Below are 57,671 nucleotides of genomic sequence, written 5' to 3' on the forward strand. Positions count from 1 at the left end.
TGCTGCGCCCGGAGCGGGTGGCCGAGGTGATCGCCGTGGTCGAGGCCCAGTACCCGGCCAGGTTTGGCCTCAAGGCGGACTGCTATGTCTGCCGCGCCAGCGCAGGGGCGGGCAAGCTGTGAGAACGTTCGAGCAAAGACACGAGATGCAGTTGATCACGGAGGCGGGTAACCCATGATGACATTCGAGCTGGAAAACGAGGAGGGGCTGCGCCTGCGCGGCCTCGAATTTGGCGCCACCCTCACCTCCCTCAGCCTGCCGGTAGCTGGCCAGCGCCGTGAAGTGCTGCTGGGCTGCGCCGACGAGGATTATTCCGCCCAGCAGGTGTGGCTGGGGGCAGTAGCGGGTCGCTTTGCCAACCGCATCGGCGGCGCCGAGCTGGTGCGAGGGGACGAACGCTGGTCTCTCGACGCCAATCAGCCCCCCCACTGCCTGCACGGCGGGCGCGACGGATTCCATCGCCAGCCCTGGCAGATCAAGGAGCAGGAGGCGGACAGGGTCAGGCTGGCGCTGCTATCAAGAGCGGGAGATCAGGGCTTCCCCGGCAACTTGCGGGTGACCCTGGAGTACCGGCTGGAGCAACACGATCTGGTGGTCGACTTCAAGGCCAGCACGGACGCGCCGACCCCGGTCAGCCTCACCAGCCACGCCTACTTCAACCTCGATGGCCACCAGGGCGGCAGCGATGTACGCTCCGATATTCGTCACCATGTCATCAGCATCAATGCCGATCGCTATCTGCCCACCGACCAGAGTGGGTTGCCGCTCGCCATCGCGCCGGTGGAGGGTCCCTTCGATCTGCGCACCCCGCGCCCCATCGGCCAGGATTGGCTGAGCCACCCCCAGCAGCAACAGGCCAAGGGCTTTGACCACGCCTTTGTGCTGAACGGCCCCGAACAGGCGTGGGCGGCACGGGTGGTGTCCGGGGATGAACAACTGGTGATGGAGGTCCACACCAACCAGCCCTCCTTGCAGTTCTACACCGGCAACTGGCTGGCCAGCACGCCGGACCGCAGCGGCCGGCCATACCGGGATTACGACGGTTTCTGCCTGGAGGCCCAGCAACTGCCGGACAGCCCGAACCGGCCCGAGCTCGGCAACCCCTGGCTGCTGCCGGGCCAGCTGTATCACCATCAGACCCGTTACCGTCTGATCCCCGCAGACTAAGACCCCCTCCCGTCCCCCCTTCAAAAAGGGAGGTGCGATGATGCTCCTCCCCTTATGAAGGGGAGGAGTGGGGCTCTTCACCTCCGCTTGCTAACGACAGTCCACCGAGCCAACTCAGGAGCCTTGATAAACATGGATGATCACTACCTCGCCGCGCCGGATCGCTACCAGCGCCAAGCTTACAGAGCCGCCGGTCGCCACGGCCTGCGCCTGCCCGGCATCGGCCTCGGGCTCTGGCACAACTTTGGTGCCGGGAGCGATCCCGCCAGGGTGAAGGCCATGGTGCATCAGGCGTTCGATCTGGGGATCACCCACTTCGATCTCGCCAACAACTACGGGCCACCGCCAGGCTCCGCCGAAACCACCTTCGGCGGCGTGCTCAAGGGCAGTCTGGCCCCCTACAGAGATGAGCTGATCATCGCCAGCAAGGCGGGCTACGTGATGTGGGACGGCCCCTACGGCGACGGCGGCAGCGCCAAATACCTGTTTGCCAGCCTGCACCAGAGCCTGCGCCGGCTCGGGCTCGACTATGTGGACATCTTCTATCACCACAGACCGGATCCCCGCACCCCGCTGGAGGAGACCTGTCAGGCGCTGGCGCTCATGGTACGCCAGGGCAAGGCGCTCTATGTCGGCCTCTCCAACTACCCGGCCGAGCTTGCCGCCAGGGCGGCGACCCGGCTGGCCGAACTCGGCACCCCCTGCCTGGTCAATCAGCTCAAGTACTCCCTGTTTCAGCGCGACATCGAGGCCGAGACGCTGCCGGTCTGCCGAGAACAGGGGATGGGGGTGGTCGCCTTCTCGCCCCTGGCGGGGGGGTTGCTCAGCGATCGCTATCTGGAAGGGATCCCGGCGGATTCCCGCGCCGCCAGCGCCAGCCCCTTCCTCCAGCCCGACCAGATCACCGCAGACAAGCTGGCCCGCATTCGCGCCCTGCACGCCCTGGCGCAGCAGAGGGGGCAGCCCCTGTCACAGCTGGCATTGCAGTGGGTGCTGCGAGATCCCGTGGTGAGCTGCGCCCTGATCGGCGCCAGCAGCCCGCAGCAGATAGTGAGCGCGGTCGAGGCACTGGCCCTGCCGCCACTGGACGAGGCGCTGCAGCAGCAGATCCTAGCGGTGCTGGCATGACGAATTGACCCGCCACGGGCGGCTGACTGGCCGTGGCGGTCATGTCAGAAGGTGACGGGGCGGCGACGGAGCCCGGGACTGTTTCGGGAAACCGGCAGGGGCCAGATCCTGCACCATGCGGAAAGTACCGACCTCCAGACAAGGGCCGGAAACCGCACAGGAGTCCCCAATATTCTCTGGTTGCCCGCGTGATTTTCCGCCATCATTGGCCGCCCCGACCCTGATCGGGGCTGATTTTATCCGGACCCATCAACCAAGAGATCTGTACCATGACCGAATCCTACGCCCTGTTTGTGGCCTTCGTGCTGGGCATAGTGGAAGGCCTGACCGAGTTTCTGCCCGTTTCCTCCACCGGCCACATGATCATCGTCGGCCACCTGCTTGGCTTCGAAGGCCCCAAGGCCGCCACCTTCGAGGTGGTGATCCAGCTGGGATCCATCCTGGCGGTGGTCGTCATGTTCTGGCGCCGCCTGTTCGGCCTCATCGGCATCCATTTTGGCCAGAAACCGGTACAGGGGCATGCCACCCTCTCCCTGATACACATCATCCTCGGCATGTTGCCCGCCGTGCTCATCGGCCTCGCCATTCACAGCTGGATCAAGGCCCATCTGTTTGGCCCGGAAACCGTGATGTATGCCCTGGTTGCCGGCGGTGTCCTGCTGATCATCGCCGAGAAGTTCCGCCCCGCCGTCACCGCCGAGACCCTGGACGACATCAGCTACAAGCAGGCGTTCGGCGTCGGTCTGTTCCAGTGCCTGGCGCTCTGGCCCGGCTTCTCCCGCTCCGGCGCCACCATCAGCGGTGGCATGCTGATGGGCATCAGTCGCCATGCGGCGGCAGAGTTCTCCTTCATCATGGCTGTGCCCATGATGATCGCAGCCAGCGGGCTGGACCTCTACAAGAGCCGCGACTTCCTCTCCATGGCCGACTTCCCCATGTTTGCGGTGGGCTTCGTCACCGCCTTCGCGGTCGCCATGGTCGCCATCAAGACCTTCCTGGCGCTGATCCGTCGCCTCGACTTCATCCCGTTCGCCATCTACCGTTTCGTGGTGGCCTTCGCCGTCTACCTGGTGTTCGTGGCCTGATCCCGAGGGATTGCCTCATGAAAAAAGGGACCTTTATGGTCCTTTTTTGTTGTCCGACATGGCTCAGTAGAGGCGATGGCTGATGCCGTTTAGCAGTCGCGACAGGCCCTTGGTGAACTGCACCGGCGCATCCTGCACCGTGTAGCAGAGGCAGCCGTCCGGGGTGTGCGGGCTGTGGGCATGGCTGGCATCGCGCCAGATGAAATCTCCCGCCTGATAGCGGGTGTCGCCGTCCTCTATGGTGCCTCCCAGCAACAGCGTCAGTTCATAACCCTTGTGGGTATGCTCAGGGATGTACCCGCCTGCCTCGATATGGAGCAGGCTGGCGCGGGCTCCCATCTCGTCCAGAGGCAAACTGTGCTGGCGAATGGCCCCGATATGGCGCCACTTGGGCGCATGGTGGCGGGCCAGCACCCGTGGCAGGTGGTAGCTCTGGCCTGCCACCCGCAGCTCGGGCGCCGGCCGTACCGGTTGGCCGAGTTCGGCCTGGCTGGCCACGGGTTGTTGCAGTATGCCTGCCAGCATGGTGTCGAGTTCCAGCGGCATGGTCTCGCTTATCGCCGCAGGCTGATCTGCCGGCTCCAGATACTGGCGAGCCAGCTCCTCTTCACAGCCCTTGAGTCGGGCGGCACAATCGGGGCAGAGCTCGCAATGGGCAGAGACACCGACGGCCAGCGGCAGGGGCAACTCGTCGGCGGCAAAGGCCCGCAACATGAGTTCGGTCGGATGGGTCTTAATCATGGCCTTGCTCCACTTGCTCTTTCAGTTTCTGTAATGCCAGCCGGAGGCGGGACTTGATGGTCCCGAGCGGCACGCCTAGCCTGTCGGCCAGCTCCTGCTGGGAAAACTCCTGCAGATAGATGCCGCGCACCACCTGCTGTTGCGGCTCCGGCAGGGTGGTGAGGTAATCTGCCATCTGGCGGGTCAGCACCGCATCTTCACCACCGCTCAGGTGCTCCTCTTCCGCCCTGAACTCCAGCAGCGGCCACAGCTCCTCGGCGCAGAGATCCTCCTTGCTGGCGCGACGGCGCCGCAGCATGTCGAAACTCTGGTTGCGCATGACGGTATAGATCCAGGTCGTCGGCGCCCCCTTCTCGGGGTGATAGAGCCGCGCCTTCTGCCATACCAGCAGCATGGTCTCCTGCACCAGCTCGAGGGCGTTGGCCTCGCTGCCGAGATGGCGCATCCCATAACTACGGATGCGCGGTGCAAAGTGCTGGAACAGGGTGGCGAAGGCGACCTTGTCGCCGTGCTCGGCCACCCGGATGAGAAGAGACGTCAGATCGCCATCTGGGTTGTCCATGGGGGGCGATGTCCTGCGTAGAGCCGATTGTGGTTGGCCAGTATATGCCATTGCGCCATCCCTTGAATGTTGCTGTCATCACCATTACGACGGGCGGAGCAAAAGGATCACCGGGGACGGGAATTCAATGGCTCGCGACCAGCAGGCCGCTCAGCAGGGAGAGGGCAGGCTGGTTGTCCTTGGCCGCGACCAGCCATTGCTTCTGCTCCACCGGGATGGGCAGCACCTCCAGCCAGCGTTGTGCAACCCAGCTGGCATCGTTCCAGTCGGGTTCCGGGTAGAGGGCCGCGTACTCCGGATAGTCGTTGAACACATCCTGCAACGCCTTGGCCAGGGAGTGCTGGTCGGCCTTGAGCCGACCTCTCTGCCAGGGGGGCAGCGGCTCCACCTCGCCGACCCGCAGGCCGTCCGGCTCCTGCCACAGGTCGACTATTTTGACCCGCTCCACCCCGAGCACTGTGATGCCGAGCAGGCCGTCCGGCAGCAGATCGAAATCGATGATCCGCACCCGGGTGGCGATGGGATACATGTTGCGCAGCGCATCGGGCTGGCGGGGGTCCAGCATGCAGAGCGCAAACTCCCGCTCCTGCGCCTCGGCTATCATGCGCTGATACCTGGGCTCGAAGATGCGCAGCGGCATGATGCCGCCGGGCAGCAGGTGGGCGGAGAGTGGAAACAGCACCAGTGTCATGGGAATCGTCCTCTAGCGACTTCCTCTAAGCATACGACCGCCGGACGACGCGGGATCATTCAGACCAAATTGGAATAAATAATCCCTTAACAAACAGGGGAAAATAGCCTGGACAAGCCGCTTCGATATGCAGTAGAAATGGATAACCACCACTTATTCAAATCAATATTCTGCAATGTGGTGAAAAACGCAGTGAAATATCCGCCACCCCAAGGGGGTCGGGCCATTCCTATAGTTTTCTCGGCCCGATGCGGGTAAAATTCACGCCCTTATCCAGTCAGTCATTTTTCGACGCGCAACCTCGGTGGTCAGTTATGAAAGAGCATATTCATCATCTACTTGAACAAACGGTAGCCAATCTCAAGTCCGCGGGCGTCCTGCCGGCCGACCTGGAAGCCCGGGTGCAAGTAGACCGATGCAAGGAGAAGGCTCACGGCGACCTGGCCACCAACCTGGCCATGCTGCTGGCCAAACCGGCCCGCAAGAACCCCCGTGAGCTGGCCGCTGCCATCATCGAGCACCTGCCTGCTTCCGATCTGATCGCCAAGGTCGAGATCGCCGGCCCCGGCTTCATCAACTTCTTCTTCGACCCGAGCTGGCTGGCCGGTCAGGTGGAAGCCATGGTGACCTCCGCCAACGCCAACGTGAAGCTGCCCGCGCCACAGACCGTGGTAGTGGACTACTCGGCGCCGAACGTCGCCAAGGAGATGGCGGTGCACCACATCCGCTCCACAGTCCTCGGTGACGTGGCCGCCCGTGCCCTGGAGTTCCTCGGCCACAAGGTGGTGCGTGCCAACCACATCGGCGACTGGGGCACCCAGTTCGGCATGCTGATCGCCTATCTGGAGAAGATGGCCAACGAGCACGCCTCCGACATGGAGCTCAAGGACCTGGAAGCCTTCTACACCCAGGCCAAGCGTCACTACGACGAGGACGAAGCCTTCGCCGAGCGCGCGCGCAACTACGTGGTCAAGCTGCAGGGGGGCGATGAGTACTGCCGCACCATGTGGAAGAAGCTGGTCGACATGACCATGGAGCAGAACCAGCGCAACTACGATCGCCTGAACATCTCCCTGTCCAACAAGGACATCATGGGCGAGTCCATGTACAACGACATGCTGCCCCAGATCGTGGCCGACCTGAAAGCCAAGGGGCTGGCGGTCGAGAGCGAAGGGGCGACCGTGGTCTTCCTTGACGAGTTCAAGAACAAGGATGGCGAGCCCATGGGCGTCATCATCCAGAAGAGCGATGGCGGCTTCCTCTACACCACCACCGACATCGCCTGTGCCAAATACCGTTACGAAACCCTGGGCGCCGACCGCGTCATGTACTTCATCGACTCCCGTCAACACCAGCACCTGATGCAGGCCTGGACCATCACCCGCAAGGCGGGCTATGTGCCGGAGTCCGTGCCCCTCGAGCACCACGCCTTCGGCATGATGCTGGGCAAGGACGGCCGTCCCTACAAGACCCGCTCCGGCGGCACCGTCAAGCTGGTCGACCTGCTGAACGAAGCGGAAGAGCGCGCCGCCGCCCTGCTGGAGAGCCGCAACAGCGACCTCTCTGCCGAAGAGAAGGCCAAGGTGGTGCACGCCATCGCCATGGGCGCGGTCAAGTATGCGGATCTCTCCAAGAACCGCACCACCGACTACATCTTCGACTGGGACATGATGCTGTCGTTTGAAGGCAACACTGCCCCTTACCTTCAGTACGCCTACACCCGCATCCAGTCCATCTTCCGCAAGGCGAACATAGATGCCGAGGCCCTGACCGGCCACGTGACCCTGAACGAAGAGGCCGAAGAGGTGCTGGCCCAGAAGCTGATCCAGTTCTCCGACGCGGTCAACAGCGTGGCGGACAAGGGCATGCCTCACCTGCTGTGCACCTATCTGTACGAGTTGTCCGGCAACTTCATGACCTTCTACGAAGCCTGCCCGATCAACAAGGATGGCGTGGACGAAGCGACCCGCAACAGCCGCCTGCTGCTGTGCGTCGCCACCGCCAAAGTGCTCAAGCTGGGCCTGGGCGTGCTGGGCATATACACCCTGGAGCGCATGTAATAGATGGCGACCCGGGATTACGTCGGCAACAGCCCGAGACGACGGGCCGGTGGTCGTAACATCAAGAAAGCGGCACCTCGCCGCTTTCCTGTTATCCCGGCACTGCTGGCCGGGGCCCTGGTCGTCGGCTTTGGCGCCTTCCTTTACCTGATCAACGGCAAGGGGGCGGATGCCCCCACCATCGAAGAGCAGGTGAAGGCCAACAAACCCAAGGCTCAGGGCAATACCCTGCCTCAGGAGAAGTGGAGCTACATCGAACGGCTGGAGAACAAGCAGGTGGACATCATAGAGCCGCCGCCCCAGCCGGGCGTGCTGCCACCGCCGCCTGCCGAGACTCTGACCCTGCAACCTGAGAAGCTGCCGCAGCCGGTTCCGACCGAGATCCCCCAACCGGGGACCCCCATCGGTCAGGTGAAGCCCTTCCAGCCGCAACCGGTACAACCGGCCAAGCCGGCCACCGGTGCCCCTGTCGCCAGCGCGCAAGAGCAGGTGATCAACCAGAAGGCCGAGCGTGAGCGGATGGAGCGGGAGATCCGTGCCGAACTGGAGCGGGAGCGGGCCGAGGCCGCCAGGGCCAAGGCGGCGACCCAGACGGCGGCAGCCGACGGCGGTCGTTACATGATGCAGTGCGCGGCCCTGCGCTCGCAGGATTCCGCAGAGTCGCTCAAGGCGCGCATCGCCTTCGGTGCCGGTCTCTCCTCCAGCCTGCAGGTGGTCAATGGCGCCAATGGCACCGTCTACAAGGTGATGGTGGGCCCCTTCAGCGGCAAGGCGGCCGTCGATGCAGCCAACCGCAAGCTGCAGGGCTCCGGCATCAGCGGCTGCATCCCCAAGAAAGGCTAGCCGCAGAGCCAATCAGGAAGGGCCGGGCGACAACCCCGGCCCTTCTCCTTTCGACTCCCCTCTCCCTCGCCGACATGGCCTCCCCCTTTTTCCCGACAACAGGCAGGCTTGAAAAGCCGGTTTGCCATCCCCATCTTTCTTGCCATGCACAGTCCGGCCGTCATTCGGCTCAAGCGAGGTAAGTAAAGTGACTACCATAGTTTCCGTCCGCCGCAACGGCCAGGTCGTGATCGGCGGTGATGGCCAGGTCTCCCTCGGCAACACCGTCATGAAGGGCAACGCCCGCAAGGTTCATCGTCTCTACAACGGCAAGGTGCTGGCAGGTTTTGCCGGCGGCACCGCCGACGCCTTCACGCTGCTCGAGCGCTTCGAAGCCAAACTGCAGGCCCATCAGGGCAACCTGGAACGCGCCGCCGTGGCGCTGGCCAAGGACTGGCGCACCGATCGCGCCCTGCGCCGCCTCGAGGCCCTGCTGGCCGTGGCCGATGAGCACAAATCCTTCATCATCACCGGCAACGGTGACGTGGTGCAGCCGGAGCATGATCTGATCGCCATCGGCAGCGGCGGCAACTTCGCCCAGTCCGCCGCCATCGCCCTGCTGGAAAACACCGAGCTGGATGCCAGGACCATAGTCGAGAAGTCCCTCAAGATTGCGGGCGACATCTGCGTCTTCACCAACGGCAACCACACCATCGAAGTGCTGGACTACAGCGCCAAGTAAGGGCGCCGTCAGCCAACTCATTCTCCAAGGGGTGGGCCCTGCCCGCCCCGGATACAGGAACTCCATCATGTCCGAGATGACCCCGAGAGAAATCGTCCACGAGCTGGACCGTCACATCATCGGTCAGGCCGATGCCAAGCGCGCGGTGGCCGTGGCCCTGCGCAACCGCTGGCGCCGGATGCAGCTCAGCGAAGAGATGCGCCATGAAGTGACCCCGAAAAACATCCTGATGATAGGCCCGACCGGGGTCGGCAAGACCGAGATCGCCCGTCGTCTGGCCAAGCTCGCCAATGCCCCCTTCATCAAGGTGGAAGCGACCAAGTTCACCGAAGTGGGCTATGTGGGCAAGGAAGTGGACAGCATCATCCGCGATCTCACCGATGTCGCCATCAAGCTGGTGCGCGAGACCGAGATGGAGAAGATGAAATACCGCGCCGAGGAAGCCGCCGAGGAGCGCATCCTCGACGCCCTGCTGCCGAACCCGCGCAACAGCTGGGGCGAGGAGGAGAAGGCCGACAACTCCAACACCCGCCAGATCTTCCGCAAGAAACTGCGGGAAGGTCAGCTGGATGACAAGGAGATCGAGCTGGATCTGGCCGCCACCCCCATGGGCGTCGACATCATGACCCCGCCGGGCATGGAAGAGATGGCCAACCAGTTGCAGGGGCTGTTCCAGAACCTGGGCCAGCAGCAGAAGAAGAAGCGCAAGATCAAGGTCAAGGAGGCCATGAAGGCGCTGATCGAAGAGGAAGCGGCCCGCCTGGTCAACCCGGAAGAGCTGAAGCAGAAGGCCATCGCTGCGGTCGAGAACAACGGCATCGTCTTCCTCGACGAGATCGACAAGATCTGCAAGCGCGGCGAGAGCTCGGGCCCCGATGTCTCCCGCGAAGGGGTGCAGCGCGATCTGCTGCCCCTGGTCGAGGGTTGCACCGTCAACACCAAGCACGGCATGGTCAAGACGGACCACATCCTGTTCGTCGCCTCCGGCGCCTTCCAGGTGGCCCGTCCGTCTGACCTCATCCCCGAGCTGCAGGGTCGTTTGCCGATCCGGGTCGAGCTGACCGCCCTCACCACCCATGACTTCGAGCGGATCCTGACCGAGCCGAACGCCTCCCTGACCGATCAGTACCAGGCCCTGATGGCCACCGAAGGGGTCAAGATCGAGTTCACCCAGGACGGCATTCGCCGTCTGGCCGAGGCGGCCTGGCAGGTCAACGAGCGCACCGAGAACATAGGTGCCCGCCGTCTGCACACCGTGATGGAGCGGCTGATGGAAGACATCTCCTACGATGCCTCCGAGAAGTCCGGCGAGACCTTCGTCATCGACACCGACTACGTCAACGCCCACCTGGGTGCTCTCATTGAGGACGAGGATCTGAGCCGCTATATTCTGTAAGCGCGCCCCTCCCGATAAAAAAACGCCTCCCTTCGCGGAGGCGTTTTTTATCCGTCACGCTCAGGCCCTGACCGGCACCCCCTCCCGGCGGCGCCCCACCAGCCAGAACGCCAGGCCAATCAGCAGCGTGCTCAGGGCGAAGAGAGCCCGGGTGCCGAACACCAGCTCGCTGGCCAGGGTCAGGCCCTGCTCTCCCACCAGGGCGGCGAACAGGCCGCCGAGCCCGGCCACCCCGGTCAGCTGACCCAGATTGCGCGACAGGGTCAGCAGACCGGCCACGGCGCCCCGGGTCTGCTCACTCGCCTCCCCCACCACGGCACTGTTGTTGGCGGTCTGGAACAGGGCATAACCGGCGGTCAGCAGCAGTATGGGCAGCAGATAGCCGAGCGGGCCGAACTGCCCCGTCGCCCCGGCCAGACCGAAGGCCGCAGCCCCCATGACTGCCAGCCCCAGCCGGACCACCTGCCGTGCCCCCAGCCTGTCCACCAGCCAGCCGGCGGGCATACCCGTCAGGGCCGCCAGCAGGGGCCCGCCCGATATCATCAGGCCGACAGTCCCGAGACCGAGGCCGAAGACTCCCCTCAGATAGAAGGGGCCTATGAGCAGGGTCAGCACCATGACGCTGGCTACCAGGGCGCTGGCGACAAGACCATTGCGCAGCCCCGGAGCCCCCAGCAACGCCAGCGGCAGCAGGGGCACAGGGACGCGGCGCTCGCGGCGAACGAACGAACCTGTGACCAGCAGGGCCCCCGCCCCCCACCAGAGGGCCAGGGCGCCCCCCTGGGTCAGCGCCAGGCCGTAGCAGAGCAGGGTCACCACCAGCTGTGACAGGCTCGTGAGGCTTATCCTCTCTTCCTGTGGCGAGCAGTCGTCCCGGGGCAGACCGAGCCGGGCACAGCCCAGTGCCAGCAGGCTGAGGGGCACCAGCAACAGGAAGGGGGCCTGCCAACCAAAGCTGGCCGTCAGCAGGCCGCCAAAGGAGGGGCCGAGCGCCGTGCCGCAGGCCGACAGGGTACCGAGCAGCCCCATGCCCCAGCCCCGCCGCGCCGGCGGCACCAGCTGGCCCACCATGGCCAGCGCCAGGGAGAGCATGCAGGCCGCAGCGATCCCCTGCAGGGCACGGGCCGCGATCAGCCAGCCTATGGTCGGCGCCAGGGCGCACAGCAATGAGGCCAGCGCAAAGAGCCCAAGCCCCAGGAGCAGCAGGCGACGCCGACCGAACCTGTCCCCCAGTCGACCGGCCACCACAGTCAGGCAGGTGATCCCCAGCAAATAGGCCACCAGCACCCACTGCAGGCTGGCAAAAGGCACCGCAAAAGCCTGCCCCAGGGCAGGCAGTACCATGTTGGCCAGGCTCCCCCCCAGCATGGGCAGCAGGGTGGCGAGGCCGAGCGCCAGCAGGCCGAGGCGGCGGGTGGCAGAGGTCGGGAGGGGGCTGAGTGACGACATGATCTGATCTCCGGCAGAGGATGATGTCCACAAGGCTAGCGGGGGGCATGATCAGGCGGAAGACGCACGACTTGCAGCTTATAGCTGCATGAGACGCCATATAAAGAGAGGAATTCTTGCGTATGATGAAACCAACCGACCGTCATGGGTCCATTACCCGGGATCCCGGCTCGGCGAGGGCTATGCCATGAACACTCCCGACTTCAATCTACTGCTGACCCTGGATGCCCTGCTGGATGAGGGCAGCGTGGCCGGTGCCGCCAGACGACTCTCCCTGAGCCCCTCCGCCATGAGCCGGGCCCTGGCCAGGCTGCGGGAGACCACGGGGGATCCGCTGCTGGTGCGGGCGGGGCGGGGCCTGGTGCCCACCCCACGGGCACAGATCCTGCGGGATCAGGTCGCCCGCCTGGTACAGGAAGCCCAGGCCGTGCTGCGTCCTCAGCAGGAGGTGGATCCTGCGAGCCTGGAACGCACCTTTCGTTTGAGGTCCAGCGACGGCTTCGTGGAGGCAGTCGGTCCTGCCCTGCTGGCCCGGCTCGCCACCGAGGCCCCCGGGGTCAGGCTGCACTTTCTGGCCAAACCCGACAAGGAGAGCGGCCCCCTGCGCCGCGGCGAACTGGATTTCGAAACCGGCGTCATAGGTGCTGAGACTGCGCCCGAGCTACGTACCCAGGCGTTGTTTCAGGACCACTTCGTCGCCATGGTGCGGCCGGGCCACCCCCTGTGCGTGGGCACTCTGACGGCCGCCCGCTATGCCGCCGCCCGCCACATTCTGGTGTCACGGCGCGGGCTGGAGCAGGGCCCTATCGACGAGGCCCTGGCGCACCTCGGGCTGGTACGCACGGCGGCGACCCTGGTCCCCGGCTTTGCCACGGCCCTGGCCCTGGTGCGGGGCAGCGACCTGGTGGCGACCGTGCCCGAGCGACACTGCGCCGCCCTGCACGCCGATCTGGTTGCCCTGCCCCTGCCCTTTCCCCTGCCGGGGATCCGGGTCGCCCTGATCTGGCACCCCAGCCAGGACGCCGATCCGGCTCACCGCTGGCTGCGCACCCTCATTCGCGAGACCTGCGCCCAGGCCCCCTATGGAGGGGAGACCCGGGCCACCTGATCCCGACTCCCCGGCGAGAGAACCCGGCTTCCTGCCGCCCCTTGTTCAAAAAAAGATCGGCCAGCCCCTTCCCCCGAATTTATACGATCGTATAATTCAGATCAAAATCTGTTCAGAAGGAGTCTTGCCAGATGCACCCCACTCGCCAAAAACTGCTCGATACCGGCCTTGCCATCGCGACCGACAAAGGGTTGCGCGGCCTCACGGTACGGGAGCTGGCAGCGGCGGCCGAGGTCAATCTCGGCACCTTCGTCTATCACTTCGGCAACCGTGACGCCTTTATCGACGAGCTGGTGGAGCTCTGGTACGCCCCCCTCTATGACGAGCTCAAGACGGTGGCGGCCAAAGGCACCTATCCCTGTGCCCTCGCGACCTTCGAGGCGACCATGGAGGCGTTGATCGGACTGGTGGCGCGCCAGCGCGGCTTTATCAACCACCTGTTTGGCGATGCGCTGGCGGGCGAAGGGGCAGCCCAGCGCTTTCTGCTCAGTCTGCCGCGCCGCCATCCCCTGCTGCTGATCGAACAGGTGCGCACAGCGCAGGCGGAAGGGTCGCTGGTGGCGGGCCACCCGCTCCAGCTGATGATCTTCATCATGGGGTCGGTCGGCCTGCCGCTGGTGATCGCCGGCAGCGGTCGCCAGCTCGGTTGGCTGCCCCCGGAGGCGGCCCCCTTTCTGTCCCAGATAGACAACCCCGAGGCTGCCCGGCAACGCCTGGCATGGGCCCTGCGCGGCCTGCGCCGCACCGAAGGAGATCCCGCATGAAACAACGCATCGCACTCCTGGCCGTGCTGCTGACCCTGTTCAGTGGCTACCTTTGGTGGCAGGGCCGCCCCGAAGGAGACCCGGTATGAAACAACGCATCGCCATCTTGGCCGTGATGCTGGCGCTGATCGGCGGCTACCTCTGGTGGCAGGGCCGCCCGGCCGACGGCACCATCCTCTACGGCAACGTCGACATCCGCGATGTGAACCTGGCGTTCAGGGTCGGCGGCAGAGTCAGCGAGGTGCTGGTCGATGAGGGGGACGTCATCGAGGCGGGTCAGCTGCTGGCCCGTCTCGATCCCGTGCCCCTCGCCCACGAGCGCGACAGCGCCCGTGCCAACCTGGCCGCAATCGCAGCGGCCAACACCTTGATCCACAAGGGGTATCGCAGCGAAGAGCGCGATCGGGCACGGGCCGAGCTGGCCGCCGCCGAGGCGGCGGCGCTCGAGGCAGAGCAGCAGTGGCGTCGCCAGAGTGCGCTGGCGGCGACCGGTGCCATCTCTCGCGGTCAGCTCGATAGCGCTCGTTCCCAGCGGGATCAGACTCAGGCCCAGGTGCGCGCCACCCGCGAGCAGCTCGGTCAGCTCGAGACCGGCTACCGCCCGGAAGAGATAGCCCAGTCCGATGCCCAGCTACAGGGGGCCAAAGCGGCGTTGGCCAGTGCCGAGCTCGCACTCGCCGATGCTGTGCTGACAGCCCCGAGCGACGGCATACTCCTCACCCGCGCCATCGAGATCGGCAGCATGGTGCAGCCGGGGGCCACCGCCTTCAACCTCTCCCTGACCGCACCGGTCTGGGTGCGCGCCTATGTGGAGGAGCCCTGGCTCGGCCACTTCCCAAGCGGCGCCCGCGTGACCCTGACCACGGACTCGCGGCCGGACAAGCCCTATCAGGGCGTGGTGGGCTTTGTATCCCCCACCGCCGAGTTCACCCCCAAATCCGTGGAGACGCCGGATCTTCGCACTCACTTGGTCTACCGGCTGCGCATAGTGGTGCAGGATCCTGACTCTGCCCTGCTCCAGGGGATGCCGGTCACCGTCAGGCTGCAGCCATGAATGCCGCCATCCAGCTCACCGGGCTCACCAAGCGCTTCGGCGAGCGGGTCGCCCTCAACGCCATCTCGGCCACCATTCCGACCGGCTGCATCACCGGCCTGGTAGGGCCAGACGGGGCTGGCAAGAGCACACTGTTGCGCCTGCTGGCCGGCCTGCTGGTGCCGGAGGCCGGGGAAATCCGGGTGCTCGGGCTGGATCCGGTGCGCGAGGGAGATGCCCTGCGTCAGCGCCTCGGCTACATGCCCCAGCAGTTCGGGCTCTACGAGGATCTCAGCGTGCAGGAGAACCTCAGCCTCTATGCTGACTTGCGCGGTGTGCTGGAGCCCGAACGCACTCCCACCCTGGCGCGACTGCTCGCCTTCACCGATCTCGCCCGCTTCACCGCGCGGCCAGCGGGCAAGCTGTCGGGGGGGATGAAGCAGAAGCTGGGGCTGGCCTGCGCCCTGCTCGGCACCCCGGATGTGTTGCTGCTCGACGAGCCCGGGGTCGGGGTCGATCCCATCTCCCGCCGCGCCCTCTGGCAGATGGTGCGCGAGCTGGCCGAGGGAGGCATGACGGTGCTCTGGAGCACCGCCTACCTCGATGAGGCCGAGCTGTGCGATCACGTGCTGCTGATGGCGGACGGCGAGGTCCGCACCAGCGGCACGCCGGCCGACCTGATGGGCGCCATGGCGAGTCGCTGCTGGCTGCTGGAGGCAGGAGAGCTGGACGGCCGGGAGCGGCGGGCCCTGTTGCGCCGCGCCCTGGCCCACCCGGCCGTGATGGATGGCGCCGTGGCGGGGGAGCGGGTGCGCCTGCTGCTGCGCCCGGGCCAGATGCCGCCGCCCCTGGCGGAGCTGGGCCTCTTGGAAGGCGGCTTAGTGCCGACCCCTGCCCGGCTGGAAGATGCCTTTATCGATCTGCTCGGCGGCGGCCCAGGTGGGGAGTCCAGCCTGGCGCAGCTGATGCGCGAGGCCAGCCTGCCCGAGGGGGTCTCCCCGGAGGCGGTGATCGAGGCGCGCCGCCTCACCAAACGCTTCGGGGATTTCACCGCCACCGACGACGTCAGCTTCGCGGTGCGCCGGGGGGAGATCTTCGGCCTGCTCGGCCCCAACGGCGCGGGCAAGTCCACCACCTTCAAGATGGAGTGCGGCCTGCTGCGCCCGAGCAGCGGACAGGCGCTGGTGACCGGCATCGATCTGGCCCGCAGCCCCTCGGCGGCGCGTCAGCACCTCGGCTACATGGCCCAGAAGTTCTCCCTCTACAAGCAGCTCACCGTGGCCCAGAACCTGTCGTTCTTCGCCGGCATCTACGGCCTGTTCGGTCGCCAGCAGCAGACGCGCATCGACGCCATGGTGGAGGCGTTCGCCCTCGGCCCCTGGCTCGGCCAGCAGACGGAATCCCTGCCCCTTGGCCTGCGCCAGCGCCTATCGCTGGCCTGCGCCCTGCTCCACGAGCCGCCGCTGCTGTTTCTCGACGAGCCCACCTCAGGGGTCGATCCCGTCACCCGGCGGGAGTTCTGGTCCCACATCAATGCCCTGGCCGATCACGGGGTGACCGTGCTGGTCACCACCCACTTCATGGACGAGGCGGAGTATTGCGATCGCATCGCCCTCATCTACCGCGGTCGCCTGCTGGCCCTGGGCACCCCTGACGAGCTCAAGGGGTTGGCCGCCAAGGACACAAGCACCGCCTTGCCAACCATGGAAGAGGCCTTTATCACGCTAGTCGAGCAGGCCAGCGAGGAGGACGCATGAGCATCAACCGCCGCCGACTGCTGGCCCTGTGCCGCAAGGAGTCCCTGCAAATCGTGCGCGACCCCAGCAGCATCCTCATCGCCTTCATCATGCCCGTGGTGCTGCTGGTGGTGATGGGCTACGCCATCAACCTGGACGTGGACCACCTGCGGCTCGGCATCTGGCGCACCGATAGCGGCGCCCCGGCGGTGCGGCTGGAGCAGGCCCTTCGCGGCTCCACGGCGCTGGAAATCCACGGCGGCCCGAGCAAGGCGGCACTGCTCGCCAGCCTGGAGCGCGGCGAGATCCGCGGCCTGCTGGTGATCGATGACGGCTTCTCCGCCGCCCTGGCCAGTCAGGGGGATGGCACGCCGAAAGCCCTGCTGCTCACCGACGGCTCCGAACCCAACACGGCGAACTTCGTCACCCACTACGTGCAGGGGATCTGGCAGGGGTGGCTCGCCAGAGAGGGATTCTCCCTGCCGGTGGCGGTGGAGAGCCGCGCCTGGTTCAACCCGGCGCTGGTGAGCCGCAACTTCCTGGTGCCCGGGTCCATCGCCGTGGTGATGACCATCATAGGTGCCCTGCTCACCTCCCTGGTGGTGGCCCGGGAGTGGGAGCGCGGCACCATGGAGGCGCTGCTCGCCACCCCGGTGACCAAGGCAGAGCTGCTGCTCTCCAAGCTGCTGCCCTACTACGGGCTCGGCATCGCCGCCATGCTCATCTGCCTGCTCTTCTCGGTGGCCGTGATGGGGGTGCCCTGGCGCGGCTCGCTGATCTCCCTGTTCGTGCTCACCACCCTGTTTCTCGGCAGCGCCCTCGGGCTCGGGCTCTTTCTCTCCACCGTGATGCGCAGCCAGTTCAACGCCGCCCAGGCCGCCCTGACGGCGGCGTTTCTACCGGCCATGATGCTCTCGGGCTTCGTGTTCGAAATCGCCAGCATGCCGCCCCTGCTGCGCGCCATCACCCACCTGATCCCGGCCCGCTACTTCGCGAGCTCTCTGCAGACCCTCTATCAGGCGGGCAACGTGCTCTCCATCCTGCTGGTCAACACTGTCTGCCTGCTGCTGCTGGCCGCCTTCTGGCTGACCCTCACCGCCCGCAAGACGCGGCGCACTCTGGAGTAAACATGCTGATCCGACTCTGGTGGCTGATCCGAAAAGAGTTACAGGCCCTGATGGGCAATACCCAGGGGCGCTTCCTGCTCATCATGCCGGTGCTGCTGCAAACGGCCCTCTTCCCCTTCGCCGCCACCCTGGAGGTGACCGGCAACACGCTCGCCATCTACGACCAGGATGGAGGGGCGCAGAGCCGGGAGCTCATCGAGCGCCTCACCCACCTGCCCGCCTTCACCACAGTGATGACGGTGGCGGGCGAGACCGGGATGACAGATGCCATCACCGGGCAACAGGCGCTGATCGGCCTCATCATCCCGCAGGATTTCTCCCGCCGGCTGGCCAGGGGCGAACAGGCCAGGCTGCAACTCATCATCGACGGACGCCGCTCCAACGGGGGTCAGGTGGCGGCGGGCTACATCAATGAGGTCATCGCCCGCTGGCAGAGCGAGGGCAAGGCGCAGCCCGAACTGGCGGTGCGCCACCTCTACAACCCCAACATCGAGTTCAGCTGGCACATATTGCCCTCCCTGGTGGCCATCATCACCACGGTCGGCTGCCTCATCGTCACAGCCCTGTCGGTGGCACGAGAGCGAGAAGAGGGCACCTTCGATCAACTGCTGGTCTCCCCCCTCACCGCGGGCTGGATCATGGCGGGCAAGGCGGTACCCGGCATCCTAGTGGCGGTGGGCCAGGGCACCATAGTCGCGCTGGCGGCCCGCTTCCTCTATCAGGTGCCGTTTGGCGGCAGCACCACCTTGCTGATGGCGGGCATGGTTTGCTACGGCCTGGCGCTGGCGGGGATAGGGCTCTTCGTCTCGTCCCTCTGTTCGACTCAGCAGCAGGCGTTTCTCGGGGTCTTCTCCTTCATGGTGCCGGCGGTGATCCTCTCCGGTTATGTCTCCCCCATCGAGAACATGCCGCAGCTGTTCCAGTGGCTGGCGGCCGTGGATCCCCTCAGCCACTTCATCCTGCTGCTCAAGGGGGTCTTCCTCAAGGATCTCGGCTGGTCGGCGGCCTGGCCCCTGCTCTGGCCCCTGCTCGCCATCGCCGGTGTTACCCTCTCTCTGGCGCTGGCCATGTTCCGCCGCCATATCGCCTGATGACTCGGCCCCTGCCAGGGGTCGGCCTCTTGCCCGCCATGCTGGCACTCAACCGGGGCCGTGCCGGGCACGGAAACCGTCAACTGGTATACCCATTTATGCATAGGTTTGAATTTCCTCGAATTACCCCTGAGGAGATATATAAATAGACACTTGATTTACATCAATTGCCCACCGCCCCTAACTGGGTAGCCTAACGTCAGATTGATGTTTTATTACTCCAAAATTGAGGCAACCATGAGCAAAGTCAGACTGGTCGTTGTGGGCAACGGCATGGTGGGGCACCGCTTCATCGAAGAGCTGATCGAGCGGGCCGACCCGGGCCGCTACGAGATCACCGTCTTCGGTGCAGAACCCCGTCCCGCCTACGATCGCGTCCATCTCTCCTCCTACTTCTCCCATCACACCAGCGAAGATCTCTCCCTCGTCAAACCCGGCTTCTACGACAAGCACGGCATCCGCCTGCTGCTCGGCGAAGCGGTGAAAAAAATCGACAGAACGACCCGCGAAGTGCACTCCAACAAGGGCACTGTGGTCGGTTACGACAAGCTGGTGCTGGCCACCGGCTCCTACCCCTGGGTACCGCCCATCCAGGGCAGCCAGCACCACGAGTGCTTCGTCTATCGCACCATCGAGGATCTGAAAGCCATCCGCAGCGCCGCCAAGAGCGGCAAGAGCGGGGTGGTGATCGGGGGCGGTCTGCTTGGCCTGGAAGCCGCCGGCGCCCTCAAGGCACTGGGTCTCGAGACCCACGTGGTGGAGTTTGCGCCTGTGCTGATGGCCGAACAGCTCGACGGTCAGGGCGGCCAGCTGCTGCGCCGCAAGATTGAATCCATGGGCGTGCAGGTGCACACCAGCAAGAGCACCAGCGAGATCCTGATGCACGGCGGCCGCGACGCCCAGCACCGCCTCGCCTTCGCCGACGGCAGCCAGCTTGAAGTGGACGTGGTGGTCTTCTCCACCGGCATCCGCCCGCAGGATACCCTGGGCCGTTACTGTGAACTGGCCATCGCCGACCGGGGCGGCGTGCTGATCGACGATCACTGCCTCACCTCCGACCCCGACATCTACGCCATCGGCGAGTGCGCAGCCTGGCAGGGCCGCTTCTTCGGGCTGGTGGCACCGGGCTACAAGATGGCCCAGATCACCGTCGACCATCTGCTCGGCGGCGACAGCCGCTTTGAGGGGGCGGACATGAGCGCCAAGCTCAAGCTGCTCGGTGTCTCCGTCGGCTCCATCGGTGATGCCCATGGCCGCACCCCGGGCAGCCACAGCTATGTGTTCCAGGATGACCAGGCCGGCGTCTACAAGAAGATCGTGGTGAGCGAAGACAACAGCCGATTGCTCGGCGCCGTGTTGGTGGGTGACGTGGATGACTACGGCAACCTGCTGCAGCTGATGCTCAACGCCCTGCCGCTGCCGAGCCACCCGGATACCCTGATCCTGCCCGCCTACGCCGGTGCCAAGCCGACACTGGGGGTGGATGCCCTGCCTTCAACCGCCCAGATCTGCTCCTGCTTCGACGTCTCCAAAGGCGACATCGCCCAGGCGGTGGCCGAGGGTCACACCACGCTGGCCGCCATCAAGGCGCACACCAAGGCCGGTACCGGCTGCGGCGGCTGCGTGCCGCTCATCAGCCAGGTGCTCAACGCCGAGCTGGTGAAGCAGGGCATCGAGGTCAACAACCACCTCTGCGCCCACTTCCCCTACTCCCGTCAGGAGCTGTTCCACCTGGTCAAGGTGGAGGGGATCAAGAGTTTCGACGAGCTGCTGGCAAAGCACGGTCACGGCCATGGCTGCGAGGTGTGCAAACCGACCGTCGGCTCCATCCTCGCCTCCTGCTGGAACGACTATGTACTGAGCCCGCTCAATACCCAGCTGCAGGACACCAACGACATCTTCCTCGGCAACATGCAAAAGGACGGCAGCTACTCCGTCATCCCGCGCATGGCCGGCGGTGAAGTGACCCCGGAAGGGCTGCTGGCGGTGGCCGAAGTGGCCCGCGACTACAAGCTCTACACCAAGATCACCGGCGCCCAGCGCATCGGCCTGTTCGGGGCCCAGAAGGATGACCTGCCCGCCATCTGGCGCAAGCTGCTGGCGGCGGGCTTCGAGACCGGTCAGGCCTACGCCAAGGCGCTGCGCATGGCCAAGACCTGCGTCGGCAGCACCTGGTGCCGCTTCGGCGTGCAGGACAGCGTCGGCCTCGGGGTCTTCCTCGAGAACCGCTACAAGGGTATTCGCACCCCCCACAAGATGAAGTTCGGTGTCTCCGGCTGTACCCGTGAATGTGCGGAAGCCCAGGGCAAGGACGTCGGCATCATCGCCACCGATGCCGGCTGGAACCTCTATGTAGGCGGCAACGGCGGCATGAAACCGCGCCACGCCGACCTGCTCGCCTCGGATCTGGACAGAGAGAGCCTAATCAAGCTGATCGACCGCTTTATGATGTTCTACGTCACCAGCGCCGACAAACTGCAGCGCACCTCGGTCTGGCTCGGCAACCTGGAAGGGGGCGTCGACTACCTGCGCGAAGTGATAGTCCACGACAAGCTGGGACTGAATGCCACCCTGGAGCACGACATCCAGGTGCTGATCGACAGCTACGAATGCGAATGGTCGCGCACCCTCAACGAAGAGGAAGCGCTCAAGCGTTTCAGCCACTTCATCAACAGCGACAAGCGCGACCCGGACGTCCAGTTCGTCAGCGAGCGCGACCAGCACCGACCGGCCACCCCGGCCGAGCGCATCCCCGTCTACCAGATCGAGGTGGAGACCAAATGATGAAACTTGCCTGCCAACGCAATGACATCCTGTCGGGCTGCATGGACGTTTGCGCCCTGCTCGATAGCCAGTTCATCCAACTCGATGTGGAGATTAAGCGATGAAACTTGCCTGCCAACTCAACGACATCATGCCGGGAACCGGTGTTTGTGCCCTCCTTGAAGGCCGCCAGATCGCCCTGTTCCGCCCGAGCGCGGCGGCCGAGGTGTTCGCCATCGACAACCGGGATCCCTTCTTCGCCGCCAACGTGCTGTCGCGCGGCATCATAGGTGAACACGAGGGTGAGCTCTGGGTCGCCAGCCCGCTCAAGAAGCAGCACTTCCGTCTGCGCGACGGCCACTGCCTCGAGAACGCCGCCATGTCGGTGCAAAGCTATCCCGTTGAAGTACGCGACCAGCAGGTCTGGGTCGCCGTCTGATGCCGACAAACCCCAGATCCATGTCGGTACAGGGCTACGTCCCCGTCAAAGTACGTGATCAACAGATCTAGGTCGCCGTCTAACACCATGCATATCAGGGCTGCCCGCGGGCGGCCCTCTTGAAGGAAATAAAGATGTATACCGAAACCATCAACAAGTGCGCCGCCAACGCGGCCCGCATCAACCGCTTCGAGCGCAGCGACAAGCTCGGCTTCTGGCTCAGCTCCGCCATGGCGGGGGCCTATGTGGGCCTTGGCATCATCCTCATCTTCACCCTGGGCAACCTGGTGGACCCGAGCATCCGTCCGCTGGTGATGGGAGCCACCTTCGGCATAGCCCTCACCTTAGTGATCATCGCCGGCTCGGAGCTGTTCACAGGCCACACCATGTTCCTCACCTTCGGGGTGAAGACCGGCAAGATCGCCATGGCCGATCTGCTGCGCATCCTGCCGCAAACCTGGGCCGGCAACCTGCTCGGCTCCATCGCGGTGGCGCTGATCTACTCCTACGGCGGCAGCCTGCTGCCGGACGCAGGCAGCCTGGCGCACAAGGTGGCGCTGGCCAAGACCCAGGCACCGGCGCTGACCCTGTTCATGAAGGGCGTGCTGTGCAACTGGCTGGTCTGCCTCGCCATCTGGATGGCGCTGCGCACCGAGGGTGCCGCCAAGTTCATCGCCATCTGGTGGTGTCTGCTGGCCTTCATCGCCTCCGGCTACGAGCACTCGGTCGCCAACATGACCCTGTTCGCCCTCTCCTGGTTCGGTGCCCACTCCGAGGCCTACACCCTGGGCGGTATCGGCCACAACCTGCTGTGGGTGACGCTCGGCAACACCGTCTCCGGCGCCCTCTTCATGGGCCTCGGCTACTGGTATGCCACCCCCAAGGCTGAGCGCCCGGTCGCGGTGAGCGACGCCACCACCACCATCAGCCAGACCCAAACCGCCTGATCAGGAGGCCCCATGGACTACTTGCCCATCTTTTGCCGACTCGACAACAAACCCGTGCTGCTGGTCGGCGGCGGCGAGGTAGCGGAGCGCAAGGCGCGCCTGCTGCTGGATGCCGGTGCCCAGCTCACAGTGGTCGCGCCCGAGCTCGACCCCGAGCTGGCGGAACTGGCTGCCAACGGCGGCATCGAGTGGCTGGCCGGTGAATTCGCGCCGCAGCAACTGGCGGGCAAGTGGCTGGTGGTGGCCGCCACCGATCGGCGCGAGGTGAACGCGCTGGTCTACCAGAGCGCGAATCAGGCGCGGATCTTTGCCAACGTGGTGGATGACCCGAAACGCTCCAGCTTCATCATGCCGTCGATCATCGACCGCTCGCCGCTGATGGTAGCCATCTCCTCCGGCGGCAAGGCACCGGTGCTGGCCCGCTTGCTGCGGGAAAAACTCGAGGCCCTGCTGCCACAACATCTGGGGGCCGTGGCGACCTTCGCTGGCAGCCTGCGGGAGCGGGTCAAGACCCGCTTCGCCAGCATGGGCGAGCGGCGCCGCTTCTGGGAACGGCTGCTCGGGGCAGACCGGCTCGGGCAGGCGTTGGCGCGGGGGGATAGCGCCTCTGCCCACCAGCTGGCCGACAGCCTGTTTGCCGATGAAAGCCAGACCGGAGGCGAAGTGGTGCTGGTGGGAGCAGGCCCCGGCGACCCGGGCCTGCTCACCCTGCACGCTCTGCGCCAGATGCAGCAAGCGGACGTGGTGGTCTATGACCGGCTGGTCTCGGACGAAGTGATGGCACTGGTGCGCCGGGATGCCAAACGCATCTTCGTCGGCAAGCAGGCGGGCAATCACTGCGTGCCGCAGGAGGGGATCAACCAGCTCTTGCTGGACGAAGCGAAGAAGGGGCAGCGGGTGGTACGGCTGAAGGGGGGTGACCCCTTCATCTTCGGCCGTGGCGGCGAGGAGCTGGAGACGCTGGTCGGCAGCGGCATCGGCTTTCAGGTGGTGCCGGGGATCACGGCGGCCAGCGGCTGCGCGGCCTACGCCGGTATTCCGCTGACCCATCGCGATCACGCCCAGAGCGTGCGCTTCGTCACCGCCCACGGCAAAGGGGGCGCCCGGGATCTCGACTGGCCGCTGCTGGCCAGAGACAAACAGACCCTGGTGTTCTATATGGGGCTTTCGTCTTGCGCCGTGATCCGCGAGCAGCTGCTGACCCACGGCAAGGGGGGCGACACCCCGGTGGCGCTGATCGAGCGCGGCACCCAGCCGAGCCAGCGGGTCATTCGCGGCACCCTCGACCAGTTACCCGAGCTGGCGGCCGGGGTCGAGAGCCCAGCCCTCATCATGGTGGGATCCGTGGTGACGCTGGCCGACCAGCTCGCCTGGTTCGGTCAGAACAATGCCCCTCTGGCGGCGGTGGCATCCGCCTGATGGAGTCCTCCCGCGCCCCTTTTTGACGACGCCGCCCTGGGGCGGCGTCTTTTTTACTGTTCTGACTGTCATAACCTCTTGTTTTGAATTTGGTATCCTATGGAGCAAGGCCATCCGGCCAACCGAATTCAGGAATCTTGTTGCATGTCTCTCCCCCCCAAGAACAGCGCCAAACAGCGTGAACACGACAGAGCCCGCATCCTCACCCTGCTGCTGGCCGACGATGCCCTCACCGACAGCCTGCTCGATCCCCAAGGGGTGCAGGACGCCGAGCTGCGGGATCAGACCAGCGAGCTGACGCGCCTGGTCAACAGCCTGCCGGCCGCCGACGTCGCCGATGCCCTGGAGTCCCTGCCGCCGGACGAGCGCCAGGTGCTGTGGCAGCAGGTGGACCCGGAGCGCCACGGCCAGATCCTGGTGGAGGCGTCTGAGACGGTGTGGGACAGCCTCATCAGCGGCATGAGCGACAAGGCACTGCTGCACGCCCTGCGCACTCTCGACATCGACGATCAGATCTACCTCGGCCAATACCTGCCCCGCAACCTGATGGGCCGGCTGCTCACCTCCATGGCCCCTGACCAGCGCGACCGGGTGCGGGAGGTGATCCGCTACGGCAAGCACACGGTCGGCGCCATGATGGACTTCGAGCTGATCACGGTGCGGGCCGACATAAGCCTGGCGACTGTGCAGCGCTATCTGCGCCAGCTCGGCAAGATCCCCGCCAACACCGACAAGCTGTTCGTCACCGACAGACGCAACCGGCTGCAGGGGGAGCTGCCCCTCACCACAGTGCTGCTGCACAAGCCGGAGACCAAGGTGGAAGACGTGATGGAGAAGAACCCCGTCACCTTCGATCCGGAAGACAACGACGAGGCGGCGGCTCGTACCTTCGAGCGGGACGATCTCGTCTCCGCTGCCGTGGTGGATGGCAAGGGCAAGCTGATGGGGCGGCTCACCGTCGCCGAAGTGGTGGACCTGGTCTATGAGGAGAGCGACACCGATCTGCGCCGCATGGGGGGGATCAGCGAGGAAGAAGACGTGTTCGCCCCTGTCGCCAAGGCGGTCAAGACCCGCTGGGCCTGGCTGGCGCTGAACCTCTGCACCGCTTTCGTGGCCTCCCGGGTCATAGGCCTGTTCGAGCACAGCATCTCGCAACTGGTGGCGCTGGCGGCCCTGATGCCCATCGTCGCGGGGATAGGCGGCAACACGGGCAACCAGACCATCACCATGATAGTGCGGGCCTTGGCGCTGCAGCACATCCAGCCGGGCAACGTCTCCTTCCTGCTGTGGCGGGAGCTGGGCGTGGCGCTGATCAACGGTCTGGTGTGGGGCGGCACCATGGGGGTCGCGACCTACTTCCTCTATCAGGATGCGGCACTGGGCGCCGTGATGACGCTCGCCATGGTGCTGAACCTGCTGGTGGCGGCCCTGATGGGGGTCATCATCCCCATGACCATGAGTCGGCTGGGGCGGGATCCAGCGGTGGGGGCCAGTGTGATGATCACCGCCATCACCGACACCGGCGGCTTCTTCATCTTCCTCGGTCTGGCGACCCTGTTCCTGCTCTAACCCCTGATGGCAGCCACCAGGGTGCCCGGCCCTGGTGGCCTCAGACCCCGGTAGCCCCGGATGGCAGGCCTTTGCCCCACGTAGGAATCCGGGGGCGTCGCCGCGACAAAAACGGGGATTCCCGCCTCTGGGCAAGGAATAGTCGTTGAAATGCCAACCCCACTCCTTATACTGGATCCACCTGTTTCCAGCGGTGGATCTGACACAATGGAATACAACACTTCAGAACTGTGCGACATCTATCAGGACATGGTGGATGTACTCGAACCCATGCTCTGCTCCTTCGGCGGCCGTGCCTCTTTCGGCGGCGTCATCACCACGGTCAAGTGCTTCGAATCGAACGGCCTCATCCGTGAAGTCGTCAAAGAGAACGGCGTCGGCCGCGTGCTGCTGATCGACGGCGGCGGCTCCATGCGCCGGGCCCTGATCGACAGCGAGATCGCCACCACGGCGGCGGAAAACGAGTGGGAAGGCATCGTCTGCTACGGCTGCGTGCGCGAGGTCGACATCCTGGAAGATCTCGACATCGGCATCCAGGCCCTGGCCGCCATCCCGGTCGGTGCCGATCATAAGGATGTGGGAGAGACGGATCTGCCGGTCAACTTTGGCGGTGTCACCTTCCTGCCGGACGATCACCTCTACGCCGACACCACAGGGGTGATCCTCTCACCCGATGCGCTCGATATCGAATAAGCAGACACAGACTGAAGATGGGAGCCTAGGCTCCCATTTTTATGGCTGCAACTTGCTGAAAAACAGACAAAAAAAGAGGGCCAGTAAACAACTGGCCCCTTAACTGGAAGCAATGTGAGCAATGTCGTGCCTTCACAAGAAGTCCATCACGTTGGAACGAATGAAGTCTTTCCCGGAAAACAAGGTAACAATAATCATTCTCATTTAACTGTGCAAGCCTTATTTGTAAAAAGTGCAAAAAAAATGACCACCGCGCGGGTGGTCATTCTCGTCAGGCTTGTCGTGTAGCCGTTTTCAGACTGGCCAGGCCGGCCTCCCCCACCAGCTTGCGGCTGAGGTAGCGCAGCAGCACGCCGTAGAGTGGTACAAACAATCCCAGGCTTATCAGCAGCTTGAATACGTAATCCACGGTCGCGATCTCGACCCAGTGCTCGGCCATGAAGGGATCCGTGCTGCGCCAGAAGGCGATGCTGAAGAAGGCGATGGTATCCACCAGGTTGCCAAACAGGGTCGAGGCCGCCGGTGCCACCCACCAGGCCCTGAGCAGTCTCAGGCGGTTGAACACCACCACGTCCATGAACTGGCCCACCAGATAGGCCATGAAGCTGGCCAGGGCGATGCGCGCCACGAAGAGGTTGAACTCCGCCAGATTGCCCATGCCCTGATAACTGCCTTCGAAGAAGAGCACGGAGAGCACATAGGAAACGGCCAGGGCCGGCAGCATCACGGTCTGGATGATCTTGCGGGCCAGTCCGGCACCGAAGATCCGCACCGTCAGATCGGTGGCCAGGAAGATGAACGGGAAGCTGAAGGCACCCCAGGTGGTGTGGAAGCCAAAGATGGTGATCGGCAGCTGCACCAGGTAGTTGCTGCTGGCGATGATCAGAATGTGGAACAACGAGAGACGCACCAGCGCCGTCTGGTGCTGAGCAGGGGTCAGATTCATATTGTGACCTTTTTGGTTAATGGGGTTAGGGAACCCATACCGCCACCATGGCGATAATTGAGGGGCGAGATTATACGCCCCGACGCGGATAGTTCAATCCTTATGCGATGAGACGGCTGAGTGCTGATGGCCGAGCCAGAGCACCACCTCCCTGTCGTCCGGGTGTGTCGCCTCCAGCCAGCAGCCGCTGTGCTGCTCATACTCCAGCCGCAACCGGCTGCCTTCGAACTCCAGCAGCCAGCTGTGGCGATCCGCTCCCCACTCCCGCTCGAGCGGTATAAGCTCCCACCCCTCGACCAGCGCCTCGGCAAGAGCCGGGAAACTGTCCCAGTCAAGGCCTGGGCAGGCCAGCAACACCACCCCGGCCTCCCGATCCGTCTGCATGACACGCCAGTTCATTCTTCACCCCTCAACTGCTGCAAGAGAGCTCGCCACCGCAATACCACTGGGGCACCGGGGTCGCCAGATCCTCGTATTCCGGCTGCTCGTCATAGGGGCGCTGCAGGGCGGCAAACAACCGCTCGAACGGCGCCATGCTCCCCGTCTCGGCGGCGTCTATCACCTGCTGGGCCAGGGCATTGCGCAGCACGTACTTGGGATTGACGGCATCCATCCGCACCTTGCGCGCCCCATCCTGACTCCCTTCACGGACCAGCCGCTGTCGATAGGCTTCGAGCCACTCCTGCCAGGCGGCCGGGTCCGGCAGCAGCGCCAGCAGGCTGGTGGGCCACTCCCCCTGGGTGGTCAGCTCACCCAGGCGACGCAGGAAGAGGTGATAGTCCACCCGATGCGCCGCCAGCAACTGGAATAGCTGGCGGAACAGGGCAGGATCTTCATCCTCCCAGGTCTCCAGGCCGAGCCGGGCGCGCATCAGTTCGGAGTAGTGCAACATCAGCTGATGCTCGTACTGGGCCAGGGCCGCCGCCAGGGCGTCGCCGTCCACCTGATCCGCCAGCGCCTGGGCCAGCTTCTGCAGGTTCCAGTAACCCACCGCCGGCTGCTGATCCAGGGCGTAGCGGCCACCCGGATCCGAGTGGTTGCAGACAAAGTCCGGCACATAGGCATCGATGAAACCGTAGGGGCCGTAATCCAGGGTCAGCCCGAGCAGGGACATGTTGTCTGTGTTCATCACCCCGTGACAGAAGCCCGCCGCCTGCCACTTGGCGATGAGGCGCGCGGTGCGCCGTACCACCTCGGCGAACAGCTCGGCACCGCTTTCCAGTTCGGGGAAGTGGTGACGCAGCAGATAATTGATGAGAGCCGGGATCTTCTCCCCCTGGCTGCTCCAGGCGAAGTACTCGAAGTGGCCGAAGCGCAGGTGGCTGGGCGCTGTGCGCAGCACTGTCGCACCGCTCTCGACCTGCTCCCGGTAGACGGGTTCGTCACTCCCCACCAGCACCAAGGCCCGGGTGGTCGGAATGCCGAGGGCATGGAGCGCCTCGGAGGCGAGGTATTCGCGGATGCTGGAGCGCAGCACGGCACGGCCGTCGCCGAAGCGGGAAAACGGCGTCTTGCCCGCCCCCTTCAGGTGCAGATCCCAGCGCTGACCATCCGGCGCCAGCTGCTCCCCCAGCAGCAGGGCGCGGCCATCCCCCAGGCGCGGGCTGTAGCCACCGAACTGGTGCCCCGCATAGACCTGGGCCACCGGCTGCATACCCGGCAACGGCTGCCCCAACCCGCAGCAGGCGAGCCAGTCAGCCTCACCGATCCCGTCCAGCCCCAGGTCCCGCAGCAGCCCCTGATTGAGGTGCAGCAACCTGGGTTCACGCAGAGGCTGAGGGGCCACGGGCTCGCAGGCCCAGGGCAGTTCGGTGGCGAAAGTGTTGATCAGCTTCATGGTGGTGTGGTTCGTCCCTGCGTATGCTCGTGTCACTCTTTATACCGCCGTCTGCCCGCTCAGGCTAACAGGCGATCGCGCTATTTCATTTCACGGAGAAAACAATGCAAAAATGGATATATGCCCTGCCCCTGCTGGCACTGGCCTGGGGACATCAGGTCAAGGCCGCCGACATCGAAGCGGGCAAGGCCAAGGCGACTGTCTGCGTCGCCTGTCATGGGGTGGATGGCAAGGCGAGTGTCCCCGTCTATCCCCATCTGGCCGGACAGAACGCTGCCTATCTGCTGAAACAGATGAAAGCCTTCAAGGAGGGTAGCCGCACAGAGCCATTGATGGCACCCTTCATGGCGATGCTGACCGAGGCGGATATGGAGAATCTGGCGGCCTATTATGCCAGCCTGAAGTAGCCTGGCGGCGCCCTATCCCCGATGCGGTCGATCACGCTTCGTTAATCGACCCTAGCGGCGGCAGTAGTCGATGATAAGGTCCATAAAGGCCTCGCCGAAGCGCTCCAGCTTGCGGTGACCGACACCGATGACCGTCAGCATCTCGTCATCGGCATAGCCACTGACCCCATCTCCACCAGGGTCGACCCTACCGGCGGCAATACTCGATGATAAGGTCCATAAAGGCCTCTCCGAAGCGCTCCAGCTTGCGGTGACCGACACCGTTGATGGCCAGCATCTCGTCCTCGGTCATCGGCATCAGCTGGGCCATTTCCACCAGGGTCGCGTCGTTGAACACCACGTAGGGCGGCACCTCTTCATCCTCGGCAATCTGCTTGCGCAGAGCCCGCAGCTCCTTGAACAGCCGCTTGTCGTAGTTGGCATTGTCGAGCAGGCCGCTGCGCTTCTCCTTGCGGCTGGAGATGGGCTGCAAGCGCGGCACCGCCAGGGCCAGCGTCGTCTCGCCGCGCAGCACGGGGCGGGCCGCCTCGGTCAGCTGCAACACCAGATTGCGAGTGATGTTCTGGGTCAGCAGCCCCTTGTGGATCAGCTGGCGGATCACGCTCATCCAGTATTCGTGGCTCTGATCCTTGCCGATGCCGTAGGTCGACAGCTTGTCGTGACCGTGATCCTTGATGCGCTGGTTGAGCGAGCCCCTGAGCACCTCCACCACATAACCCACCCCGAAGGCCTGACCCACCCGCCAGACGCAGGAGAGCGCCTTCTGGGCATCCTCGGTGCCGTCATAACTCTTGGGCGGGTCCAGGCAGATGTCGCAGTTGCCGCACGGCTTGTCGTTGTACTCGCCGAAATAGTTGAGCAGCACCTGACGGCGGCAGGTCTGCGCCTCGGCGAAGGCCGCCATCACGTTGAGCTTGTACTGCTCCACCTGCAACTGCTGGGGATTCTCTATGTTGTCGAGCAGGCGTCGCACCCGGCCAATGTCGGCGGGATCATATAGCAGCAGTGCCTCGGCGGGGGTACCGTCACGGCCGGCCCGGCCGGTCTCCTGATAGTAGGATTCGATATTCTTGGGGATGTCGTAGTGCACCACGAAGCGCACGTTGGGCTTGTCGATCCCCATGCCAAACGCCACCGTCGCCACCACTATCTCGACATCGTCCTTGAGGAAGGCATCCTGGGTGCGCAGCCGCTGATCCAGCGGCAGGCCCGCATGATAGGGCGATGCCTTGCAGCCATGGCGGGAGAGCCTCTCTGCCACTTCCTCCACCCGGTTGCGGCTGGAGCAATAGACGATGCCGCAGTTGCCCTTCTGGCTCTGCACGTAGCGCAGCAGTTGCTCGGCCCCCTTGAACTTCTCCACCAGGCTGTAACGGATGTTGGGCCTGTCGAAGCTGGCGGTGTGAATGAAGGGATCGTTGAGTTCCAACCGATGCAGCATGTCGCTGCGGGTCGCCTCGTCGGCAGTGGCGGTGAGCGCCACCACAGGCACCTGGGGGAACCACTGCTTGAGCCGCCCCAGCGCTGCGTATTCGGGCCGAAAATCGTGGCCCCACTGGGAGACGCAGTGGGCCTCGTCGATGGCGAACAGGCCGAGGGGCAACTCTGCCAGTCGATCCAGAAACTCGTGCTGCAGCAGCCGTTCGGGGGAGACATAGACCAGCTTGATCTCGCCACGGCGCATGGCGGCAAAGTTCTGGACCATCTCCTCCCGGCTCAGGGCGGAGTTGATATAGACCGCCGCTACGCCGTTGGCCCGCAGGCTGTCCACCTGATCCTTCATCAGCGAAATGAGGGGCGAGACCACCACTCCGAGCCCGGGGCGGAGCAGCGCCGGGATCTGGTAACAGAGGGACTTGCCGCCACCGGTGGGCTTGAGCACCAGGGCATCGCGCCCCGCCACTATCTGCTCGATGATCTCGAGCTGGCCCGGCCGAAATTGCTGGTAGCCGAAGACCGCCTGCAGCAGGGCAAGGGGGGTATCGGGCAAGGTGTCGGCAATGGCGGTCATGGGCTCTCCTTTGGGGTCGCCATTCTAAAGCAGCCGCCGCCCACAATAAACCTGCCATTGCGACTGTTAAGGAAGTGTTGCAGACTGGCTGGAGTTTTTACTCGGCTTTGATGACAGGGATCGGTATCAGAGAATGAAACAGATGTTGAAGAAGATGGCGCTCAGTGGCATTGCCAATCTGTTCGCCGAGAAGATGCCGTTCAACAAGCTCATCGGCATGCAGGTGACCCACTATGACTTCGAGAAAGTGGAGCTGCGCATCAAGATGGATGACAAGCTGATCGGCAACCCCTTCCATAACATCTTGCACGGCGGCGTCACCGCCAGCCTGCTGGATGTGGCCGGTGGCATGATAGTCGCCGCTTCCTGCATCGACGAGCTGGAGGATTTCTCCCCCAGCTACCTCAAGGAACGCTTTTCCCGCCTCGGCACCATAGACCTGCGAATCGACTATCTGCGACCCGGCCGCGGCAACGAGTTCATCGCCACCGCCCACATCATCCGCGCCGGTAGCAAGGTCGCCGTCGCCCGTATGGAACTGCACAACGAAGAAGGGACCCACATCGCCTTTGGCACCGGCACCTACCTGGTCGGCTAATGGCCTTTATTGCATAAAAAGTGCGCATCTAAGCTGATTTTAATCATTAGAATTGTTACCCCCCTCCACCGGCCAGGGTCCATACTGAAAGTCGGGATTGTGTGCAGAGGGAGGATTGCAGACGATGAGCGCGATGCTGGCTACCAAACCATCCAGAGCCTTGTTGACACAGCTCGAGTCTATGCGCGAAGAAGTGCAGACACCCGAGTGCCATCACTGGTTGGAACAGGAGCTGGAGGGGTATTCTCTCTGTGCACCCCTGCCTTGGTATCGCATCATTGCCTGTCGGCAACGCGGTCACTTCCTGAATCTGAAGACGGGGAAATATCTGACTTGCCACATCGGCAGCCAAACGCTAAGCCAACGCGACCTGGCCCAAGTTCAGTTCATCTATGCCCGTGAACCCGCCGCCCACTATCTACTGCGTCATGATCCCGGTATCGAACCCTGGCCAGAGCAACTGCTGGAAGCGTATCGAGAGCAGTTGATCCCCGGCCATCTCTGCCTGCAGGCCTGGCATGAGCCCGTGTCTTCGCTGCGTTCACAACTGATGGAGGGAATAGCACATTTCATTAGTGAGTACCCCAAGCATGCGGCTCTGCAAACTCAGCACGGCTTCAAGGCATTGCGGCATCAACACTGGCATATCTGATCATGCGCCCCGGGCGCAAGGAGGGCACCATCGACAAGACCCACAACGAGATTGCCACAATCTAGAGTGCCGGAGTCAGGATCAGACTCCACCTGTAGGGCCACCGAGCGGTGGCCCTTTTAATGGGCGGCATTCCGCACCGGGCAACCTCCTCTGCATACCATCATGCGTCTGCCTATCACGGCCAAGGCAAATAGCCCAATGCGAAAGACAACTCATTGAACCCCATGCGACTCACCAACACAGAGCAGCATTGTGAGCCACGGCAAGGCGGATCTTTGAGGTTTTGGCCGCGCAGGGCCTCGATGATCTGAGGGCTGATGAGCTGGCGATCGGGAGATAATCTGGGCGCAAGGCACATCGCACCATAGGTGCACCCCGATGAGGTGAACATTGAATTTGCCTGCCAGCTCAGGCCAGGCCAGGCAGCCGATTGCAATGGCTGGCGCCTTGGTGCCATGCCGTATGTCGCGACGGCAGAGGAAGCAGTGGGAAGCACAGGTAGTCAGCCCCGCAACGTTTGACATGCCAACACCATGTTCCTGCTTCATTATGTCATCACTATGTCATCGCGTCGTACTGCATCGTGCTTTGCACCGCCTCTGGCGCGAGCAGTACGGTCACCACCTGTCGTGCTGCCAGCCGCAAGTCACCTTCACCGAGGATCGCAGACACAAAGAAGAGGGGCCCGCTTGTGTCGGGCCCCTCGGTTGAACGCAACGATGCTACACCGTTACGGTCCAGTGCACAGATAGTTGTTGTTGTACTGGTCCAGTGTCGTGGCGAGGTTGTTTGCCTCGGCCGCGAATTGGCCCTTCTTCGGATAATCCCCCATCCCGGTGAAGTTCACCGCGTAGCTGGGCGGCGGTCCATCAAGAATGGCTTGGCCTGCAACCATCGCTGTGACGGCATTCGGACACTGACCCGCCCCGGCTTGCACGTTCAGCTTCGCAGCCAGCAGTTGCGCTGCCATGTTGAACGCCGGATCACTCGACTTCTGCTTGCCGCTCCCGACATCCTGCTTGCTCAGGATACGCACGGCCTCCTGGCAGGTATCCACGAACAGGTTGCCGATATAGACCCCGCCACCGACAAAGGAGGCCAGCGTCTGATCAAGCACGGGTTCCTGTTTGCCATTGGATTTGGCGCAGGACGCCCAGTTCCGCCAGAAACCGATGGTCAATGCACGGCCACCTGGGGGCGGTGTGTTGTCGATATTGAACACCTTCGTTTCACCCGGCCCCACCTCGAAGTCGCCACAGAGAATACTGTTGTCGATATTCGGGTTGATGACTACGCCATCCGGTGGCATGAACGCATTCGGAACAAAGGTTCCGAAGCTGCTGAGCCACCCCGGCAGCATGATCTCGCAGATCTGATAGGTCTGGCCTGGGATGAGCTCCTGCGTAAACACCAGGGTGCCGCCGTTCCCGGCATTGGCCGACATCGACTCCAGGGTCTCGCCGACGGAGAAGGTGGTAGCCCCCTGCCGCAGCACGAAGGTAAACGAGTAGCTGCCCAAGTCGGGGAGGCCATTCATGGTCTTGAGGACTTGTGCCCTGCCGCGTTCACGGTTCAGGAACGAACAGGAGAAGACCTTGCCTGCATCCTCCGGGTAGTCGACCACGAAGTCGCAGACCTTGTCCTGAATCGGCGAATCCGGGTTGGCCGAAACCAGATCCCAACCCGCCTTGGCCGTCTCGACCACGGTATAGGTACCCTCGCTAGTGAGGAGCAGATCGAGGCCAGCGGTCTGGAACATCGAAGGGCCCGCACCCGCACCGACATCTTGCATACTCAACAGCCCGCCATCCGGACCATACAACTTGAAGGTCCAGTAGTAGTCGTCATCCGAGTTTTCGAGTACCGGCTCAGTGGTCTTCTGCACCTGCGCCTTGGCCGGTTCGGTTGTTGGCACATTCTGGAAGTCGACAGTTGCCGAACAATGGGTCGCGATGCCGTCTTCGAGCTGGAGATCCACCGTCCTGGGGTTCGGATACTCGGCTGGGTCGCGCGGGTCAGCCAGACCGACAGGGACGCCAGTGTCACTGCCTGCGGCGAAGAACACGCTGCTCACCTCTTCGACATAATAGGTGTCGGGAACCAGGCCCCACGCCGTGACGGATTGCGTCGTCGCGCCTCCCCCCGTGAAGGTAATGACCTTGGTCTTGCTGAACGATCCATCATTGGCTCGGGTAATGTGGAATGTCACCTCGAGTTTTTCACCCGCATCAAGGAAGTTGGGGATGCTCTTCTCAATCATGAGCTTGGCCATGACCGATGAGGCGATCGGGATCTGCAGTTCGTTGGTGCTGGCAGCAAATCCGTCCGAGGCGGTCAGGTAGGCGGTGTCTCTCAACATGCCCGTCGTGACGCGTTTGGGATCGTCGAGATAAACCATCTTGTCAAAGGTGATGGAACCACTGTCTGTCTGGCCAGTCGTCTGCCACCCTACCTCGCCGTCCGTCTGCGTGTCCGCAATGTAGCCATCCAGGAAGTCGCCGAATGACGGGACTCCGACCGCATACATCAGACCCATGCCGTCGATCTCCTCCACGTCCTTGATGGTCGTCGAAGCATTGGTGACCTCACCCTGCTGGATCTGGGCGTTCGCGACCGCCGTCGTGGTGCCCGGGACCGGGATGCCAGTTGCCTTGTCCGTATAGGTCCCTGATACCTCGTTGTGCAGCCAGTCGCCAACCTTGCCCGCCGTCGCTGCGTCGAATTCGACCGTGAATTCGGCAACCATGCCATTGAAACCGGCAGCGAGGTCGAATGGACCCTCGTTATAGGTATCGAGCAGGGTACCGGTGTTGTCCGAACCCTTGTACAGCTTGTCGGTCAACTCGACGGTGATCGTACGCGCGGCTGGATTCTTCGCATTCAACACTATGTTGACCGCAACCTTGCCACCGATGACTTCCGCCTTGGTCCAGGTGACCGTGATCTGGACGGGAAGGGACGTCGGCGCATCACTGCGGCAGACGTTGCCAAAGTCCAGCGAGTCTTCGGTCCCCTTGGAGATATTCCAGGTCTGCTCCGCGCCCTGGTGGGCCGTCATCGTCTTGGAAATCTCCTGCGGCTCGATCTCCTTCACCGGGATGGAGACGTCGCGTGCACCAGCCCCTCCAGTGCCGAGATCTTCGGCCAGGAGATTGGCGTGCAGCGATGAACCCGGGAACAGGTGCGATCCCAGGGCCAACCGGCCGTAATAGTCATAGACACAGGTGGTATTTTTCGCCTGTGTGACCGTGATCAGTCGGTAAATGGAAATGTCTGTGCCGCCGATGCCGGGGTTCTTGGGGGTTTGCGGCGTCGACTGTGCTGCCGCACAGGACGCACTCGATTTGCCCACATTCAGTACCGGGGCCGAAATAATGTCATATCCGGGTTTGCCTGCATCCTCGTTGTCCAGTACCACACCAAGGGTGTACATCTGGCTGGCAGGGGCGGAATTACCGGCCTGCAGCGTGATGCGATAAGGAACGAGGTCGAGTTCGTTCCACGTCTTGCCCAGGTTGCCAGTGGTGTAGTCCGCGTCGGGGCAGATAAAGGGGCCGCCATCGGGGAAGGTGAAATTCGCATCTTTGCGACATCCCTCCAAGGTAGTCTGCACCCCAACGGGGTCGGCGGCCTGCGCCGGCGCCGTGCCGAGCAGCCCGAGCGCGAGCACGGCCCCCAGCGTCGTCTTCCATCGTTTGCTGACGAACATGTCGATGTCTCCTTGACGTTGTCCTTGTGTGGCCGGGAAGTGTCGTTCGACACGAGCACCCACGACCGCCGGTCGTCATGACGAGAGCGATAGAGCAAGTCGTATGCCAGTGGACATGGTGTTTAAAAACAAAGAGTTACGAATTCTTGCCATCAGGCATGTCACAGCAGTGAAACACACGGTACCGCGCTACCCGTCGAAATTGACCACAAGTCTTTGATAATTGAACCAAACGAGCATGGGAGATGCTGTATCGCGATTGATACTCGTGGCGGCGATGTCTGAGGTGCCATCGCCCTGCTGCGATGCCTGCCTCCAAGCCAATCTGTGTCGTCGCGACGGTGTGAAGGCTCGACATCGTGTCCAGCAGACCGTCAGTGCGACGCGCCATGTGCACGGCGAGCCGAGGAGCCACCACAGGGGGATTGCCGTTTGAAGGGGATCCGTCGATGAACGTCTGGTGCTGGCAAAGGCGGTGGAGGAGCAGGGTGCCCGGCTCAAGGGGGAGTGAACCGGATGTGCGTGACCGTCCCGGGAAGCATGCCTTTGCATGAGGGATGATGGACCAGACAAGGAAGGACAATGACGAGGAGATGCAGGGGAGATGCCTCATGGCCCTGGGCATTCCAAAAGCGAAAAGGCCGCTCAATGAGCGGCCTTTTCCAATGTGGTCGGTGTGAGAGGATTCGAACCTCCGACCCCTTCGTCCCGAACGAAGTGCGCTACCAAGCTGCGCTACACACCGATGTCTGCGGGGCGAGAATTTACCGAAAGCCCCGACATGACACAAGCCTTTTTTTGCATCTGCCGTAAAAAAAGGGCTTTACGCTCAATAATCCAGCGTTTCATGGCGATCAGGGGCACCGGGCTCATCCCGGTACTCGGTTACGCCTTTGGCGGCAGCTGAAACTCGGCTGGTCCCAGCAGACGCCGACTCCAATCGGCAACGACCCCGTGCTCTAGCCAGTGGGCCGCATGCTGCCGCCAATTGGGAGAGAGCGCCGGGTTCTCCAGCAGCAGTTGCAGGTCTCCTTCGTGGCGGGCCTGGTTGAACAGGATGTCGGCGGTACGCTTCACCGTCAGCTCGGGATAGGGCCTGTCCATCAGCAGCAGTTCATCCACCGGGGCCACGTGCCCCTCCTCCAGCACCCGCAGCAACCAGCCGCAGCGGCCGTTGAGTTGCATCACCAGGGAGAGGTGCGGGTAGCCAAAGCGTTGATTGAGCTTGAAGCAGGGGGATCTCGGCTGACTGATCTGGACCAGGGCAGCGCCGAGGCGATAGACATCGCCGATACAGGCCTGCGCCTCGGTCAATCCGAGGCCGGAGAGGTTTTCGCCAAAGGCCGCCGGCTGCCAGGAGGCTCGGGGGGCAGGCAGGCCCAGCGCGGTTTGCCAAGTCTTCCACCAGGGGTAGTGATCCGCGGGATAATAGTGCAGGGCGCGGTCCGGGCCGCCGTGATGGCGTTTGTCGCTCTGCTCATCGCCTTCCAGGCCCGAGAAGCTGCACCACAGGGGATGGCCTGTCTCATGCTTGTCGATGGCACTGACGAGTCCGGGGGCGAGTTCGGCATTCATCTCGGCGCTCTGGCCGATAAAGAGGGAGATCCGCATTCCATGCTCCTGACGGATGAGAGAATGCGGATCTTAGGGGCTGTTGAGCCGTCAGCGCAAGCCGCGTGACCGCCTCAACAGCCCCGGGGTCAGGCGACGGCCTGCATCTGGGTGGTCATGGCAATCTCGGCACGGCGGCGTTTCTCCGCCCTCGCCATCAGGTACCAACTGCCGAAGGTGAACAGCGACACCGACAGCAGGATCAGGCTCGCCACCGCGTTGATCTCGGGTTTCACCCCGAGGCGCACCGCCGAGAACACCTCCATCGGCAGGGTAGTGGAACCTGGGCCGGAGACGAAGCTCGCCAGCACCAGATCATCCAGCGACAGGGCGAACGACATCATGCCACCCGCCGCCAGTGACGGGGCTATCATCGGGATGGTGATGAGGAAGAACACCTTCCACGGCTTGGCGCCAAGATCCATGGCCGCCTCCTCGATGGAGAGATCCAGTTCCCGCAGCCTGGCCGACACCACGATCGCCACATAGGCGGTACAGAAGGTGGTGTGGGCAATCCAGATGGTCAGCATGCCCCGCTCGGCGGGCCAGCCCACCAGCTGGGCCATGGCCACGAACAGCAGCAGCAGCGACAGACCGGTGATCACCTCTGGCATCACCAGGGGCGCCGTCACCATGCCGCCAAACAGGGTGCGGCCACGGAAGTGCGGGATCCGGGTCAGCACGAAGGCCGCCACAGTCCCCAGCGCCACCGCGGCGATGGCGGTGTAGAAGGCGATCTCCAGGGAGCGGAACACGGAGCCAATCAACTGTTTGTTGTCGAGCAGACCGAAATACCACTTCAAGGACCAGCCCCCCCACACCGTCACCAGCTTGGAGGCGTTGAAGGAGTAGATGACCATGATGATCATGGGCAGGTAGATGAACAGCAGCCCCAGCCAAAGCATCAGCCTGGCAAAACCAAAGCGCCTCATACTTTCCCCTCCAGCTCTTTGGCCTGGTTGCGGTTGAACAGGATGATCGGAATGATCAGCACCGCCAGCATCACCACCGCCAGGGCGGACGCCACCGGCCAGTCGCGGTTGTTGAAGAACTCCTGCCACAGCACCTTGCCGATCATCAGGGTCTCCGGGCCGCCCAGCATCTCGGGGATGACGAACTCGCCCACCACGGGAATGAAGACCAGCATGCAACCGGCGATGATGCCGTTCTTGGAGAGCGGCACCGTGATCTGCCAGAACCGGGTCAGGTTGCGGGCGCCGAGATCGGAGGCCGCCTCCAGCAGGCTCTGGTCATGTTTGACCAGATTGGCATAGAGCGGCAGCACCATGAACGGCAGGTAGGAGTAAACGATGCCGATGTAGACCGCCAGGTTGGTGTTGAGGATCTGCAAGGGCTCGTCTATTGCCCCAATCCCCAGCAAGAAGCTGTTGAGCAGGCCGTTGTTGCTGAGGATGCCCATCCAGGCGTAGACCCGGATCAGGATCGCGGTCCAGGTCGGCATCATGATGAGCAACAGCAGAACGGTCTGGGTCTCCTTGTTGGCCCGTGCGATGGAGTAGGCCATGGGATAGCCGATCAGCAGGCACAGAAGCGTGCTGATGAAGGCCATCTTGAGGGAACCCAAATAGGCCGCGATATAGAGCTCATCCTCCTGCAGCAGCAGGTAGTTGCCCATGTGGAGCAAGATGGTGAGCTGACTGTCTGCCCAGGTCACCACGTCGGTGTAGGGCGGGATCGCCACATCAGCCTCGGCGAAGCTGATCTTCACCACGATGACGAAGGGCAGCAGGAAGAACAGGAAGAGCCAGAAGAAGGGGATGCCGATCACCAGCTGGCGCCCCCCCATCTGCTTGAGTCGTCTCAATGCCTTCATGATTGCAGCACCACGCCGCTGTCATCTTCCCAATACAGGAACACCTGGTCATCCCAGGTTGGCCGCTTGCCGTGGCGTTCGGCATTGGCGATGAAAGCCTGAACGATTTTGCCCGAGGGCAGCTGGATGTGATAAACCGAGTGGCCGCCCAGATAGGCAATGTCATAGACCTCACCCTTGGTCCAGTTGAAGTCCGGATGCTCGATCTCCTCCGGCTTGTGCAGGCTCATCAGCAATTTTTCCGGCCGCAGGGCGTAGGTCACCTTCTTGTTCTCGGCACGGGAGCTGATGCCATGGCCCACGTAGATGGGCTGCTCCAGATCCGCGCAGGCGATGGTGGCGTGGTCCTGCTCATCTTCCACCAGCAGGCCATCAAACAGGTTGACGTTGCCGATGAACTCGCACACCAGCCGGCTGGCCGGGGTTTCGTAGATGTCCATCGGGCTGCCGATCTGCTCGATGCAGCCGAGGTGCATGATGGCGATCCGTTCCGCCATGGTCATGGCCTCTTCCTGATCGTGGGTCACCATGACGCAGGTTACGCCGACTCGCTCGATGATCTCCACCAGCTCCAGTTGCATCTTGGAGCGCAGCTTCTTGTCCAGCGCCCCCATGGGCTCATCCAGCAACAGCAGCTTGGGGCGCTTGGCCAGCGACCTGGCCAGGGCGACCCGCTGGCGTTGACCACCGGAGAGCTGGTGCGGTTTGCGGCGTGCATACTGGGTCATCTGCACCAGCTTGAGCATCTCCTCCACCCGGGCGTCGACCTCTGCCTTGGGCAGGCCATCCTGCTTGAGGCCGAAGGCGATGTTCTGCGCCACCGTCATGTGGGGAAACAGGGCGTAGGACTGGAACATCATGTTGATGGGACGTTCATAGGGCGGCATGTCGGTAATGTCGACCCCATCCAGAAACAGCCGCCCCTCGGTGGGGCGCTCGAACCCGGCCAGCATCCGCAGCAAGGTGGACTTGCCGGAACCTGAACCACCCAGCAGGGCGAAGATCTCGCCCTTGTGGATGTTGAGAGACACGTTGTCGACCGCCAGCGTTTCGTCGAACTGCTTGCTTACCCTGTCTATTTTGACCAGCACTTCTTTACGCTGCTGGCTGCCCTCGAGGGCTTTCTTGTAGGCACTGGAGGCTATCGCCATTACCAAACTCCCAAAGGTGATACCGGCCGGGGCCGATCCATCAATACAATCTGGCGCCCCGGGATGGGCGCCAAGGTTAGGTTCCGGACTTGATCTTGGTCCAACTCCGGGTGATCAGGCGCTGCACCGAGCGGGGATGTGCTTCCTGCACATACAGACGCTCCAGCACCGCCTGGGGGGGATAGACAGACTCGTCATCGCGCACGGCCTTGTCCATGAACTCTCCCGCCTTGATGTTCGGGTTCGCGTAGCCCACGTAGTCGCTCACCTTGGCGATCACTTGCGGCTCGAGAATGTAGTTGATCAGGGCGTGAGCCTCTTTGACGTTGGTGGCATCGGAGGGGATCGCCATCATGTCGAACCACAGATTGCCCCCCTCCTTCGGGATGCTGTAGGCAATCTTGATCCCCTTGCCCGCCTCGTCGGCCCGAGCCGCCGCCTGCAGTATGTCACCGGAGAACCCCGCCGCCACACAGATGTCGCCATTGGCGAGATCCCCTATGTACTTGGAGGAGTGGAAGTAGGTCACATAGGGGCGCACCTTGAGCAGTTGCTCTTCGGCGCGCTTGAGATCCGCAGGATCGTGGCTGTTGGGATTGAGGCCGAGGTAGTTCAGGGCAGCCGGGATCATCTCGTCCGCCGAGTCGAGGAAGGCCACCCCGCAGTGGGAGAGCTTCTTCATGTTTTCCGGCTCGAAGATGGTGGCCCAGGAGTCGATCTTGTCGACCCCCAGCACGGCCTTCACCTTCTCGACGTTGTAGCCGATGCCGTTGGTGCCCCACAGATAGGGCACGGCGTACTGATGGCCCGGATCCACCTTGTCGAGCTGCTTGAGCAGCAGGGGATCCAGGTTGCTCAGGTTGGGCAGCAGGGCGGGATCCAGCTTCTGGAAGGCCCCCGCCTGGATCTGCTTGGCCAGGAAATTGTTGGAAGGCACGACCAGATCGTAACCGGTTCGTCCGGTCAGCAGCTTGCCCTCCAGCGTCTCGTTGGAGTCAAACACGTCGTAGACGGTCTTGATCCCGGTCTTCTGCTGAAAGTCACTGAGGGTGGTTTCGCCGATATAATCGGACCAGTTGTAAAAATGAACCACAGGGGCTGCCTGGGTCAGATTTGCAAACCCCAGGGTCAGGGCCAGCGTTGCCATCTTGGTCATGTGCACTTATCAGTCCTCATTTGTGTGATGTTGCCAGTTGCGCATCCATACGCACCGTCCAACCTGTCGGGTGGTCACCACCCTCCCGGCCGAACTGCGGACCGGGAGGGGTACTCGTCACTTACTTGCCTGACTTGATCTTGGTCCAGCTGCGGGTCATCAGACGCTGCACCTTGGCCGGCAGATCCGGGAAGGTGTAGATCTTCGCCAGCGTCGCCTCGCTCGGGTAGATACCCGGATCGTTGCGGATCGCTTCGGACACCAGCGGCACGGAAGCCTTGTTCCCGCTCGGGTAACTGACCGCGTCGGAGATCTTGGCGATCACCTCGGGCTGCATCAGATAGTTCAGGAACACATGGGCCGATTCCACGTTCTTCGCATCGGCCGGAATAGCCAGCATGTCGAAGAAGCTGCCGGCCCCCTCTTTCGGGATCACATAGGTCAGATTGACACCGTTTTTGGCCTCGATCGCCCGGGACTTGGACTGCTGCAAGTCACCGGAGTAACCGACCGCCACGCACAGGTTGCCGTTGGCCAGATCCGAAATGTACTTGGAGGAGTGGAAATAGGCGGTATAGGGGCGGATGGAGAGGAACAGCTCCTCGGCCTTCTTCAACTCGTCCGGCTTCTGGCTATCCGGCTTGAAGCCCAGGTATTGCAGGGCAGCCGGCAGCATTTCGGTCGGCGAGTCGAGGAAGGAGACACCGCACTCCTTCAACTTGGCCATGTTCTCCGGCTTGAACACCAGATCCCAAGAATCCACAGGCGCATCAGCACCCAGCACGGCTTTCACCTTCTCGACGTTGTAGGCGTAGCCAATGGTGCCCCACAGGTAAGGGATGGAGTACAGGTTGCCCGGGTCACTCGGTTCGAGCGCCTTGAGCAACGAGGTATCCAGGTTTTTCCAGTTGGAGAGTTTGGACTTGTCCAGCTTCTGGAAGACGCCAGCCTTGATCTGCTTGGCCAGGAAGGGGTTCGACGGAACCACGATGTCATAACCTGAACTGCCTGCCAGCAACTTGGCTTCCAGCACCTCGTTGCTGTCAAACACGTCATACACCACCTTGATGCCCGTCTCTTTCTGGAAGTCTTCCAGCGTGGTCGGGCCGATGTAATCGCTCCAGTTATAGACGTGCAGCACCTTCTCGTCGGCCATCGCCCCGGTACTCATCATGACCAGCGCCACGGAAGCAGCCATCATTCCCTTTTTAAAAGACATAGTCCTTGTCTCCTAAGCAAATTGTATGCGTAAGCCAATCTGCCCGGTTGCAGCCTATTCCCGCAGCTTTGCTGCCGTCAGATCCAGACTGAGCCTGGCCAGTTTGACCAATTCATCCACCTGTTCCTCGGTGATCACCAAGGGGGGCGATATGATCATGGTATCGCCGACAGCCCTCATCACCAAGCCATTGTTAAAACAGAACTCCCGACACGTCATCCCGGCGTGCAGTTCGGCCGGGAAACGGCGTTTCGTCTGTTTGTCCTGCACTATTTCCAACGCGGCGACCAGGCCTTTACCCCGGGTTTCTCCCACCAGCGGGTGATCGGCAAGCTCGCTCCAGCGGCGCTGCAAATAGGGGCCGATACTATCATGGACGCGCTTAACTATGCTCTCACTTTGCATAAGCTGGATATTGGCGATGGCCACGGCGCAGGCCACCGGATGACCGGAGTAGGTGAAGCCGTGGTTGAACTCACCCCCCTCTTCCACCAGCACCCTGGCGACCCTGTCGCCCACCATCACGGCCCCCATCGGCAGGTAGCCCGAGGTGATGCCCTTGGCCAGACACATGAGGTCAGGCTTGATGCCGAACCCTTCGCTGGCAAACCAGTGACCGGTGCGGCCGAAACCGCAGATCACCTCGTCGGCGATGAGCAGGATGCCGTACTGGTCGCAGATGCGCTGGATCTCGGGCCAATAGCTGTCGGGCGGAATGATGACGCCGCCGGCGCCCTGGATCGGCTCGCCGATGAAGGCGGCCACCTTGTCCACCCCCAGCTCCAGAATCTTCTCCTCTAGCTGACGGGCACGGGCCAGCCCGAATTCGTGGGCGCTCATCCCCTGCCCCTCGCCAAAGTGATAGGGCTGATCGATGTGCACGATACCAGGAATAGGCAGCCCGCCCTGGGCATGCATCCCCTTCATGCCCCCCAGACTGGCCCCCGCCACCGTGGAGCCGTGATAGGCGTTGTGACGGCTGATGATCACCTGCTTGTCCGGCTGCCCCTTGCTGGCCCAGTAGTGGCGCACCATCCGCAGCACGGTGTCGTTGCACTCCGAGCCCGAGCCGGTGAAGAAGACATGGTTGAGATGGGGCGGCGTGATCTCGGCCAGCAGGGTCGCCAGTTCGGCGGCAGGGGGATGGCTGGTCTGGAAGAAGAGGTTGTAATAGGGCAGTTGCTGCATCTGTCTGGTGGCGGCATCCACCAGCTCCTGGCGGCCATAACCCAGGTTGACGCACCACAGGCCCGCCATCCCGTCCAGGATGCGGCGCCCGTCGGAGTCTTCCAGATAGACCCCCTCGGCCTTGGTGATGATGCGGCTGCCCTTCTTGTTCAGGGCCTGAAAGTCGGTGAAGGGATGCAGGTGGTGGCTGGCATCCAGTTGCTGCCACTCGCGGGTGGTCTGCTTCATTGCTTGCTCCTCGGTTCCTTCGATGTAAGCGATGTTTATTCGTCAATGTCGAGGGTGGCTGGCACTCTCCCGGTCACTGCTACTCACGGGCGGAATGCTGCGTTGCTTGCTCCTCGATTCCTTCGATGTAAGCGATCTTCGTGCAGGCATCCATGGGCTGGCCCACGGGCACGGTGCGGCCGCGAGCGGGCGCCATCGGCTGCCCCTCACGAGCCAGTGCCATCTTGCTTTGAGAGTGACGGGAGGGACCTGCACCCCTCCCGAGACGGGTCAGACGTTCAGCAGCAGGAATTCCCGTTCCCAGCGGCTGATCACCCCGAAGTAGGTCTCGTACTCCTTGCGCTTGACCGCGACGAAGGCGCGGATGAAGCGCTCCCCCAGCATGTCCTTGATGGGCTCGCACTGCTCCAGATGGCTGAGCGACTCCTCCAGGGAACGGGGCAGGCTGTAGGGCAGGTCATAGGCACTCGCCTTCATCTCCTGCATGGGCTCCAGCTTCTCCAGCATGCCGAGGTAGCCGCAGGCCAGGGTGGCGGCCAGCGCCAGATAGGGGTTGGCGTCGGCCCCGGCGAAGCGGTTCTCAACCCGGCGCGCGCTCGGCTCCGAGAAGGGCACCCGCAGGCCGCAGGTGCGGTTTTCCACGCCCCACTGCACGTTGCGCGGCGCGCTCTCGCCGAAGGTGAGGCGGCGGTAGGAGTTGACGTTCGGCGCCAGCAGGGCGGTCACTGCCGGGGTGTACTTCTGCAGGCCGGCGATGAAGTGCATGAACAGGGCGGAGTTGCCCCCTTCGCTGGTGCCAAACAGGTTCCGCCCCTCGGCGTCTTCCAGGCTCTGGTGGATGTGCATGGCGGAGCCAGGCTCATCGCTCATGGGCTTGGCCATGAAGGTGGCATAGATGCCGTGACGGTGGGCAGCCTCCCGCATGGTGCGCTTGAACAGGAACACCTGGTCGGCGAGATCGATGGCGTCACCGTGCAGGAAGTTGATCTCCATCTGGGCAGCGCCGGACTCGTGGATCAGGGTGTCCACCTCCAGCTCCTGGGCCTCGCAGTAGTCGTACATGTCCTCGAAGATGGGATCGAATTCGTTGACCGCATCGATGCTGAACGACTGGCGAGCCGTCTCGGGGCGGCCGTTGCGGCCCACCGGCGGCACCAGCGGATAGTCGGGGTCTTCGTTGCGCTTGACCAGATAGAATTCGAGCTCGGGGGCCACCACCGGCTTCCAGCCCTGCTTCTCGTAAAATGACAGGACCCGGCGCAGCACGGAGCGCGGCGCTATGTCGATCAGCTTGCCATTGATGTCGAAACAGTCGTGGATCACCTGAGCCGTGGGCTCCAGTGCCCAGGGCACGAAACGAATGGTGTTGGGATCGGGATAGAGCTGCATGTCCCGCTCCAGCGGGTCGATCATGCTGTCGTCATCCGGGTACTCGCCGGTCACCGTCTGGGTGAAGATGACCTCGGGCAGCCGCATGCCCCCTTCGCGCAGAAACTTGTTGGCTGGAATGATCTTGCCTCGGGCATTGCCGGTGAAATCCGGGAACAGGCACTCCACTTCCGTGATGCGATTGCTCTCCATCCAGCCCTTGATACTGTCCATGTTAAACCCCGACTCTACGGTTGTCATTGGCAAGGGTGTCTAATATAAGGAACACCATTGTTAAGAAAATGTAATCGACCTCACCATAAAAGCCCGCGATAAAGGCCTTTGTCAAGCAGTGGTGTTTAAAAAACTATAAACAACGGCTGATATAATGACCAGCGCGGCACCAAATACTAAACACCCTGTGCCATGATCAGCCCACTGCAAGCCCGATGCCAAGGATGGACAGATCCTGCTCGATACTCAGTCAGCCCCTGTCGGAGCGGGCCCATTTCTTTGCAAGGGCGCACAATCCTTATCCGATTCGCTTTGCATACCTGCATTTTTTTGGTACAAGGCCCGCCCTGATTTGCACTCTCCTGCATGGATTTGGTGCAAATCGGACTACAGGGGCTTGGTCTGCGGGCCGACAGCCCCCATAAATGGGAAAAATTGGGAAACTGACTGGTAGCAAACCCTATGTGTGATTTCATGACTGAAGACCAACTGGCCTTTTACAAGGGTCAGATCGAGCGACAAATCCTCGAGCTCGAAGAGCGTCTCAACTCCCAAGCCAGCCAGGCCATCGCCACCGATACCAACGAGATGGCCGATGAAATTGATCGTGCCAGCATCGAGGAGGCCCGCCGTCTGGAGCTGAACCGCATCGAGCACGACAAGCTGCATCTGCGCAAGCTGAAAGGGGCGTTGAAACGCATCAATGAAGGAGACTTTGGCTACTGCGAATCCTGCGGTGACGAGATCTCCCTCAAGCGGCTGCAGGCTCGTCCTGAGTCCCGCTTCTGCGTCGAGTGCCAGAGCACCAAGGAATTCAACGATACCCACGTGTTCCGCCGCGTCGCCTGATACGCCAGTGAACCGTCACCACCTTGTCGCACCGGGCTGCAGGCAAGGCCGTGCACAGGCAGCGGCGTCCGTCTAGACAGACGAGCATGCCGGGCCGCACATGAGCCTTGTTCGCGGCTTCACAGCAAGAGCGTGACAACTTCTGTTAGACTCCGGGCAAGTCCCGGACTCTACAGGAGATCAGAGCGTGAAATGGCTCATCAAGCTGTGTTTGTGCCTGCCGCTGCTGGCACAGGCGCAGACGCTCACCGTCAAGGTCCCCAGCCGACCGATCAATGACCTCGACAGCGAATACCAGCTCAAGCTGCTGGAGCTGGCACTCGACCGTGCCGGACAGCCCTACAAGCTGAAGCGGGTCGACCTCAATCTCAATCAGTTCACCCTGCAGCAGGAGCTGCGCAAGGGCAAAACCATCAACGTGTTCTGGATGGGTACCTCCAGCACCCTCGAATCCGCCCTGATCCCCGTCCCCATTCCGCTGTTCCGTGGTCTGGAAGGACTGCGGCTGTCGTTCATCCACGGCGATGCCCAGGAGAAGTTCAACCAGGTCAACACCCTGGCGGATCTCCGGCAGCTGAAGGCGGCCCAGGGGGTCGGCTGGGCCGACAACAAGATCCTGGAGCAGGCGGGCATAGCAACCTATGCGGGACGCTACAGCAACCTGTTCCGTCTCATCAACGACGGCGACAAGCTCGACTTCTTTCCCCGCGGTCTGGTGGAGATCTTCGCGGAACGCCGTGAGCTGGCGGCCCAGTACCCCAATCTCGCCATAGAGCAGCACCTGCTGATCCGCTACCCCTTCGCCGAGTTCTTCTTCGTCAGCCCAGAGTCTCCCAAGCTGGCCAAGGCGATCCAGACAGGACTGGAGCGGGCCTATGCCGACGGCAGCTTCATGAAGTTCTTCCACGAGAATCCCAGGATCCGCGAGGCCCTGGCCAGCGCGAATCTGGAGCAGAGGGTCACCATCTCCCTGCCCAACCCGGACATGACCCCCTTGCTCAGGAGCATTCCAGCCCAATATTGGGATTATCCGCCCAGGCAGTAATGCCGGGATTCCGGCGCACTGGCGCTGGGACTTTCCACCGCGACAAAGGGCGTTGGTCCCTGACCACAGGCTCGCAGGGAATGAGCGAACCGGTTTCAACCGCCGCACCAGGGAGGTGCCATGAAGCGACTCGACGACAGGTTCAGCGACTACGGCCAGAGCCACCAGCACCCGGTCAATGTGGCCATCCACAAGGTGGCCGTGCCTGGTATCTACCTCTGCACCCTGGCCCTGCTCTGGTGTCTGCCGGCAGGCCCGTTGCCGCCGTCGCTCAACTGGGCGGCGCTGGCGGCCATTCCGGTGCTGGCCTTCTACCTGCAGTTGTCGTTTGCCCTGTTCGTGGGAATGACGGCGTTGACCGCGCTGGGGCTGGTCCTCTGCCACAGCTGGCAAGGCCCCTTGCTGTGGCCCGCCCTGTGCGGCTTCGCGCTGCTCTGGGTAGCCCAGTTCGTCGGCCACCGAATAGAGGGGAAGCGCCCCTCCTTCCTCGCCGACCTGCAATTTCTGCTGGTAGGCCCCGCCTGGGTGCTGGCCAGCCTCTATCGTCGCTTGGGCATCCCCTACTGAGGGAAGCCAAAGGAGAAATCATGACACACCACTCCCCCCTTACCCGCGCCCTGCCTCTGCTGCTGGGCATACTGTTTGCCGGTCCGGCGCTGGCCGACAAGGCCGATCCCGTCGGCGAGGTGAGTACCGCCTTCAAGCTGGTCGGCCCGAACCACAAGATCCTGGTGGAGGCGTTCGACGACCCGAAAATCGCCGGTGTCGCCTGCTATCTGGCGCGCCCCAAGACTGGGGGCGTCAAGGGTGGTCTCGGGCTGGCGGAAGATCCCTCCCACGCCTCACTGTCGTGCCACCAGACAGGCCCCATCACCCTGCCCGCCAAACTCAAAGCCGGGGAAGAGGTGTTCGACGTCAGCACCTCCCTGGTGTTCAAGGAGCAGAAGGTGGTGCGTTTTTACGACGAGAAGCGCAATGCCCTTGTCTATCTGACTTACAGCACCAAGTTGGTGGATGGCTCGTACAAGAGTGCAGTGAGCGCCGTTCCCATCATGCCGTGGGGCTGAATCCCCACCATTTATCCCGTGATGACGGTCACTATTTGTTGTAATTTAACCACATCATTATCTGCGGAGAGCGCCCCATGAGAGTCGCCGTTTTCAGTACCAAGAGCTACGACAAGGAACACTTCAATCAGGCCAACAGCCAGTACGGCTTCGAGCTGGAGTTCTTCGACGTGCGGCTGGAGGCCAAGACAGCCCGCCTCGCCCATCACTTCCCCGTGGTCTGCCTGTTCGTCAACGATGACGCCGACCGGGAGGTGCTGACCGAGCTGGCCGCCAACGGCACCAAGGTCATCGCCCTGCGCTGCGCCGGTTACAACAACGTGGATCTGGTGGCCGCCAAGGAGCTGGGTCTGAAAGTGGTGCGGGTACCCGCCTACTCCCCCGAGGCGGTCGCCGAGCACGCGGTGGGCCTGATGATGACCCTCAACCGCCGCATCCATAAGGCCTACCAGCGCACCCGCGACGCCAACTTCTCCCTGGAGGGGCTGGTCGGCTTCAACATGCACGGCCGCACCGCCGGCATCATAGGCACCGGCAAGATCGGCATCGCCACCCTGCGCATCCTCAAGGGCTTCGGCATGCGCCTGCTGGTGAGCGACCCCTACCCGAACCAGGCGGCCATCGATCTGGGGGCCGAGTACGTGGACATCGACACCCTGCTGCGCAAGTCCGACGTCATCAGCCTGCACTGCCCCCTGTTCAAGGAGAACTACCACCTGCTGAACAAGGAGGCCTTCGCCAAGATGAAGGACGGGGTGATGATCATCAACACCAGCCGGGGCGGCCTGCTCGACTCCAACGCCGCCATCGAGGCCCTCAAGACCTCCCGCATCGGCGCCCTGGGGCTGGACGTCTACGAGGAGGAGGAAGATCTCTTCTTCGAGGACAAGTCCAACGAGGTGATCACCGATGACGTCTTCCGCCGCCTCTCCGCCTGCCACAACGTGCTGTTCACCGGTCACCAGGCCTTCCTGACCCGGGAGGCGCTGCACGCCATCGCCGACACCACCCTCGGCAACATCCAGGCCATAGAGAGCCAGGGCCGCAGCGACAACGAGGTGGAGTAACCCCTCCCCCGCAGCGATGAAGGACAGAGGGCGCCACTCCCTCTGTCTCCTGCGCAGACAGGCACCCCGCTCGCCCTGTTGTCCCCTGCGAGCGCAATAACCATGGCGCCGGGTTGTGAGACTCGGCGCCTTCGGGTAGGCTACCAGCCCTTTTTTGTACAGGAGTCTGGCAAGCATGTTCATCGGATTTGCTCACTGTACCTCCGACTGTGCGCCGGGTTGTAAGATCCGGCACCTTCGGGTAGGCCAGTCCTCCTTTTTTACTCTGGAGTCTGGCACCCATGTTTATCGGATTTGATTACGGTACCTCCAACTGTGCCGTCGCCGTGATGGAACAGGGCAGCCCCAGGCTGCTGACCCTCTCCGGTTCCCACTACCTCCCCTCCACCCTGCACGCCCCGCACCGGGACGCCATCGCCGGCCTGCTGGCCGAACGGCTGGCAAGTACGCAGCAGGCGGAGTACCTCAAGCTGCGGGGCCCCGTGGTGACCCGGGCCCAGGCGGTGCGCCGCCAGATGCGCGAAGAGGGGCTCATCGACGAGCTCAGCTTCGGCGGGGCGGCGCTGGAGCGCTACCTGGAGGAGCCGGATGACGGTTACTACATCAAGTCGCCGAAATCCTTCCTCGGGGCCTACGGCCTCAAGGCGCCCCAGATAGCCCTGTTCGAGGACATCGTCTGCGCCATGATGCTGCACGTCCGCCACGAGGCGGAGCAGCAGACAGGTGCCCCGGTGCGCCAGGCGGTGATCGGTCGCCCGGTCAACTTCCAGGGGCTGGCCGGGGAGGAGAGCAACCGCCAGGCCATCGCCATCCTGGGTGAGGCGGCCCGACTCGCCGGCTTCGAGCGGGTGGAGTTTCTCTACGAGCCGGTGGCCGCCGGCTTCGAGTTCGAGGCGCGACTCAGCGAGGATGCCGTGGTGCTGGTGGTGGACATAGGCGGCGGCACCACGGACTGCTCCATGCTGCGCATGGGCCCGAGCCACCGCGACCGGCTGGATCGCAGCGGCGATCTGCTCGGCCACAGCGGCCAGCGCATCGGCGGCAACGACTTCGACATCCGGCTAACGGTGGAGGGCATGATGCCGCTGCTCGGCATGCACGAGACCCTCAAGACCGGCAAGCCACTGCCCCATCCGCTGTTCTGGGACGCGGCCGCCATCAACGACGTCAGCGCCCAGAGTCGCTTCTACAGCCTGGATACCGCCCGCCAGCTGCAGGATCTGCAGCTCGACAGCCAGCCCGGCAGCAAACTCTCACGGCTCGCCAGCCTGCGGGCCCACAAGCTGAGCCACCAGCTGGTGTGGCGCGCCGAGCAGGGCAAGATCGCCCTGTCCGACCATGAGCTCAACCACCAGACCCTGAACGAGCTGGAGAAGGGGCTGGAGGCGGAACTCACCCGCCCTCAACTGGCCAGTGCCTCCGCCCCCCTGCTGGAGAAGATTGGCGAGCTGATGGACGAGGCGATCGCCGCCGCCGGCGTGGCGCCGGACCGGATCTTCGTCACCGGCGGTAGCGCCCGCTCCCCTCTCATCAAGGCCTTCATTCGCCAGAAGCTGCCCGCCGTGCCTTTAGAGGGAGGGGATGACTTCGGTTCTGTGGCCTCGGGGCTCGCCCGTTACGCCGAGCGGTTGTTCGCCGGCTGAGACGGTCAGGGGAGCCATGGATAAGCAGGCTCAGCCGGGGCAGGTGTTGCCATTTACCGACACCCCCCTCTCCCTGAGGGCGACAGAAGCGGTCGGGCCGGCCCCCCCGTGCCCTGCCTCCCGGGCCATGGCACGGGTATGCTTGTCACTCCCCCCACCGGAGCCCCTTTCATGCCCAGATTTCTGCTACTGCTGCTCGCCCTGCTCCTGCTCAGCGCCTGCAGCAGTACTCCCCGCTTCGCCTCGCAAGATCTGCAGCACCACCACTGGGTGCTCGACAAGCTGGATGGCCAGGCCATCCCCAGCAGCCGCATCAATCCCCCCGACATAGAGATAGGGGAACACCTCACCGTCAATGGCATCGCCGGCTGCAACCGCTACTTCGGCCAGGGCCACCTCGAGGATGACAGACTCTGGGTCACCAGCCTAGGCAACACCGAGATGGCCTGTCTGGCGCCGCTCGATGCCGTGGAGCAGGCGGTGCTGACCACCCTGACCCAGGGTGCCACCCTGAGTGGCACGCCACAGACCCTGATCCTGACCGGAAAACGGCACCGTTTGGAATACAGACTGCGAGACTGGGTGTACTAGGGCTCACAAAACCACTCGCCGACAGGAACAACTGGCCCAGCTGTGGCACAATATGAGGCACTGTTCGCAATGGAGGCTGCCTCAGCCATGTCGATGGATCGCCTGTTTGGCAAGATCAAACAACTGCCCACAATCCCGCAGCTGCTGCACGAGCTGATGCAGAGTTTCAACGATGAGAATGCCCGCATCGACGAGATCGCGGCCAAGATCGCCATGGACCAGGTGATCAGCGTCAAGGTGCTGCGGATGGCCAACTCCGCCGCCCTGCGCCGGGGCAACGAGGTGACCTCCATCGAGCAGGCGGTGATCCGCCTCGGCTTCAACCGCTTGCGCTCCGTGGTGGTCGCCTCCGGCATCATCAGCAGCTTCAAGGCCCCCCCGGGCTTTGACAAGCACCGCTTCTGGACCCAGACCTTCCAGGTCGCCACCATAGCCCGCACCCTGGCCCAGCAGACCAAGGCGGTGGATCCGGAGAGCGCCTTCACCTGCGCCCTCATTCACAACATCGGCGAGCTGCTGATCCAGAGCACCTTGCCGGAGGAGGCCGGGCTCATCAACCTGGCCATCGAGAAGGGGAGCAGCAGGGTCGAGGCCCAGCGGGAGATGCTGGGCTACGACTATGCCCAGCTCGGCGCCGAGCTGGCAAAGCGCTGGAACCTGTCGGCCTCCTTCGTCGATGCCATCGCCCAGCAGCTGGATCCCCTCTCCCACGATCCGGTCAGCAAGGAGGCGGTGCTGATCCGGCTCTCCGTCTTCGTCTCCTTCGCCTGGCACGCCGGGGTACCGGCCCAGGCCATCATAGCGCGCTTCCCCAAGCCGCTGGCCGACCAGCTCGGGCTGGATCCCGCCACCCTGGCGGATCAGCTGGAGCAACTCCACGAGCAGGGCAATGCCCTCGCCGACCTCCTGACCCAGTAGCCTCTGGCCACCCTTTGATGCAGTAGATACCATGACCCATCCCTTCCTGTTTCATCCCCAGGTGGCACCCTGGTTCAAAGAGAGTGCCGATACCCTGTTGCTCACCCTGTTCAGCGAGCTGGACGCCCCCATCCGCGAGGTGTGGCTGCGTCACGAGCCGGACAACGAGGAGTATCTGGTAGCCATGCGCCCGGTTTCGACCCGGGACAGGCTGCAGGTCTGGCAGGTCGAGCTGCCGCTGGCCAAGGGGCAGGAGATCCACCTCTACTGCTTCAAGTGCCTCACCGACCAGGAGCAGTGGTGGCTGCACGGGGCGGGCGTCAGCGCCGCCATGCCGCCGCGGGAGCAGCATTTCCGCTTCAACAGCCATCATCAGCCGCCGACCTGGGTACAGGATCAGGTCTTCTACCAGATCTTCCCGGACCGCTTCTGCAACGGCGATCCCTCGCTCAGCGTCAAGCATCACGAGTACGAGTACCGCGGCAAGGCGGTCATCAGCAAGGCCTGGGGGGAGCCGGTCAGCCGCCACGAAGAGGGGCACGGCGCCTGCGAGTTCTACGGCGGGGATCTGGCGGGCATAGACGCCAAGCTGCACTATCTGCAATCCCTCGGGGTGACGGCGCTCTACCTCAACCCCATCTTCGATTCGCCGAGCAACCACAAGTACGACACCCAGGATTACTACAGCGTCGACCCGCACCTCGGCACCAATGCCCAGTTTGCCGAGCTGACCCGCAACCTGCATCAGCGCGGCATGAAGATCATCCTGGACGCCGTGGTCAACCACACCTCCACCGATCACCCCTGGTTCTGCCCGCCGCTGGGAGCCCAGAGCAACCCGGACTCCCCCTGGCGCAGCTTCTACACCTTCGACCAGGAAGGGGATTATGTCAGCTGGAAAGGCATTCGCAGCCTGCCCAAGCTGGACTTCGCCAGCGAGCAGGTGCAGGACGCCGTGTATCGGGCAGACAACGCCATTCTGCGCTACTGGATGCGCGCCCCCTACCAGATCGACGGCTGGCGCTTCGACGTCATCCACATGCTGGGAGAGCGGGGCTCGGCCATGGGCAACAGCGGCCATGTGCGCGCCATTCGCGGCGCCGTCAAGCAGGAGAACCCGGACGCCTACGTGCTCGGCGAACACTTCTTCGAGGCGAGCCAGTGGCTGCAGGGGGATCAGGAAGACGGCGCCATGAACTACTACGGCTTCGCCCACCCCATCCGCGCCTTCCTGGCGGGGCAGGACATCGCCTATCACCCCATCAAGATCAGCGCCGAGGAGCTGGACCGCTGGCTCAAGCTGGCCCGGGCTCATATCCCTTTCAAGAACCAGCTGGCCCAGTTCAACCTGCTGGACAGCCACGACACCGCCCGCTTCCTGCGCCTGCTGGGGGAGGACAAGCAGCGGATGCGGCTCGCCGCCACCCTGCTCATCACCTATATCGGTGTGCCCTCCATCTACTACGGCGACGAGGTGGGGCTCTCCGGCGGCAACGATCCGGACTGCCGTCGCTGCTTCCCCTGGGACACCACAGACTGGGATCACGTGCTGCACGATCACTACCGCCGCCTGATCCAGATCCGCAAGCAGCGCCCGGCCCTGCGCCGGGGGGACATCCAGACCCTCTACGCCGGCCCTCACAGCTATGTGTTTGCCCGCACCCTGCAAAGCGATCAGGTGGTGGTGGCCTGCAACCGCCACCCCACGGAGCCGCGCACCATCAGCCTGCCCCTGTGGCAGACCGCCAGCCCCGCCAGCCGCTTCACCGACGCCTTCAACGGCGACAAGTTCGAGGTGGTGCAAGGGGAGGTGCAGCTCACCATACCGGCCAACTCGGCCAGGGTGCTGCTGTCGAGCTGACAACAAAAACCGGAGCCCAAGGCTCCGGTTTTTCTTCATGTTGCTTCGGCAAACCCCGGCAACCTCAGTAGTTGATGCTGACGTAGGGGACTTCCGGCACATTCCACGCCTGCTTGAGGTAGACGGTCAGCACGAAGAAGAAGTTGGCCAGCAGGTTGGCGAAACGATAGAGAATGGAGTCGAAGCGCACGCCGCTCTCTTCGAGGCGCACCAGCAGGCGCACCACCTTCTTGCTGCCGCAGCGGCACAGGTGCAGGGTGGGAATGGGCTGGGGTCCCTGGGGCAGCACGAAACCCGTGACCCGGCCGCGGCTCGCCTCGTTGTAGTGATCGTAACGCCCCTTCAGCCAGTCCAGATCTTCCTCGAAGATCCCGAGCCTGCCACGCACCGAGCCGTTGAGGTTGTAGATGAGTCGTTGCAGGGTCGCCAGATCCGCCAGCACGGGCCGGGTATCCTCATCCGGCACCAGATGGGAGAGCACGGCCCCCACCTGACAGCAGAGCTCGTCGGTGGCGATCTCGTAGTCACACTGGAACTGGGTCTCGAAGATGAAGGGGTAGCAGAGCTCGCGCTTGTCTCTTGGCTTCTTGGGGTTCATGGCATCGTCTGGCTGGAGAAAAGGGCAGTTTGCCAGCCCGGGCCCGGGCTGGCAAACGCCACATCAGAGAGGTGACGAACCGGGATCAGGTGGTCGCCATCTGCTGGCCGAGCAGCCTCATGGCCTCCAGCATCCGCTGGTTGAAGCCCATGAAACCGGCGCCCTCTGCCCCCTCACTCTGGCCTCGCGCCGCCAGTACTGCAGGGGTCAACGCCTGCTGCTGGGCAGGCGGCAACAGGGCATCGGCCTGCTGCTGCAACTGGCTCAGCTTCGGCAGATAGTCCGCCAGCGGCTTGAGGCCCTCCTGCAGCGAATGGGCCCCCTGATAGGTCTGGCTCAAGCGGGCCGACTGCTTGAGCTTGAGGGAGTATGAGGCCAGCTGACTGTCGTCCAGTTGCAACCCGTCCAGCCTGTCGGCCAGGGTCTTGCCCTCCCCGCCTCCGAAGAACTGGCCAGCCAGCTCGTCCAGCCCCTTGACCAGCTTGCCGATGGCCTCCATCTCGCCACTGTCGAGATCCCCTTCCAGGGAGAAGTCGAAGCTCTGGCTCGACTTGAGGCTGAACTGGCTGCCGCTCCCGTCGTTACGGGACTTGAACTGCCAGCTGTCGCTGAACCTCAGCATCACCTTGTCCCCGTCCCGGGTCTCGATCTCGAGGAAGGCCTGCTGCCGACTGGCCATCTTGGCCGCCCCGAGATCCGTGGTCGAGACCTCGCCGAAGAACTCTTGCTCGAAGGACTCCAGCCCCTCCTGGATCAGCTTGTAGCTCTGATCCATGCCGGTCTTGATGTCCTCGTTGTCCGCCCAGTCCCCGAGCTGCTTTCTGGCGTCGCCGAAGCCCATGTCCACGCCTTTGCGGGCCTGCTCCATCATCTTGGCCAGCTCCTCATCCGACTTGCCGTCGGCACGGGCCGCGCCCAGCCGTCCGGTGACAAACTGCAGCACGTTGTCCGCCACCGTCTCGTAATCGAACAAGGTCTCCGGGGTGATTGCCTCTGGCGGATCCAGCTTGAACTCCTGACTCCTGGGGGCCTGATAGTGCTGGCCGTTGATCTCCAGCGCGAATTGCAGCGCCTGCTGGATCAGCACCTGGGCCCACTTCGGGGGCTTGTTCAGGGAGACCTCATCCCCCTTGCCCGCCGTTTTCGACTCTGCCTGTTGAGGCGATTTGGGAGCAATGCCCACTCCCTTGGGTTGGGCTGCGCCCATGCCATCGATCTGCATCATCACTCTCCCGCCATACTGGTGGATCGGTTATCGGCCCGACTGGCCACTTCTTGACCACAAAAAACTTGGACAATCCGCGACGGCCTTTTAAAATCCCCACCCTTTGGTTGGCTGCGGCCTTCC

At 63.3% G+C, this 57,671-nt stretch carries 50 protein-coding genes, 1 tRNA gene and 1 pseudogene; 32 read left to right on the plus strand and 20 right to left on the minus strand.

Annotation, left to right across the window (positions count from 1 at the left end; translation table 11 throughout):
* The 4 genes and pseudogenes from BN1127_RS22080 to bacA form a co-directional block, all read left to right on the plus strand.
* Window positions 1-122, plus strand: a pseudogene (locus BN1127_RS22080) (galactokinase); the annotation flags it as partial.
* Window positions 123-174: 52 nt separating this feature from the next.
* Window positions 175-1,167 carry a galactose-1-epimerase gene (gene galM, locus BN1127_RS08855; protein ID WP_042649169.1) on the plus strand — a complete coding sequence of 331 codons (993 nt, stop codon included), beginning with the start codon at window positions 175-177 and terminating at the stop codon, window positions 1,165-1,167.
* Between the two features lie 132 nt (window positions 1,168-1,299).
* Window positions 1,300-2,295: an aldo/keto reductase gene (locus BN1127_RS08860; protein ID WP_042649170.1), complete on the plus strand. Its 996-nt coding sequence runs from the start codon at window positions 1,300-1,302 to the stop codon at window positions 2,293-2,295.
* Window positions 2,296-2,564: 269 nt separating this feature from the next.
* Window positions 2,565-3,380 carry an undecaprenyl-diphosphate phosphatase gene (bacA, locus tag BN1127_RS08865; protein ID WP_042649171.1) on the plus strand — a complete coding sequence of 272 codons (816 nt, stop codon included), beginning with the start codon at window positions 2,565-2,567 and terminating at the stop codon, window positions 3,378-3,380.
* Window positions 3,381-3,443: 63 nt separating this feature from the next.
* Here the strand turns inward: bacA and BN1127_RS08870 are convergent, their stop codons facing one another.
* From BN1127_RS08870 to BN1127_RS08880, 3 genes are all read right to left on the minus strand, one after another.
* Window positions 3,444-4,121, minus strand: coding sequence for a ChrR family anti-sigma-E factor (locus BN1127_RS08870; RefSeq protein ID WP_042649172.1), 678 nt, complete (start codon window positions 4,119-4,121; stop codon window positions 3,444-3,446).
* Window positions 4,114-4,683 carry a sigma-70 family RNA polymerase sigma factor gene (locus tag BN1127_RS08875; RefSeq protein WP_042649173.1) on the minus strand — a complete coding sequence of 190 codons (570 nt, stop codon included), beginning with the start codon at window positions 4,681-4,683 and terminating at the stop codon, window positions 4,114-4,116. The genes BN1127_RS08870 and BN1127_RS08875 overlap by 8 nt, the downstream gene beginning before the upstream one ends.
* A 124-nt stretch (window positions 4,684-4,807) precedes the next feature.
* Entirely contained in the window at window positions 4,808-5,374 is a 567-nt protein-coding gene (locus BN1127_RS08880; protein ID WP_041206584.1) for an LON peptidase substrate-binding domain-containing protein, read from the minus strand.
* Window positions 5,375-5,688: 314 nt separating this feature from the next.
* Between BN1127_RS08880 and argS the strand changes: the two genes are divergently transcribed.
* From argS to hslU, 4 genes are all read left to right on the plus strand, one after another.
* The gene (gene argS / locus BN1127_RS08885; RefSeq protein WP_042649174.1) at window positions 5,689-7,434 is read left to right on the plus strand and encodes an arginine--tRNA ligase; all 1,746 of its coding nucleotides are present in this window, start codon (window positions 5,689-5,691) and stop codon (window positions 7,432-7,434) included.
* Window positions 7,435-7,437: 3 nt separating this feature from the next.
* Window positions 7,438-8,277: an SPOR domain-containing protein gene (locus BN1127_RS08890; RefSeq protein ID WP_042649175.1), complete on the plus strand. Its 840-nt coding sequence runs from the start codon at window positions 7,438-7,440 to the stop codon at window positions 8,275-8,277.
* Window positions 8,278-8,464: 187 nt separating this feature from the next.
* Window positions 8,465-8,998, plus strand: coding sequence for an ATP-dependent protease subunit HslV (hslV, locus tag BN1127_RS08895; protein WP_005340772.1), 534 nt, complete (start codon window positions 8,465-8,467; stop codon window positions 8,996-8,998).
* Between the two features lie 67 nt (window positions 8,999-9,065).
* Window positions 9,066-10,394 (plus strand): HslU--HslV peptidase ATPase subunit, encoded by a 1,329-nt coding sequence (gene hslU / locus BN1127_RS08900; RefSeq protein WP_005328414.1) that lies wholly within the window; start codon window positions 9,066-9,068, stop codon window positions 10,392-10,394.
* Window positions 10,395-10,454: 60 nt separating this feature from the next.
* Here hslU and BN1127_RS08905 read toward each other — a convergent pair whose 3' ends face one another.
* A complete protein-coding gene (locus tag BN1127_RS08905; protein WP_042649176.1) occupies window positions 10,455-11,843 on the minus strand; it encodes an MFS transporter in 1,389 nt (462 codons plus the stop codon).
* A gap of 187 nt (window positions 11,844-12,030) precedes the next feature.
* Between BN1127_RS08905 and BN1127_RS08910 the strand changes: the two genes are divergently transcribed.
* The 12 genes from BN1127_RS08910 to rraA all read left to right on the plus strand — a co-directional run bounded on the left by BN1127_RS08910 (window position 12,031) and on the right by rraA (window position 26,532).
* On the plus strand, window positions 12,031-12,951 hold the full coding sequence (locus BN1127_RS08910; RefSeq protein ID WP_042649177.1) for a LysR family transcriptional regulator: 921 nt from the start codon (window positions 12,031-12,033) through the stop codon (window positions 12,949-12,951).
* 131 nt (window positions 12,952-13,082) lie between these two features.
* Entirely contained in the window at window positions 13,083-13,715 is a 633-nt protein-coding gene (locus BN1127_RS08915) for a TetR/AcrR family transcriptional regulator (RefSeq protein WP_042649178.1), read from the plus strand.
* Between the two features lie 85 nt (window positions 13,716-13,800).
* Window positions 13,801-14,769 carry a secretion protein HlyD gene (gene hlyD / locus BN1127_RS08920; protein WP_042649179.1) on the plus strand — a complete coding sequence of 323 codons (969 nt, stop codon included), beginning with the start codon at window positions 13,801-13,803 and terminating at the stop codon, window positions 14,767-14,769.
* The gene (locus BN1127_RS08925; protein WP_042649180.1) at window positions 14,766-16,505 is read left to right on the plus strand and encodes an ATP-binding cassette domain-containing protein; all 1,740 of its coding nucleotides are present in this window, start codon (window positions 14,766-14,768) and stop codon (window positions 16,503-16,505) included. The genes hlyD and BN1127_RS08925 overlap by 4 nt, the downstream gene beginning before the upstream one ends.
* Entirely contained in the window at window positions 16,502-17,611 is a 1,110-nt protein-coding gene (locus tag BN1127_RS08930; RefSeq protein WP_042649181.1) for an ABC transporter permease, read from the plus strand. The genes BN1127_RS08925 and BN1127_RS08930 overlap by 4 nt, the downstream gene beginning before the upstream one ends.
* 2 nt (window positions 17,612-17,613) lie before the next feature.
* On the plus strand, window positions 17,614-18,702 hold the full coding sequence (locus BN1127_RS08935) for an ABC transporter permease (protein ID WP_042649182.1): 1,089 nt from the start codon (window positions 17,614-17,616) through the stop codon (window positions 18,700-18,702).
* Window positions 18,703-18,939: 237 nt separating this feature from the next.
* Window positions 18,940-21,486, plus strand: a complete 2,547-nt coding sequence (nirB, locus tag BN1127_RS08940; RefSeq protein WP_042649183.1) for a nitrite reductase large subunit NirB — start codon at window positions 18,940-18,942, stop codon at window positions 21,484-21,486.
* 100 nt (window positions 21,487-21,586) lie between these two features.
* Entirely contained in the window at window positions 21,587-21,904 is a 318-nt protein-coding gene (nirD, locus tag BN1127_RS08945; RefSeq protein WP_042649184.1) for a nitrite reductase small subunit NirD, read from the plus strand.
* Window positions 21,905-22,038: 134 nt separating this feature from the next.
* Window positions 22,039-22,851, plus strand: a complete 813-nt coding sequence (nirC, locus tag BN1127_RS08950; RefSeq protein ID WP_042649185.1) for a nitrite transporter NirC — start codon at window positions 22,039-22,041, stop codon at window positions 22,849-22,851.
* Window positions 22,852-22,863: 12 nt separating this feature from the next.
* Entirely contained in the window at window positions 22,864-24,270 is a 1,407-nt protein-coding gene (cysG, locus tag BN1127_RS08955; protein ID WP_042649186.1) for a siroheme synthase CysG, read from the plus strand.
* 144 nt (window positions 24,271-24,414) lie between these two features.
* Window positions 24,415-25,839, plus strand: a complete 1,425-nt coding sequence (gene mgtE / locus BN1127_RS08960; RefSeq protein ID WP_042649187.1) for a magnesium transporter — start codon at window positions 24,415-24,417, stop codon at window positions 25,837-25,839.
* 207 nt (window positions 25,840-26,046) lie between these two features.
* Entirely contained in the window at window positions 26,047-26,532 is a 486-nt protein-coding gene (rraA, locus tag BN1127_RS08965; RefSeq protein WP_005328442.1) for a ribonuclease E activity regulator RraA, read from the plus strand.
* A 271-nt stretch (window positions 26,533-26,803) separates the two neighbouring features.
* Here rraA and BN1127_RS08970 read toward each other — a convergent pair whose 3' ends face one another.
* The 3 genes from BN1127_RS08970 to BN1127_RS08980 form a co-directional block, all read right to left on the minus strand.
* The gene (locus tag BN1127_RS08970) at window positions 26,804-27,478 is read right to left on the minus strand and encodes a 7-cyano-7-deazaguanine/7-aminomethyl-7-deazaguanine transporter (protein WP_042649188.1); all 675 of its coding nucleotides are present in this window, start codon (window positions 27,476-27,478) and stop codon (window positions 26,804-26,806) included.
* Between the two features lie 93 nt (window positions 27,479-27,571).
* The gene (locus BN1127_RS08975) at window positions 27,572-27,877 is read right to left on the minus strand and encodes a DUF3630 family protein (protein ID WP_042649189.1); all 306 of its coding nucleotides are present in this window, start codon (window positions 27,875-27,877) and stop codon (window positions 27,572-27,574) included.
* A 10-nt stretch (window positions 27,878-27,887) separates the two neighbouring features.
* Window positions 27,888-29,315, minus strand: coding sequence for a protein adenylyltransferase SelO (locus BN1127_RS08980; protein ID WP_042649190.1), 1,428 nt, complete (start codon window positions 29,313-29,315; stop codon window positions 27,888-27,890).
* Window positions 29,316-29,419: 104 nt separating this feature from the next.
* On the opposite strand from BN1127_RS08980, the gene BN1127_RS08985 reads away from it, so the two are divergent.
* Complete coding sequence (locus BN1127_RS08985; protein ID WP_042649191.1) at window positions 29,420-29,722, plus strand: c-type cytochrome; 303 nt, start codon at window positions 29,420-29,422, stop codon at window positions 29,720-29,722.
* A 187-nt stretch (window positions 29,723-29,909) separates the two neighbouring features.
* On the opposite strand, the gene recQ is transcribed toward BN1127_RS08985, so the two are convergent.
* Window positions 29,910-31,733, minus strand: a complete 1,824-nt coding sequence (gene recQ, locus BN1127_RS08990) for an ATP-dependent DNA helicase RecQ (RefSeq protein WP_042649192.1) — start codon at window positions 31,731-31,733, stop codon at window positions 29,910-29,912.
* A gap of 133 nt (window positions 31,734-31,866) precedes the next feature.
* Here recQ and BN1127_RS08995 point away from each other — a divergent pair, with 133 nt between their 5' ends.
* Together BN1127_RS08995 and BN1127_RS09000 are read left to right on the plus strand one after the other, a co-directional pair.
* On the plus strand, window positions 31,867-32,331 hold the full coding sequence (locus BN1127_RS08995) for a thioesterase family protein (RefSeq protein WP_005328457.1): 465 nt from the start codon (window positions 31,867-31,869) through the stop codon (window positions 32,329-32,331).
* Between the two features lie 124 nt (window positions 32,332-32,455).
* Window positions 32,456-32,983: a hypothetical protein gene (locus BN1127_RS09000; RefSeq protein WP_041206587.1), complete on the plus strand. Its 528-nt coding sequence runs from the start codon at window positions 32,456-32,458 to the stop codon at window positions 32,981-32,983.
* Between the two features lie 733 nt (window positions 32,984-33,716).
* Here the strand turns inward: BN1127_RS09000 and BN1127_RS09005 are convergent.
* The 10 genes from BN1127_RS09005 to BN1127_RS09050 all read right to left on the minus strand — a co-directional run bounded on the left by BN1127_RS09005 (window position 33,717) and on the right by BN1127_RS09050 (window position 46,684).
* Entirely contained in the window at window positions 33,717-36,695 is a 2,979-nt protein-coding gene (locus BN1127_RS09005) for a hypothetical protein (protein ID WP_048824730.1), read from the minus strand.
* 668 nt (window positions 36,696-37,363) lie between these two features.
* Window positions 37,364-37,440, minus strand: a tRNA-Pro gene (locus tag BN1127_RS09010).
* 140 nt (window positions 37,441-37,580) lie between these two features.
* Window positions 37,581-38,306: an MOSC domain-containing protein gene (locus BN1127_RS09015; RefSeq protein ID WP_042649194.1), complete on the minus strand. Its 726-nt coding sequence runs from the start codon at window positions 38,304-38,306 to the stop codon at window positions 37,581-37,583.
* Window positions 38,307-38,395: 89 nt separating this feature from the next.
* Complete coding sequence (locus BN1127_RS09020) at window positions 38,396-39,238, minus strand: ABC transporter permease subunit (protein ID WP_005328470.1); 843 nt, start codon at window positions 39,236-39,238, stop codon at window positions 38,396-38,398.
* Entirely contained in the window at window positions 39,235-40,140 is a 906-nt protein-coding gene (locus tag BN1127_RS09025; protein WP_042649195.1) for an ABC transporter permease subunit, read from the minus strand. Before BN1127_RS09025 ends, BN1127_RS09020 begins: the two co-directional genes overlap by 4 nt.
* Window positions 40,137-41,291 carry a polyamine ABC transporter ATP-binding protein gene (potA, locus tag BN1127_RS09030; protein WP_005328474.1) on the minus strand — a complete coding sequence of 385 codons (1,155 nt, stop codon included), beginning with the start codon at window positions 41,289-41,291 and terminating at the stop codon, window positions 40,137-40,139. The genes BN1127_RS09025 and potA overlap by 4 nt, the downstream gene beginning before the upstream one ends.
* Before the next feature lie 76 nt (window positions 41,292-41,367).
* Window positions 41,368-42,447 (minus strand): polyamine ABC transporter substrate-binding protein, encoded by a 1,080-nt coding sequence (locus tag BN1127_RS09035; protein ID WP_041206589.1) that lies wholly within the window; start codon window positions 42,445-42,447, stop codon window positions 41,368-41,370.
* A gap of 121 nt (window positions 42,448-42,568) precedes the next feature.
* Complete coding sequence (locus BN1127_RS09040; protein ID WP_041206590.1) at window positions 42,569-43,666, minus strand: extracellular solute-binding protein; 1,098 nt, start codon at window positions 43,664-43,666, stop codon at window positions 42,569-42,571.
* 54 nt (window positions 43,667-43,720) lie between these two features.
* Complete coding sequence (locus tag BN1127_RS09045; protein ID WP_042649196.1) at window positions 43,721-45,082, minus strand: aspartate aminotransferase family protein; 1,362 nt, start codon at window positions 45,080-45,082, stop codon at window positions 43,721-43,723.
* A 270-nt stretch (window positions 45,083-45,352) separates the two neighbouring features.
* A complete protein-coding gene (locus tag BN1127_RS09050; protein WP_005328484.1) occupies window positions 45,353-46,684 on the minus strand; it encodes a glutamine synthetase family protein in 1,332 nt (443 codons plus the stop codon).
* 462 nt (window positions 46,685-47,146) lie between these two features.
* Here BN1127_RS09050 and BN1127_RS09055 point away from each other — a divergent pair, with 462 nt between their 5' ends.
* The 9 genes from BN1127_RS09055 (at window position 47,147) to malZ (ending at window position 55,725) form a co-directional block, all read left to right on the plus strand.
* The gene (locus tag BN1127_RS09055) at window positions 47,147-47,533 is read left to right on the plus strand and encodes a TraR/DksA family transcriptional regulator (protein WP_005328486.1); all 387 of its coding nucleotides are present in this window, start codon (window positions 47,147-47,149) and stop codon (window positions 47,531-47,533) included.
* Window positions 47,534-47,720: 187 nt separating this feature from the next.
* Entirely contained in the window at window positions 47,721-48,578 is an 858-nt protein-coding gene (locus BN1127_RS09060) for a hypothetical protein (RefSeq protein WP_042649197.1), read from the plus strand.
* 120 nt (window positions 48,579-48,698) lie between these two features.
* Window positions 48,699-49,145: an Mpo1 family 2-hydroxy fatty acid dioxygenase gene (locus BN1127_RS09065; protein ID WP_042649198.1), complete on the plus strand. Its 447-nt coding sequence runs from the start codon at window positions 48,699-48,701 to the stop codon at window positions 49,143-49,145.
* 20 nt (window positions 49,146-49,165) lie between these two features.
* Window positions 49,166-49,645, plus strand: a complete 480-nt coding sequence (locus BN1127_RS09070; RefSeq protein ID WP_042649199.1) for a CreA family protein — start codon at window positions 49,166-49,168, stop codon at window positions 49,643-49,645.
* A 77-nt stretch (window positions 49,646-49,722) separates the two neighbouring features.
* On the plus strand, window positions 49,723-50,712 hold the full coding sequence (locus BN1127_RS09075; protein ID WP_042649200.1) for a 2-hydroxyacid dehydrogenase: 990 nt from the start codon (window positions 49,723-49,725) through the stop codon (window positions 50,710-50,712).
* 281 nt (window positions 50,713-50,993) lie between these two features.
* Window positions 50,994-52,355, plus strand: a complete 1,362-nt coding sequence (yegD, locus tag BN1127_RS09080) for a molecular chaperone (RefSeq protein WP_042649201.1) — start codon at window positions 50,994-50,996, stop codon at window positions 52,353-52,355.
* A 171-nt stretch (window positions 52,356-52,526) separates the two neighbouring features.
* Window positions 52,527-52,946 (plus strand): META domain-containing protein, encoded by a 420-nt coding sequence (locus tag BN1127_RS09085; protein ID WP_042649202.1) that lies wholly within the window; start codon window positions 52,527-52,529, stop codon window positions 52,944-52,946.
* A 69-nt stretch (window positions 52,947-53,015) separates the two neighbouring features.
* Entirely contained in the window at window positions 53,016-53,864 is an 849-nt protein-coding gene (locus tag BN1127_RS09090; RefSeq protein ID WP_042649203.1) for an HDOD domain-containing protein, read from the plus strand.
* Window positions 53,865-53,895: 31 nt separating this feature from the next.
* Window positions 53,896-55,725 carry a maltodextrin glucosidase gene (gene malZ / locus BN1127_RS09095; RefSeq protein WP_042649204.1) on the plus strand — a complete coding sequence of 610 codons (1,830 nt, stop codon included), beginning with the start codon at window positions 53,896-53,898 and terminating at the stop codon, window positions 55,723-55,725.
* Between the two features lie 64 nt (window positions 55,726-55,789).
* Here malZ and BN1127_RS09100 read toward each other — a convergent pair whose 3' ends face one another.
* On the minus strand, window positions 55,790-56,323 hold the full coding sequence (locus tag BN1127_RS09100) for an ATP--cob(I)alamin adenosyltransferase (RefSeq protein WP_005325467.1): 534 nt from the start codon (window positions 56,321-56,323) through the stop codon (window positions 55,790-55,792).
* An 85-nt stretch (window positions 56,324-56,408) separates the two neighbouring features.
* Entirely contained in the window at window positions 56,409-57,545 is a 1,137-nt protein-coding gene (locus BN1127_RS09105) for a DUF5610 domain-containing protein (RefSeq protein ID WP_042649205.1), read from the minus strand.
* Between the last annotated feature and the right edge of the window lie 126 nt (window positions 57,546-57,671).

The sequence above is a fragment of the Aeromonas media genome, assembly GCF_000819985.1.
Lineage (GTDB): Bacteria > Pseudomonadota > Gammaproteobacteria > Enterobacterales > Aeromonadaceae > Aeromonas > Aeromonas media.

Coding starts and splice junctions, on each gene's coding strand:
- galM (WP_042649169.1), top strand. CDS start 175: ATGATGACATTCGAGCTGGAAAACGAGGAGGGGCTGCGCCTGCGCGGC.
- BN1127_RS08860 (WP_042649170.1), top strand. CDS start 1,300: ATGGATGATCACTACCTCGCCGCGCCGGATCGCTACCAGCGCCAAGCT.
- bacA (WP_042649171.1), top strand. CDS start 2,565: ATGACCGAATCCTACGCCCTGTTTGTGGCCTTCGTGCTGGGCATAGTG.
- BN1127_RS08870 (WP_042649172.1), bottom strand. CDS start 4,121: ATGATTAAGACCCATCCGACCGAACTCATGTTGCGGGCCTTTGCCGCC.
- BN1127_RS08875 (WP_042649173.1), bottom strand. CDS start 4,683: ATGGACAACCCAGATGGCGATCTGACGTCTCTTCTCATCCGGGTGGCC.
- BN1127_RS08880 (WP_041206584.1), bottom strand. CDS start 5,374: ATGACACTGGTGCTGTTTCCACTCTCCGCCCACCTGCTGCCCGGCGGC.
- argS (WP_042649174.1), top strand. CDS start 5,689: ATGAAAGAGCATATTCATCATCTACTTGAACAAACGGTAGCCAATCTC.
- BN1127_RS08890 (WP_042649175.1), top strand. CDS start 7,438: ATGGCGACCCGGGATTACGTCGGCAACAGCCCGAGACGACGGGCCGGT.
- hslU (WP_005328414.1), top strand. CDS start 9,066: ATGTCCGAGATGACCCCGAGAGAAATCGTCCACGAGCTGGACCGTCAC.
- BN1127_RS08905 (WP_042649176.1), bottom strand. CDS start 11,843: ATGTCGTCACTCAGCCCCCTCCCGACCTCTGCCACCCGCCGCCTCGGC.
- BN1127_RS08910 (WP_042649177.1), top strand. CDS start 12,031: ATGAACACTCCCGACTTCAATCTACTGCTGACCCTGGATGCCCTGCTG.
- BN1127_RS08915 (WP_042649178.1), top strand. CDS start 13,083: ATGCACCCCACTCGCCAAAAACTGCTCGATACCGGCCTTGCCATCGCG.
- hlyD (WP_042649179.1), top strand. CDS start 13,801: ATGAAACAACGCATCGCCATCTTGGCCGTGATGCTGGCGCTGATCGGC.
- BN1127_RS08925 (WP_042649180.1), top strand. CDS start 14,766: ATGAATGCCGCCATCCAGCTCACCGGGCTCACCAAGCGCTTCGGCGAG.
- BN1127_RS08930 (WP_042649181.1), top strand. CDS start 16,502: ATGAGCATCAACCGCCGCCGACTGCTGGCCCTGTGCCGCAAGGAGTCC.
- BN1127_RS08935 (WP_042649182.1), top strand. CDS start 17,614: ATGCTGATCCGACTCTGGTGGCTGATCCGAAAAGAGTTACAGGCCCTG.
- nirB (WP_042649183.1), top strand. CDS start 18,940: ATGAGCAAAGTCAGACTGGTCGTTGTGGGCAACGGCATGGTGGGGCAC.
- nirD (WP_042649184.1), top strand. CDS start 21,587: ATGAAACTTGCCTGCCAACTCAACGACATCATGCCGGGAACCGGTGTT.
- nirC (WP_042649185.1), top strand. CDS start 22,039: ATGTATACCGAAACCATCAACAAGTGCGCCGCCAACGCGGCCCGCATC.
- cysG (WP_042649186.1), top strand. CDS start 22,864: ATGGACTACTTGCCCATCTTTTGCCGACTCGACAACAAACCCGTGCTG.
- mgtE (WP_042649187.1), top strand. CDS start 24,415: ATGTCTCTCCCCCCCAAGAACAGCGCCAAACAGCGTGAACACGACAGA.
- rraA (WP_005328442.1), top strand. CDS start 26,047: ATGGAATACAACACTTCAGAACTGTGCGACATCTATCAGGACATGGTG.
- BN1127_RS08970 (WP_042649188.1), bottom strand. CDS start 27,478: ATGAATCTGACCCCTGCTCAGCACCAGACGGCGCTGGTGCGTCTCTCG.
- BN1127_RS08975 (WP_042649189.1), bottom strand. CDS start 27,877: ATGAACTGGCGTGTCATGCAGACGGATCGGGAGGCCGGGGTGGTGTTG.
- BN1127_RS08980 (WP_042649190.1), bottom strand. CDS start 29,315: ATGAAGCTGATCAACACTTTCGCCACCGAACTGCCCTGGGCCTGCGAG.
- BN1127_RS08985 (WP_042649191.1), top strand. CDS start 29,420: ATGCAAAAATGGATATATGCCCTGCCCCTGCTGGCACTGGCCTGGGGA.
- recQ (WP_042649192.1), bottom strand. CDS start 31,733: ATGACCGCCATTGCCGACACCTTGCCCGATACCCCCCTTGCCCTGCTG.
- BN1127_RS08995 (WP_005328457.1), top strand. CDS start 31,867: ATGAAACAGATGTTGAAGAAGATGGCGCTCAGTGGCATTGCCAATCTG.
- BN1127_RS09000 (WP_041206587.1), top strand. CDS start 32,456: ATGAGCGCGATGCTGGCTACCAAACCATCCAGAGCCTTGTTGACACAG.
- BN1127_RS09005 (WP_048824730.1), bottom strand. CDS start 36,695: ATGTTCGTCAGCAAACGATGGAAGACGACGCTGGGGGCCGTGCTCGCG.
- BN1127_RS09015 (WP_042649194.1), bottom strand. CDS start 38,306: ATGCGGATCTCCCTCTTTATCGGCCAGAGCGCCGAGATGAATGCCGAA.
- BN1127_RS09020 (WP_005328470.1), bottom strand. CDS start 39,238: ATGAGGCGCTTTGGTTTTGCCAGGCTGATGCTTTGGCTGGGGCTGCTG.
- BN1127_RS09025 (WP_042649195.1), bottom strand. CDS start 40,140: ATGAAGGCATTGAGACGACTCAAGCAGATGGGGGGGCGCCAGCTGGTG.
- potA (WP_005328474.1), bottom strand. CDS start 41,291: ATGGCGATAGCCTCCAGTGCCTACAAGAAAGCCCTCGAGGGCAGCCAG.
- BN1127_RS09035 (WP_041206589.1), bottom strand. CDS start 42,447: ATGACCAAGATGGCAACGCTGGCCCTGACCCTGGGGTTTGCAAATCTG.
- BN1127_RS09040 (WP_041206590.1), bottom strand. CDS start 43,666: ATGTCTTTTAAAAAGGGAATGATGGCTGCTTCCGTGGCGCTGGTCATG.
- BN1127_RS09045 (WP_042649196.1), bottom strand. CDS start 45,082: ATGAAGCAGACCACCCGCGAGTGGCAGCAACTGGATGCCAGCCACCAC.
- BN1127_RS09050 (WP_005328484.1), bottom strand. CDS start 46,684: ATGGACAGTATCAAGGGCTGGATGGAGAGCAATCGCATCACGGAAGTG.
- BN1127_RS09055 (WP_005328486.1), top strand. CDS start 47,147: ATGTGTGATTTCATGACTGAAGACCAACTGGCCTTTTACAAGGGTCAG.
- BN1127_RS09065 (WP_042649198.1), top strand. CDS start 48,699: ATGAAGCGACTCGACGACAGGTTCAGCGACTACGGCCAGAGCCACCAG.
- BN1127_RS09070 (WP_042649199.1), top strand. CDS start 49,166: ATGACACACCACTCCCCCCTTACCCGCGCCCTGCCTCTGCTGCTGGGC.
- BN1127_RS09075 (WP_042649200.1), top strand. CDS start 49,723: ATGAGAGTCGCCGTTTTCAGTACCAAGAGCTACGACAAGGAACACTTC.
- yegD (WP_042649201.1), top strand. CDS start 50,994: ATGTTTATCGGATTTGATTACGGTACCTCCAACTGTGCCGTCGCCGTG.
- BN1127_RS09085 (WP_042649202.1), top strand. CDS start 52,527: ATGCCCAGATTTCTGCTACTGCTGCTCGCCCTGCTCCTGCTCAGCGCC.
- BN1127_RS09090 (WP_042649203.1), top strand. CDS start 53,016: ATGGAGGCTGCCTCAGCCATGTCGATGGATCGCCTGTTTGGCAAGATC.
- malZ (WP_042649204.1), top strand. CDS start 53,896: ATGACCCATCCCTTCCTGTTTCATCCCCAGGTGGCACCCTGGTTCAAA.
- BN1127_RS09100 (WP_005325467.1), bottom strand. CDS start 56,323: ATGAACCCCAAGAAGCCAAGAGACAAGCGCGAGCTCTGCTACCCCTTC.
- BN1127_RS09105 (WP_042649205.1), bottom strand. CDS start 57,545: ATGCAGATCGATGGCATGGGCGCAGCCCAACCCAAGGGAGTGGGCATT.